The sequence below is a fragment of the Bacillus sp. FSL K6-1033 genome (assembly GCF_038630765.1).
GTDB lineage: Bacteria > Bacillota > Bacilli > Bacillales > Bacillaceae > Bacillus > Bacillus altitudinis.
Map to the genome: position 1 here is coordinate 3,184,913 of NZ_CP152041.1, position 57,671 is coordinate 3,242,583.

Here is a 57,671-nt window from a genome sequence, read left to right on the forward strand (position 1 = left end):
TTATAAAAAAGAAAACCGATGGTACTGCCAATGACGACAAGAGATAACGAAAGAATCAGGATCTTGTCCGCAGAAAATGCCATGACGGCAATCGTGGTTAAACCGATAACCGAAATTCCGGCAGCCAGTCCATCTAATCCGTCAATTAAATTGATCGCATTTGTAATCCCAACAATCCATAGTACAGTCAGGGGATACGCCATCCATCCTAACTCCAGTCGATCTGTTAAGAAAGGAACAGAGAAAAAGTCCATTTTTAAGCCCGTGCTCACGATTAAGCAAGCAACGAGAACTTGTACAAGAAATTTAAATTTTGCACTTAAATTATATTTATCATCAAATATACCTAAAATGACGATGAGTACAGCGCCAACTGATATAGCTGTAATTTTATTATGTAGAAACAGCCCGCCTGCTAGTGCTCCAGCCGCTACCCCAATAAAAATCGCCAAACCGCCCATTCGAGGCATTACTCTATCATGAACTTTTCGTTTATTCGGCTGGTCCACTGCACCAATCTTAATTGCAAACTTTTTGACGATTGGTGTCACAATTAAAACTGTAGCCAGAGAGACAAAAAACGCTAATAAGGCGCGTTCGTAATCCATAGGTCAGTCTCCTTCTAAATTGAAATCTGTATTTTGTATATTGGCCGCTCTTTCCATTATACAATTGAATATAGGATGATCACAAGCTCCCCCTAAGAAGAAGAAACAAATAAAAACGCACAATCCTGAATGAATTATGCGTTTTCTTTAATATTCGTTAATTCCACCATGTTTGTGAACAGTGCGTGCCAATCTTTTTTCTTTGCCCGGCTTTGTCTTAGATGTCTGCATGTCATGTCATCTTTTTTACTGATCACTTTCTGGCAGGCTTCTACGAAGAGTGCTGGATCTTCGCCCTCTACATATTCATACACATCATTCTCTTTTAGTCTTTCCGTTGATGGAAGATTTAAACCAACAACAGGGATTCCGGCAGCTAAAAATTCATACAGCTTGAGCGGAAAAACCGCTTGATTGTAAGGAGACTGTTTGTATGGCATCATCCCTACATCAATTAATTTCATATAAGCAGGCACTTCTTCTGGTGCGACTGCTCCAGTCCATAGGACATTGGGCAGTTTGAGTGCATGCTGAAAAGATGGATCTCCATTCGTTCCATCCGGACCGACAAATAAAAATGTCCAATCTGGCTGCATGCGAGCAGCTTGAGCGATCATGTCAAAATCGAGTTTCGGCTTGATCCCACCTATAAAGCCAAGAACCGTTCCCTCTCTTCCCTCTAGCACGTCTTCCCTGCTAGGAAGGTTGCTTTTTGCAAACACATCATACTCGACGCCATTTTCCACTGTAAAGACATCTTTCGGTTCACCCATGAGCCTTTTTTTGATTTGATCATGTAAGTATTGTGAAGAGCATGTAATGCTGTGTGCATATTTAATAATGCGGTTTTCAGCTTTTACAATGACTCGCTGTCTCATATAAGAGAGAATGTTGTTTTTTCCGCTGATGGGCTCTCCCCACAGGTCACTGCAATCATACACAATATGTTTCCATTCAAATAAAGAAGATAAGAGCGGAAATCCCGGAAACGTATACCATAAACAGACGGCTATGCCCTGCTTTTCTTCTTGACGCAAATGCTCAAGAAGAGGAGATAATTTATGAAAATAAAACATATCTTGATAACGGCCAAAGCGAAAAAACTTGCTCTTGAGCACATCAGGAATGGTCATTTGCTTCATTCGATCCGTTATAGGCTGAAAGGGAGCTGAATGACGAGTGGCAGATGGGCATACCCAGATGACCTCTTTCGTTTCTGGATCAGATGCAAGAAATTCCGCCAGTCGATGCCGTCTGTACCTTAGGCCATCGTGTCCCCATTCTCCCGTTGCGACAATCACATGTATGATCGACTCTGCTTTCACCTTCATCACCTTTTTTCCCTTCTGTTTATAAGCGCTTTTTGACAGCATTTGTGGCATAGTGCATAAAACACCAAGATGCTTTCACAAAATGAAGCTGCTCAATTTCTCTGTAGACAAACCATGTTTTTTTCGCTGCTTTCCACTTGTTACTAGAAATCGAGTTTCCCACGATGCGATATTCACTGAGCGGCTCACTCATTCCATAGGCAGTAAATCCTTTTTTTAAAATAGAGAGCCATGTGGCTAAGTCCTGCCTTGTTCGAATGTTTGGCATTTCCACGTGTCCTACTTGTTGAAGATCGAGCATCACCGTCAAACAGCCGATAATCGTATTTTTTAAAGCTTCATTGTAGTTCAACTGAGCCGGCGCTGTGACGGTTTTTTGTAACGGCTCTCCATTTTCTGAAATGATGTCATATGCCGTGAAAGTAAAGGCATGATCATTTTCTAACATAAACTTGACCTGCTTTTCGAGCTTTGTCTGTTTCCACATATCATCGCTATCTAAAAAAGCGATAAAGCGGCCTTTCGCCTGTTTGATGGCGGTGTTTCTAGCAATAGCGGCTCCCCCGTTTTCCTCTAAATAAATGACGTTGATTCTGTCGTCCGTCTGACTTAATTCCCCTAACAACTTCCTTGTGCCATCTATTGAGCAATCATCTGCAATGATCATCTCCCAGTTGGAATAGGTTTGGGCAAGGACGGAATGAACTGTATCCGTTAAATAACGTTCCGCATTATACGCCGGTGTAATAATTGATACTAACGGTTGATTGTTCACCTAAGACTCATCTCCAGTTCATCATTAAGATTCTTTGAACACTTCAGGTAACACCACAAACATAAGCGAGATGCTAAGGCCAATGACAAGTCCAAGCAGTGCTCGTTTTTTCGCTGACATGCCTTTGCCTGCTTCATCAAGCACTTGGGCAGGATCGACAATCTTTGCCTGCTTCATCCCGAGCTTTGTCGATTCCAATTCATATAAAAATCGTTCTTTATCGACCTTGGAGTCATTGCTGACAGATTCATCTTCAAGAGCGGATAGTCTCCTTTCAATGACTTGCTGTCTTTTCGTAAATAAGGCTTTGTCCTGCTTTAAAAATGTATCTGACACTTGTTTCACTACCGCCAAAGCTCGAGCTTGATCAGCATCTGTAAACGACAACTGCAATTGTGTATCGGACTGGTTCGTGAGAATCAAACGATTTTTCACATCCTGCCTTTCTTCTTCCTTTACATCACGGAGTGCTTGATTCAGAAATGCATCACTTTTTAATAGAGATGTCACTTCTTCCATATTGTTATACACACCGTCGTCATATTTCCCAAGCGTCAAGGTCACAGCAGCTGTGTAACTAGACTGTTCTACTGTCCCCTTGGCAAAAAAGAAACCAAAAGCAGCCAATACAACGGGCAGCAGCACAAGCCAGACGATATATTTTTTCATTCGCTTCCCTATTCTTAACATAAAACCAGACATGCTCATTCTCCCAACATTGACGTATTTAATTTTTCACTAGTGTAGCCACACAAACTCAGCATCACACGTTTGCCCACGGCTTGAAGCGCTGTTTATTTCTCATGATATTGACCGCTGCGATCACTAGACCTAGAAACACCCAGTGGAAATATAAATTCGAGACCGAACTCGGACTGATACTTGAGACGAGAAAGCTCAGCATGGCAGCAAATAGACCTTCAATGATCATCTTGGCTGATCTCGTGTCAGCCAATTGGTATTGTTTGTACAGTGAGAACATGAGATAGGCATACACTGAGATATAACCTAGCATGACGGCAAACCCAAAATTCGTCATCACCTCTAGCAGCCAATTGTGAACTTCCACGACCTGATCTGTATCAAAGATAGAAAAGTGAGCTAAGTAATAAGACACATTGCCCGCTCCGACTCCGAAACCGTATGAATTCGTAAAGAAATACCAAGCGTTTTTGATTAAATTTGCCCGGGCAATGTTGGACGGAAGTGGTTCGCTAAAAGAATGAGCGACCTGAGAAGCGAGAAACAAGTCATAAAAGACAGAATAGATTTTGGCTGAAAAAATGGCGATACAGATGATAACAAGCCCGCCTGCTGCCATGATGGACCACTTTTTTAAAAAGCGAGGCATCAACAGCCATACATAGATTGCCGCTCCGGCTAATATGCCAAGCAAGCTGGCGCGCGATTCTGTTAACAAAATGAGATACAGCGCTAAGATGGCTCCTAGTAATCCGAACGCTTTGATATAACCATTTTTCATTTGGCGCATGCACGCCACATATAAGAAAAAGCTAATAGATAAAAAAGTCGCAAAATCATTTTGGTTAAAGAAGACAGCTGTAGGATAGTGCTGTTTGTATGCTGGTCCAAGATACAATGAGGTATTCGGTAAATGGTTCAAGGTCAAGTGATTATAGAACCCGATTCCCATCACAAATACGGTCATGACTAGCCAAATACTATAAAAAGTCACGATCTGATCCATTCGCTGAATGTACATGACCACAAGAAAGACAAAACCCATTCCCATCGCAAGAAGAGACATATATTTCAGGCCATCTGTGACCGAATGAGCCCAAAGCAGTGAGATGAGTCCGTAAAGAAACCATGCAGCGAAAAAACCAAGAATGCCTTTAACGCGAATTTGCTGCCACTGAGATATGTACGTTCCTTTGTCCCTCATCCGCCATATGAATAAAGCAAAGACAGCCAAGAGCATGATGCGGTAGAGAAAGAGACTAAAGAATCCGGCACTGATAGAGAAAAAAGCGTTATTGAGAAATGTTAATGCAATCAAAAGGTAAATGGCTGACATGAATATGTGCTCACCATTCATGTAGAGCTTCATACATATAGCAGCCGCTATGAGCACCACAATCAAAACCGGAATGACCACCATCTTCTTTAACCCGATAGGCTGCGTGGATGCCATTTGTACAAGCCAAATACCTGCTGCTAATAAAATACATCCGATTATGATTTGCCATGCTGTTTGTTTCACACTCATACCCTTGTTCCTCCTAAGCAACCCATCCGATTTGAGGGATTAAGCCTTTACTTCCTGTTCATAGTAGGAAATGGTACGAGCCAAACCTTCTTGTAAACTCACAACAGGCTCCCATGCTAAGACTTGTTTCGTTTCCTCATTTTCCAATGTACTATGCACAATATCTCCTGCACGCTGAGGCTTATAAATCGGTTCAAGATCTGATCTCGTGACTCGCTTCATCGTTTGAAACAGCTCATTCACCGTGATGGAATAACCACTTGAGATATTTAAACAAACGTTTGATTGAGCTGTTAAAGCTGCAACATTCGCTGCGGCTAGATCGCCTACATAGATGAAATCTCTTGTTTGTTCCCCGTTTCCGAAGATGAAAGGCGCCTCATTTTTCGCAAACTTATCAGAGAAAATAGAGACAACACCGCCTTCACCAAGTGCATCTTGGCGCGGACCATATACATTGCTGTACCGCATAATACAATAGTCCACATCATAGAGTGATTTTGCCATCTGTAAGTATCGTTCAACTGTCAGTTTCGACAAGCCATAAGGTGAACCAGGCTGCAGTGGATGAGCTGTGTCGACCGGCAGATAGACTGGGTCTCCATAGACTGCTGCCGATGAGGCAAACACCACTTTCTCAACCCCGGCTTCAGCCGCTGCTTTGATCACATGCAGCGAACCTTTAATATTGACCTCTTCGTCATAGACGAAATGTTGAACCGAAACGGCTACACTCACTTGCGCTGCAAGATGAATGATATAATCTGGTGCAATGTGTTTGATCAAATCGACCGTTTCTGATTTTGTGACATCTGCTTCAATGCATTGTACGGAAAGATGAGCGATATTTTCCTTCGATCCAGTTGAAAAGTTGTCAAGAACGATGGGCTCATAACCTTTCTCTAATAAAGCCTCTACCGTATGAGATCCTATAAATCCACTTCCCCCAGTTACCAATACTTTCTTCATCCAAGTTCCCCCTATTATTGTGCCTTCGATACCAATTCTGTTTCCCATACGCCTGGGCGGCCGATGGACTGGTAAATAAATCCTCTCTCTTTCATTTCTGCTGGATCAAACAAATTCCTTCCATCAATTAAAATGGGAGAACGAAGCAGCTGCTTGATCTGATCCTTATCCATCTTCTGTACGTCATCCCATTCCGTTAAGATGAGACAAGCATCTGTATCTTTCACTGTTTCATAGAGATCATTGCTGAAGACTGCCTGCGGGCCAAGCTCTCTTTCTGCTTCTACATAAGCAATTGGATCATAGGCTTTGACAAAAGCTCCGAGCTCTCTCAGCATTGGGATAATATCTAGTGCTGGGGCTGAACGCATATCGTTTGTATTTGGTTTAAATGCGAGCCCTAAAACGGAAATCGTTTTTCCTTTAATATCACCGAACACACTCATCAGTTTGCTGACAAGATGGGCTCTTTGGTGGTTGTTTGTTTCAATGACAGATTCGATCAGCTTGAACCGGTAGCCAGCTGTTTCGGCAATTTTGAGAAGAGCCATCGTATCTTTTGGGAAACAGGAACCACCAAATCCAATGCCTGCTTTTAAAAATTTATGCCCGATCCGGCTGTCTAACCCAACGCCTTCGCTGACTTTTTCCACATCAGCACCAACTCTCTCGCAAATGTTCGCAATGTCATTGATGAATGAGATTTTTGTGGCGAGCATGGCATTTGCCGCATACTTAATCATTTCTGCACTTTCTAGATTGGTCTCAACCACTTCTGTTTGAAACGGATCATGCAATTTTTTAATGATCGTGGATGCATGTGCGCTTGTAGAGCCAATGACCGCTCTCTCCATATTCATCGTATCTTGAATAGCTGAACCTTCCCGTAGAAACTCTGGATTGGACACGACGTCAAATGGATATTTACTGCGTGAAGCCTTTTGAACAATGGCTTGAACAAGACGTCCTGTTCCAACTGGCACTGTGCTCTTATTCACGATGATTTTGTAGCCATTCAGGTGTTCCCCAACCGTTTGAGCCACAGCTTTCACGAATGTTAAATCCGCTTCCCCCTGAGATGTCATTGGTGTTCCTACAGCAATATAAATAATCTCTGATTCTCGAATTGCAGCGGGAATATTGGTTGTAAAACACAATCTTCCCTCTTCTGTATTCTTCTCAATCAATTCCTTTAAGCCCGGTTCATAAATTGGAACGAGACCGCTTTTTAAGCTGTTGATTTTTGATTCGTCGATGTCACAACAAATGACGCGATTTCCGATATCAGCAAAACAAGTACCCGATACTAACCCGACATATCCTGTTCCAATCACAGCAATTTTCTTCAACATGTTTCATCCTCTCAGTAAAAGCATATTGGTCGTTCCAAACTGTTTATCTATCAGTCTTTGCACATTTCATCCTGTTTAAACGGTGGATGTTGATTGATTCAGCACCTTTTCATATTGCTGAATCAGGAGCTTAGCATTATGTGATGATGAATAATCTGTATGGACGATGTGGTGAAGATCGTTCTTCACTTGCTCGTTCCATCTGTTTTCATAAAGATAAGCGTGAATCGCTTCTTTTAACTGACTCGTTGAACGCGGTTCAATGAGCAGATGTTGATAGGTAGAAAATAGTGATGGGAGACCACCAACCCGTGTTGCGATGACAGGCATTTTTAAAGCGAGCGCCTCAAGAACGACAGTCGGCATTCCTTCACTGTAGGAAGGAAGGGCAAACAGGTCAGCTGCCATTAAATAATGTTTGACTTGTTCATTCGGCACCTGCCCCGGGAGTATAATGGATTCTCCCGCCCGTTCGGTCAGCTCCTTTGCGAGGGGGCCTTTTCCGACAAAGACGACTTTTACACCCTCCATCCCGCTGACAGCTTCCGCTAATTCAAGCAAACCTTTCTCTTTGACTAAACGGCCGACATAAACGACGAGCTTGTCGTGAAGCGGTAAACCAATCTGCTTTCTGATGGCTGTTTGATCCCCCAGTGTTCTAGCAAATGACTTGAGCGGAATTCCAAGCGGGAGGCATTGTGCATCCACCTCTGTCATGTCATGTGTTTTCTTTGCCAGCTCTTCACTCACTGTGAGAACAGCAGACGCCTGTTTTACTGCTGCTTTAAAGGCTGCAAGCGCCCCTTGACTATAGGTTGGATAGACGTTCACATCACTGCCGTGTAAGGTCAGAAGATAAGGGATGTTTGCTTCCTTTTTGATCACAGCTGCTGCGCCGCCAGACGGCATGGCAAAGTGCGCATGGATGAAATCCGGTGACAGTTCATAACGCTCCATTGTGCGCAGGACAGAAGCTGCGATTCGTTTACTCGGCTGAGCCCATTTTAGCTGTCCAGGCAGCGCTGTATAAGGCGGTCTGTAAACCGGCACGCCGCACCTCACTTCCTGCTGGGGAAGATCTTTTCTCTGACGATAGGAAGTTTTAAGCATCCGTAAGATGGGCGGATTGACAGGAGTAGGACAAATCACGCTCACTTCTACGCCCTGTTTGACCAGCTCCTGCACTTGCGTTTCATGGAAGACGCCTTCACTTGGATGTTTTTCACTAGGATATACACTTGTCAGCCATAGCACCTTCATGACGAACGACCTCTTCTCCATAATTTTCCTGCCATTTGCGGATACATTTTGACAAGTAGCAAGCTATATAAAGCCGCACTTAAAACAATCGTCAGTAGTAATTGAAGCAGTATATCCGCTGATGTCAGCTTCATCCCTTGATGAATAGTCACTGCGCAGGCGGCCATTAACAACGTCATGACAGCAGGCTTTACGAGTGATTTTACATACACCTTCATATCTAGCTGAATGACATAAGCCATCAGCCACCTGCCGACAATGAAATTCAGCAGACTGACCCCTGAGTAGACCCAAGCTACAGTCAATAGACTGCCAGTATGGACTCCTGCATATAAGGCGCATCCATATACGATGAGCATGCCTGTATCCCAATAAAATGCTAAGTCAGCTCTCCCTTTTGCAAGAAGGATGGAACCATTTGGATTCATCAGCACACGGAGTAGACCGACAATGCACAAAATATTCAAAACCGGGACCGCCACTAGCCATTTCTCTCCAAACACCACTTCTATAAAGCTATCTGATACGGCAGCAAGACCGATGAGTAGTGGAAAACTAATGAGTGCAAGCATATTCGTCATGCTGAGGAAGCCCTCACGCAGCCTAGAGTGATCACGCTGACTTTTTGCGAAAACTGGGAAAGCCACTCTCGTCACAATCGGGTTAATTTTCAGCACCGGGATTGTGACGATTTGATAAGCCAGGCTGTAAATCCCTAATGCCTCTGCTCCAAGAAACCGTCCTATTAAAATCATGTCGATGTTTGAGCCTGCCCGATTGACGAGTCTTGACGCAAGCTGGAAAGCCCCGAAGGAGAAAAACTCTTTCACTTCCCCTAATGCGAAAACGGGTGCTGGGCGCCACTTCTTCCAATAAGCCGCTGCATACATGAGACCTTTTCCTGATTGAAGCAGCACTTGAGAGATCACATAGGCCACAATTGGATTGATAAAAAAGGCTAGGATAAGTAGAACAATCAGCGAAATGATCGTCGCTATCGTCTCAATCGTACTTAAGGTTTTAAAGGCTAAATCTTTCTGCATCATGTATTGGTATTGCTGACCAATTGGTGCAATGAGAAACATGATTGATAATAACTTGAGCAAGCCTTCCAGCTCAGGTCTGGCATAAAAGGCGGCAATCAAGGGACTTGCGAGGATCAATACACAAAACAAGAGAATTCCCGTCAGCAAGTTGATCCAATATAATGTAGATAATTGACGTTCCGTCGTTTGTTCCTTTTGAATGATCGCAGCACCGATGCCTAGATCAAGTAAAATCTGTGTAAATATTGTGACAGTTGTGATCATGCCAACGAGTCCAAATTCTTTCAGTGACATTACGTTTCCTAAAAAGGCGAACTGTGCAATTTGGATGATGGTAATGATCAATGCGGACAAGCTTGTCCATTTTGCTCCGCCCAGCAGGCGATTTTTCATACTTGCCATTTCTCTTCCCTACTTTACTTATCTGGCTCCGTCACCAGTCACGATGACTTTTAACGTTTTTACCATAATCTTCGTGTCGAGAGAAAATGTCAAGTTTTGAATATACTGTAAGTCATGTGATAATTTTTCACTTGGACTCATTTCATATCCCCCATTTACTTGAGCAAGACCTGTCAGCCCCGGCTTCACTGTCAGTCTTTTTGTAAAGCCTGGAATCGTCCGATTAAATTCGGCAGTAAACATTGGTCTTTCAGGACGTGGACCTACAATACTCATTTCTCCTTTTAACACGTTGATAAATTGCGGCAGTTCATCAATTCTTGTTTTTCTGATGAATGCCCCCACTTTGGTGATACGAGGGTCATTTTTTTGCGCCCATTTCGCTCCTCCGCTTTCTGCGTTGGTTCTCATCGATCTGAGCTTCCATAATTTAAAGTAGACACCGTCTTTTCCGACCCTTTCCTGCATATAAAAGGCTGGCCCTGGTGTTTCTAGCTTAATTAAAAGGGCAAACAGTAAAATGATTGGCGTACTCAACATCAATCCGATGAACGAGAACACGACATCTATGAAACGTTTTGCAAATAAATATCGAACCATATGTTCTGTTAAAGCAAAAGAGTGGTTTCGTCTCACTTCATATTCTCTGTAAAGGTTCATCGCTTTCTCTGCGCTCACTGACCTGCACCTCACCATTCAAAGTAGTTGTTGTGTAAAGAGATGTTCTATGAAAGTCAGTTTAGCAGAGCAACATTAAGCAAATGTAAATGGGCTGTTAAGTCTTGTAAAAGTGTGTTAAGAATGTGCCCTTATATCAAGTTATGCCCTTTTAAACGTAAAAAAGACCCGCATTTCTGCGGGTCTACGTGTCTTTTTTTTATTTTGCCTTTACGGATTCGATCGTCTTCAGTCTAAGCGTTCCGTTTGCATCTTTTGTATAAGTTACTTTCACTTTTGACTCTTCTTTTAGGCTGTTCACTTGTTTAGAAAATGTATTTCCGAATTGAATGGCTACTTCTTTTCCATCAATGTTGACAGCAATTGTATGTCCATCAGCCAAACCGACATATGTGCCTTCTTTGGTGACTTCATTTTTCTTCGTTGTAGATTCTTTTTTTGTTTTAGATTCAGCTTTTGACTGATCGTTTGTCGTTTCTTCTTTTGTGATTTCCTTACTTGAGCTTTCTTTTGCATCTTCATCAGATTGACCTGCTTGGTCTTCTGTTTGAGCAGCTGTTTCTTTGCTTTCATCATCTGCTTTTTCACTTGCAGACTTGTCTTCCGTCTTTTCATCTGTTGCATTTTCTTTCTTTTGATCTGCTGCTTCAGTTGTTTCTTTTTTGCTGTTATCCGTATTGTTATCGTTTGACTGATTTGATGTGCCGCATGCTGTGAGCATTACACCTAGAAGTAAAACTAAAAACGGCATTGTGATTAATTTTTTCAAGATCGTCACCTCTTCATGATTTGTCGATTTGCTGTCATTGGAAGGCAAATACGTGAAAAATCCACCCTCTATGTTTCGATTATAACAAAAATAACCTGAAATGAAATGTATTTTTAACTTGACATATCATTCATTCGATCTATTTTATTCAAAATATTGAGATACACCTGCTGCGATTCCTGAAGCCAGCCGCTCCTTGGCAGTCGTTGATTTTAATATACTGGCATCAATCGGGCTGGTTACAAACCCCGTTTCAAGCAAGATGCTGGGCATTTTTGAATACTTGATCACGTAGAATCCTGCTGTCTTCACACCGCGATCTCTTGTGCCAAGGGCTTTCACCATCTGGGGCTGTACCTTTTGTGCCAGCTTTAAACTATTGGCCGAAGCATACGTCGCATCATAATACGTTTCTGTTCCATTTGCACCGCTATTATCATTTGCATTGGCATGGATGCTGATGAACACATCCGCACCAGCCTGTGATCCTTTGCTTACACGTGTTTGCAAGGAATCAAATGTATCAGATGTTCTAGACATGACCGTCAGCGCACCCGCTTGTTTGAGCCTTGCTTGCAGTTTTAACGCGACATCCAGATTAACATTTTTTTCAAAAAGCCCATTTCCTACCGCTCCAGCATCCTGTGCACCATGACCTGGATCAATAAAGATGGTTTCACCTAACACATGATTTTTCAGCTGTGTGATCACACTGGTTCGTATGGTTGATGTTCCGCCCAACACTGTAAATGTTGAAATCTTTTTAGTCCCAATGACACGACGAATCGCATCTGGCACTGATTGAGCGTCTGTAAGAAGAAGGGTTTGCCCTTGCTTGGCTGCCGTACTTGCCGCAGCTGCCGCATCGGCATATGCATAGCCGTTACTCATATACGTTTGGGTTGTCTTCATCGGGTATGTTTTCGCAATTCGGGCTGCCACTTCATACCGATTGGCTCCGCTGATTCTCGCGGGTGATGGCAGCTTTTGATAGGCTGCTTGATTGACACTTGTTTCCCCGCCAATCACAATCGTCCGTTTCACCGCTTTGCTTTTTAATAGATTGGCTGTTTCCTGCCGCAGCCCTTTTGCATCGGTTAATAAAATAGGAAGGCCCTGTTTTGCAGCATATGGAGCAATCGCCACAGCATCTGCATAAGCAGAACCATTCACAATCACAGCTGTATCAACACTCTTCATTTGCTTAGCAACGTTTGCCGCCAATTCATATCGATTCTTTCCTTGTATTCGCGATACGGATAGATTCATTGCTTTTAGCTGCGCTACGACTTTTTGAGAAATGCTTGCGGTTCCACCAAGAATGATAACACGCTTCGTTTTCAACTGCTGAAGACCTGACTTAGTTGCACCTGAAAGACTGCTAGTATTCGTTAACAGCACTGGGGCTCCTTGCTGAAAGGCATACGGCACAGCACTTAGCGCATCAGCATAAGCTTCACCGCCTACTAAAACAACTGTAGGTGCTGTCGACCAGCCACGTTTTGCAGCGTTAACTGCCACCTCATATCGATTACTTCCCACAATCTTTGATACATTGTGCTGCGCAAATGCTGATGGTGCATATAAACATAGTGAAACCACAATTAAAACAAAACATTTGATATAAGAACGCATGAAGTCAACCTCCTTGGTTTTGAACCCTTCATCATGGAACCCTGGAAACACTTCATGTACTTTTGAAAAAAGGCTGCCGAGAGTCGTTTCTCGAGCAGCCTAAGAGGTGTATCTTCGGCACCCCTCATTTGTATGTTTTCTTATCTAAAATAGCCTGAAACACCGCTTGAAATACCTGACGCCAATCGATCTTTATAAGTAGCGGATTTCAAAATATTTGAATCAACTGGACTGGAAACAAAACCAGTTTCTAAGAGAACGCTTGGCATCTTAGAATATTTAATGACGTAGAAGGCAGCTGTCTTCACACCACGGTCTCTTGTGCCTAATGCACTGACCATTTTAGGCTGAATATTTTGCGCGAGCTTCAAGCTGTTTGTTGCCGCATATGTTTTGTCATAATACGTTTCAGTTCCATTTGCACTGCTGTTATCATTTGAGTTCGCATGGACACTGATGAAGATATCTGCATTTGCTGACGCACCTTTGCTCACCCGTGTTTGAAGACTATCGAATGTGTCTGATGTTCTTGACATGGTAGTGAGTGCACCAGCACTTTTCAGTTTAGTGTTCACTCTCTTCGCTACGTCTAAGTTTAAATTTTTCTCATAAAGACCATATCCTACAGCACCAGAATCTTGAGCACCGTGGCCAGGGTCAAGGAATACTTTTTTACCTACAACCGGGTTCTTTAATTGAGATGCTACAGTATTCGTCACTGTCGTTGAATTTCCGACTACTGTGAATTTCGTTATGTTTTTACTGCCGATAATTGACCGAGTATGGACAGGCAAAGTTTTCTCATTTGTTAATAAAAGAGCTTTCTTTTCTTTCGCTGCAATGCCAGCAGCTGCTGGTGCAGAGGCATAACCAAATCCTCTCGCAACATACGTATTGCTCGTACTTAGTTTATACTTAGTCACAATCTTTGCTGCAATATCATAGCGGTTAGCACCCTTTATTCTCGTTGGCGACTTTAGCTTGTTGTATGCTGCTTTGGTAACATACGATTCGCCGCCAATCACAATTGTTTGCTTAATATTACTAGTTTTTGCGAAAGTTGAAATTTCAGAACGAAGTCCCTTTTTATCTGTATATAAAATTGGGAAACCTTTTTGTGCAGCATATGGCGCAATCGCAATCCCATGCGCATACGAATGACCTTCTACAACCACTACACCAGCTGGTTTTTTCATTTGCTTTGCAATATTCGTAGAGATTTCATATCTGTTCTTTCCCGTAATTCGTTTTGTTGAAATCCCTAGTTTTTTTACTTGATTGATGACATTATTTGAAACACTTGCCGTTGTTCCAATCGCAATCACATTTTTCGCTTTTAATGACGTTAATCCTTTCTTCGTTTCTGATGAAAGGTTTTTACTATTTGTAAAAAGAACTGGCGCATTATGTTGATACGCTAAAGGGACAGCTGCTGTTGCATCAGCGTAAGCTTTTTTCCCTACTAGCACAACGGTATTCGCTGTTCCCCAACCTTTTTTCGCCACATTGACAGATAAAGAGTAACGATTTCCCCCATCTATTCGTGATACAGAATTGTCCGCTGAAGCTGTTGGAACAATAATGAAAATGGCGATGAGGCTGAGGATGGCTGTTTTGATCATTGAGCGCATCTTCTGTGTCCTCCCTTAACTTTAATAATTTGTTAGTTTTGTACCTGGATAGTAGAACGAAAGTATAGAAGAATACGAGTTTCCAGATTCAGCTCTAGCTTTGGCGCCGTATTGACTCATCCCAATACCGTGACCATAACCTTTTCCTGAAATCGTGAAATCATTTGTATTATTCTTTACTGACGCAAACGTACTTTTCACCTTTGTTGCGCCCATGACTGTTCTAAACTCTGTCATTTTCATACTTGCCGTTGTACTTTTGTTCACTGTATACGTACCTGTTTTGTTTTTCAGATGGTAATTCAGCTTGATTGAAACGGTCTTCGCACGCTGACCTTTTGTTTTTCCTGAGAATGTCAGGCTTGAAATAGATGCAATTCTCATGTCAGATGCAGCTGTTTCTTTATTTTTCAACAGCCATGATTTTAGACCAGCAAGGTCGGCAGCATTGGCTTCTTTTGCCTTAGACCACTCAGAAGCTGCTGTACTTGCAGTCAACGTAGTGCCTAATTGCTTTTTAGACAACTTCAGTGTCCACGCATTGACAGGATCTTTTGTGTCCTGCTTGGCGACTAAGTATGGCAGTGCATTTCCCCATACTTCTTCACTCGCCTCAGTGTATCCACCATTACTAGAATAATAGGTGGCTGAAATAAGTTGATTGTTGTATTTTAGAACCTTGCCTTTTGTGGCATCAACAGCTTTTGTTGAATTTGTGTACCAGTTATATCCTCCATATACTTGGAAGGCTGTTGTATCAGGTACAACTTTTCCAATACTTTTCACTGAATACGTTCTAGCGGCAACTGCTTGTGCTTTTAATGCCTCAACATGCCAGCTTGCAGGCATTTCGTTTGGCACAACACCTTTTAGATAGTCTTCAAATGGAATGTTTTCATTAGTCGGCCTAATATATCCTGATTCAATAGCAAAGTTGACGTTACCTAAGTATGGCTTCCCTGCGATTTGAAGGGCATTTTTGGTTGAATATTTCTCAGGAACAACTCTTAATGTGTTATACGTCTTAATGCCTTTCAATGAAATTTTTCCGTTAGAAATATTCAATTGGTAGTTTTGATTTTTTTTCAGATAGACTTGTTTGGCTAAAGCGTTTTTGAGCGTATCTGAAAGCACACTTGAACTGCCTGCTATATGATATGTATGTGTGCCGTTTTCTTTTAAAAGTTTCTTTAAAGAAGAAGAGAAAGAATCTTTTTTGACATAAATCATAGTACGATTGTTTTTCGCTGCTAAAAGTGACATAGGAATTGCATATTTTGAGCTAGAACCTTTAGCAAGATATACTTTATCTACATTTAACTTTAATTTCTTGATGATGTTAACAGAAAGTTCATAGCGATTTTCACCACTGATTCGTGTAACTTGTGATGTCTTTTTTAATTGTTTTTCTACTTTTTCGCTAATGCTTTTTGTACTTCCAACTACAATTACCTTACTAGGAATCTTATAAGTCGGAATTGAATTTTTCTTTGTTAATAAGATTGGATACCCATTTCTAGCTGCATAAGAGATCATGGATGTCCCATTCATAAAGGAAGCCCCGCCAGCAACAATTGCCTGCTTATAACTCCCCATCTCTTTGGCTACTTTTTGAGATATTTCAAATTTATCTTTTCCGCTTATTCTTCTAATCTTCCCGTACTTTTTTAAGGTTTTCTCAGTGGTAGACGAAATACTTTTTGTATCCCCAATGATTAAGATGTTATCGGGTTTCATTTTTTTAATTTGGTTCTCAGTTGCTTTTGTTAGCTTCGCAGCACCAGAATAAAGAATTGGTGCATCTAATTTGTAAGCCAATGGAGAAACGGTCATTGCATGATCGAAAGCATCCTTATTTACGACAACGATAGTTGATGGATTCTTCCAGCCAGAATCAGCAATACTATTGGCTACTTCGTATCTATTATTCCCCTCATATCTTTTCGTCACAGCAACATTGGATCCTGACAGCTTGTATTCCCCAGTTGTTGAAATATCCATGCTTGTTTTGTTTCCTATATAATTAGACAATTTCACTGAAATTGTCGAGCTGGCCATGGCAGACTGAAAAGGTGCAATTAATAGTGTCATTGTCATGAGAACGATAAGTGTAATGCCTGTTTTCTTCAATTTTGTTCATCCCGCCCATCTTTTTTTACTTCTGTTTTTCAATCTTTTGAATTTCTTTTTGACCATTGTCATTGATAAAGTAAGAGATTTCTACTTTGTCACCTGGTTTAAATTCATTTAATACATCTTTAAAATTATCCGTAAATTCATAGCTTAAGGTCGTATTCACTTTTTTTACTTCGACTGTATGTGCATCAGCCATTCCAATAAATTCAGCTTTTTCTTCCAGCACCTGAGGAGTTGAACTGCTTGTCTTGTTTTCTCCTGAGGATTGCTCAGCCGTTCCACATGCTGTGAGCACGATACCTAGTAGTAGTATTAAGAACGGTAAAACGACGATTTTCTTCATTTTTTTCACCTCATGTCTTTGTATCGTCTTATAACTTAATATTTTAAGGTAAATTTAAGGTTTTTTGAAACCTTTTTTTTGTTACAACGTCTATATCTAGGTTCAGAGTAAAAAAATAACTTGTTTATCAAGATTCGTAAACCTATAATCATGGGAGAATGAGAGAAAAGGTGAGGGACAGAATGAGAGCAGAGAGAAAAAGAAATAAGAAAAAAGCACTTTGGATTATTTTATCTATTATTGGCTTGTTTGTATTAGTAACGGGCGGCTATGCCTATCATCTTTGGAATACAGCCGCATCAACTGTCGCAGGCATTCAGGAGAACTTAAAGAAGTCAGATAAGCGTGACAAAGATGTCGATTTAAGTAAAAAAGACCCGATCTCCATTTTAGTCATGGGTGTTGATGAAAGAAAGAATGACCGCGGCCGTGCAGATACATTAATATACATGACAGTGAATCCGAAAACGAAAACAACTGAGATGGTGAGTATCCCCCGCGATACATATACAAAGATTGTCGGAAAAGGCACAATGGATAAAATCAACCACTCCTACGCTTTCGGCGGTACACAAATGGCGGCAGATACAGTAGAGGAACTGCTTGATGTACCTGTGGATTACTTTGTGAAAGTGAATATGGAAAGTTTTAAAGACATTGTCGATACACTTGGCGGGATTACGGTGAACAGCACGTTTGCTTTCAGCTATGATGGCCATTCATTTGGTACAGGAGAGATTAACCTGAACGGTGATCAAGCCCTTGCCTATACAAGAATGAGAAAGCAAGATCCTAAAGGTGACTTCGGTCGTCAGGAAAGACAGCGCCAAGTCATCGAAGGTATTATTGCAAAAGGGGCTAACATTTCCTCTATTACGAAATTCGGCGATATGTTTAAAGTCGTTGAAAACAACATGAAAACGAATATGTCCTTTGACGACATGTGGACGATGATGAATGATTATCGTGATGCAAGGAAAAAAGTGAAACAGCACGAGCTAAAGGGAACAGGCACACGAATCAATAATATTTATTACTATCAGCTTGATGACAGTAGTTTAGCGAAAGTGAAGAAGGAATTGAAGGATAGTTTGGAGCAGTAAAAAAAGACTACAGGAATGTAGTCTTCTCCGATTGTTGACAAAGGGCTAAAATGAACTTGATTTTAGCCCTTTGTCTTCTTTTCAGCGTGATAGAAAGCCCTTGAAGTCTAGGAAGGACGAGAACTGGAGCGGAGCGAATTTGACATTCGTGAGCACCAGCACGCAGGACTGACAAAGAATGCGAGGGTTTGTCTACACGCTGAGAAGACTACAGGAATGTAGTCTTCTTTTTTTATGATTGAAATGGGGCTGGTTTTTCATCACTTAAACCAAAACGATGAAGGAGTTCTTGGACAATTCGTTTCGACGCTTGTCCATCACCATAAGGGTTAGAAGCCTTTGACATGTTATCGTACTCTTGCTTGTCTTCTAACAGCTCTTTTGCCATCTGATAAATGGTTTCTTCATCGGTTCCTGCAAGCTTAAGCGTACCAGCTTTCACGCCTTCAGGACGTTCTGTTGTATCACGCAGCACTAATACTGGCTTTCCTAAAGAGGGAGCTTCCTCCTGCACACCGCCTGAATCCGTTAAAATAAAGTTCGACGCAGCAGCGAAGTTATGGAAATCAACCACTTCAAGCGGCTCAATTAAGTGCACACGATCAAGATCACTGAATTCTGTCTGAGCCGCATCACGAACAGCAGGATTTAAATGGACAGGGTATACGACTTGAACATCTTCAAATTCTTCGACAACACGGCGAATCGCTCTAAACATGTTCTTCATCGGCTGACCAAGATTTTCTCTGCGATGAGCCGTTAATAAGATCATTTTATCTGAACCGATCTTCTCTAGAATTGGATGTTGATAGTGTTCTGTGACTGTTGTTTGCAGGGCGTCAATGGCCGTATTCCCTGTCACACAGATGGTCTCTTCTTTTTTATTTTCTACTAAAAGATTCTGCTTCGCCTCAGCCGTAGGGGCAAAATGAATGTCAGCAATAGTGCCTGTCATTTGGCGGTTCAATTCCTCAGGGAACGGTGAGTATTTATTGTGAGTTCTTAAGCCAGCTTCGACGTGGCCGACAGAAATTTGGTGATAGAACGCAGCCAAACTTCCTGCAAAGGTTGTCGTTGTGTCGCCATGAACAAGCACAATATCAGGTTTTTCTTCTTGGAATAATTGATCTAGTTTCAACAATGCATTTGATGTAATTTCAGATAATGTTTGGCGCTGCTTCATGATGTTTAGATCATGGTCTGGCGTAATAGAAAATGCCTCAAGAACTTGATCTAGCATTTCTCTATGCTGAGCTGTTACAGTGACAATTGAATTTATTTGTGGATGTTTATTAAGTTCAAGGACAAGTGGAGCCATTTTGATTGCTTCAGGTCTAGTACCGAAAATAGTCATTACATTTAGTTTTTTCACTGGTCTATGCCTCTTTCCTAATATAATACTTTCAATTATACACAATTTGGAGGATAAATTTAATGATATAAAAAAGAAATTTACATTGAATTAACGTTATCATTCACCCTCCTTTACATTTAACATATAAAATGTAAACTATCTAAAAATCATTTTTAGTGAAATCATTTGTCTTTCCTATGATTTGTAAGTTACACTTTATAAAGACGACCAAGAACTAACATTGATTATTAAATCGGTTATCTATGTAAGGAAGGTGCAAAGTTCATTGAAAAAAGTACGTAAAGCCATTATACCAGCTGCAGGTCTCGGGACACGTTTCCTCCCTGCCACAAAGGCTATGCCTAAAGAAATGCTACCAATCGTTGATAAACCAACCATTCAATATATTATTGAAGAAGCTGTTGAGTCAGGAATTGAAGACATTATTATTGTCACTGGAAAAGGGAAAAGAGCCATTGAGGATCATTTTGATTTTGCGCCAGAGCTTGAGCGCAACCTTGAAGAAAAAGGAAAAAGTGAACTTTTAGAAAAAGTGAGAAAATCCTCTAATATTGCTGATATTCATTACATCCGCCAAAAGGAACCTAAAGGACTCGGACATGCCGTTTGGTGCGCACGCAACTTTATCGGTGATGAACCTTTTGCTGTTTTATTAGGTGATGATATTGTCCAAGCGGAAACACCTGGACTTCGCCAGCTAATGGATGAATATGAAAAAACCCTTTCATCCGTGATCGGCGTTCAGCAAGTCGCAGACAGCGATACGCATCGCTACGGGATCATTGATCCTCTTACCCAAGAAGGCCGCCGCTATCAAGTGAAAAACTTTGTTGAAAAGCCGCCGCAAGGAACCGCACCATCCAATTTAGCTATTTTAGGGCGCTACATTTTCACGCCAGAGATCTTTATGTACCTTGATCAACAAGAAATTGGTGCAGGCGGAGAAATTCAGCTGACAGATGCCATCCAAAAGCTCAATGACATCCAGCGTGTATTTGCCTATGATTTTGAAGGAAAACGATATGATGTCGGAGAGAAGCAAGGTTTCATTGAAACGACGCTAGAGTTTGCCCTTCAAGATGAAGAGCTAAAGAAAAAACTCATTCCATTTATGAAACAGCTACTTGAGAAAGAAGAAGTGAATTAAAAAAAGCTGCCGGCATCGGCAGCTTTTTATTTGCTCGCTGAAACAGTCAGCGTATGCTGTTCATTATCGATAACAAATAGATGATTTTCGCCTTTTACTGCGAATTTCGTTTGTTTTTCATTCATCCAGACATTTTGTTCTGTCAGCCCAAGCGTTGAAGGAGAGATGGGCATGATCTCGTGGAACACCATCGTATTTGCCTGGCCATTTTCAATCACATAATCGGTTTTCTCAGTGGTCAGCCGCTCAATGGTATCGCCTTGTTCACTTTTGACCGAGCTAAGTGTCTGCATTCTTTGCTTCAGCACAGACTCTTCTTTTCCAAGAAAAGAAAGTAAGTACTCATACGAACCTGCAGATGCAGGCGATACATAAGAATTAAACTGACCTGGTCCGATGGATAATGGCTTCAATTTATCCGTCGTCTTAAAGGCTTTCGGCTCCACAAAATACGTTCCTGCTGCTGTTTTAATTTGAACGATTTTTTTATTTTCACCTACAGCCTTTACTTCTTGTCCAAACGACAACGAGACGTCTGCCTTTTCCTTCATGGCTTGGTCTTTATAGACTGTTAATGGATCTTCCACAACAATACCTTGTTGATCAACCTTTTTTAAAGACGTATCCTTCGGCTGAGAACTTGTGGACTGGGGCACTTCTGTTTTATTTAACGTAATGGCCCCAAAGGTGGCCAGCGTTCGAAGTGGGCGATCTGAAAACATCGAAAGAGCAAGTAAAATCGTCAAGATTGTAACAAAGGTCACTTGAAATGCAGGACCAAAAAATGAACGTTTCTCTCCTCTATCTTTATAACGAGTGACTTTTTCTGCCTTGTGTACTCCTTTTCGAGCTTCCTTCTGTTCCATGTGATATTCTTGTTTCTCTTTCTTAGAAAGCTTGTTAAACCAATTCACAAACCCTTTGTATTCTTCTACGACCTTATCCGTAGCATCAAACATACGAAGCTCGCCATAATGCATCCATGCAACTCGGTCGCAAATTTTTTGGATTTGGCCAATGGAGTGACTGACAAAAAAGATCGTCTTTCCTTGCTCTTTAAATTCTGTAATGCGATCCACACATTTTTGATAGAAGGTTTGATCTCCTACAGACAGTGCTTCATCAATAATGAGGATATCTGGATCAATATGTGCAGAAATAGCAAAACCAAGTCGAGATTTCATTCCACTTGAATAGCTTTTTACAGGCTGTTCAATAAAATCACCAATATCCGCAAACTCTACAATTTGTTCATAAAGATCGTCTATTTCTTTGTTCGTCAACCCCATCATTAAGCATTTCAAACGAATATTGTCTTTCCCGCTTAATTGGTTGTTCAACCCTGCTGCAATGGCAATTAACGAGGGCTGACCATCCATTTCAATTTCACCGCTTGTTGGGGGAATGATTTTTGCTAAAAGATTAGACATGGTCGATTTTCCAGACCCATTGATCCCAACAAAACCAATTGTCTCACCCTCATATACATCAAAGGAAACGTTACGAACAGCAAAGAAACCTTTATTGTTTTTATTCGGAAAAAACAGCCCTTTGATTTTATCTGACTGCTTTTTATATAGAAAATACTGCTTGGATACGTTTCGAAACGAAACCTTTAGTTTCATCGTATAATCTCCTTACTTTTTAAAGAAAATCGACAAATTTATCCCTAAATTTCAAATGAAGCAATGAACCAACTATTAAAAGAAGAAGTGTAATCAGCCAAAAATAAAGCGTATATTTGACATCTTGAAAAAACCAATCTCCTTTAATAAAACTTTTCCTAAATCCATCAATAATATAATATAAGGGATTTAATTTTAGGGTAGTCGCAATCCATTCATACTTACCCGTGAATTTATCTCCAATATCCCATAAGATAGGCAGCAAAAACATGAGTAATCTTGTCAAGGATTGCAACAGTTGTTGATAATCTCGAACAAGAACACTAATCGTTGAATTAAACAGACTGAAAGCGAACATAAACGCAATCATACAGATAAAATAATAAATATATTGAATCCAGTGGATATCAGGATAGATGCCATTTGCTATGAGCATAATCACATAAATAACCATCATTAAAAAGTAGCTGAATAAATTAGAAGTGATGACTACTGAAGGCAAAGCACTAATAGGAAAATTCATCTTAGATACTAAATTTATGCGTTTAAAAACACTATTCGCACCCTCTGTAATCGTCGAACTAATAAAAAACCATGGAATTAAACCTGCTAACATCCAAATAAGAAAGGGTATACTTACGTGAGAACCGTCTGCCATTTCTGCGGTTCTTCCGGCCCCTCTAAGACCTAAACCGAACACAAACCAATAAGCCATAATTTGAATTAGTGGGTTCAATAATTGCCACAGAACGCCCAAATAATTCAATTGGTATTTTGATTTGGTTTCATATACAGCTAACCTTAAAATTAATGGCATTGAACCAAACTGCTCTTTTAGAATTTTATACAATGCATTCACTCTAATCTTCCTTAATTTTAATTGAATAGAATAGACTTTAAATTGATAAAAGCACCGCTCATAATTGTAACAGAAAAATTCCTTCTTTTCATCTTTGATGTATAAACAAAGTGTTCATGTCTGTATAAACAAACTTTTTCATCTCGTCTTCATTATACAGACAGCTATTAATCAGGCAGTAGAATTTATGTTTTTAGAAGATGTTCTTAACATACACTTCAAATACTAAACGCCTTATGTTAAACATAAGGCGTTTAGTATCAATCATTATCTTTCAGAAACTCTAATATCTTACGGCTTTTCCATTTCATACCTTCATACAAATTCAATATATCTCTTAATATTCTTTTTGCCGCTTCTTTATCATCAAGTTCAATATTACTCAACTTTTTCAAATACCAATTTTCTATATAATTTTCTAATTTATCTCGCTTGTAAGATGTTAATAAATTTTCCCTTTTTAACCAATCAATTCTTTCCTTTTCGAGTATGAAATACTTTTCAAAGAATTTCTTATTGATTCGATTAATCGAAGAATTTTCTACCATGGCATAATAAATATGGACGGGTGTATTGATCACCTTGAAAGATTTGGTCTTCAACAACATTTCATGAAAGAACAAAGTATCTTCACCTATTGCTCCTTCAACCATTTTGAGCTCGTGATTTAGCAATAAGTCCCTTTTAACGATTAAGGCCTGAATACTCATGGCTTTAAATGAGGCTTTAATTAAAAAGTCTGAATGCGGTCCCCGTCTGTAATCAATTCCTTTATTAAGAGACATCATATTAGGATAATAAGAAGACAACCCTTTGACATCAGAAAGCCTAACCATGTCTCCAATAAACATGTCATGATCTTCTTCTAAGGAGCCATCTAACAGCTCTTTATATCCGTCTGTTATCGCTTCATTATCAGGATCTAAGTAAGTTATCCATTTTGCTGTAGCAAACTCCAAACCCTTATTTCTAGGTCTAGATGCGCTACCACTTCCACCTTGTGGATACATATACGTTTTCACATTGTCATAATGTTTATCAAGTGTATGCACTATGTGAGGTGTCATATTATCGGTTGATCCATCATCAATAATGATTATTTCCATTTTTTCAAAAACAGAGCTTCTTTGTAAGCTTCTGAAACATTTGTAAAGCAGATGTCGTCCATTATTATATACAGGGATAATGACCGACAAATCATATTCACGTACTTGCTTATTTTCCTCTATCCCATATGAAGTTGTTGATAGCTCTAATGGATCGATACTGTATCCATTAGGAATAGACGTATTTGAAATCTCCTTAATATCTTCCCATTGAAACGAGTCTCTCCAAAACACTGTTCTAAAACGATCTTCTATTTTCTCGATATAATTATGTTCTACACCATTTGTAAACTCACCGTTATGCTCATAAGCATCTTTTGTGACATAGTCACAATTCGTGTACTTGAATGCGTTGATCATATCTTCTAAATAAAATTGACCATATTCATATTTACTGCTAAAAAAAGCTACGATATCAAAACTTCTGTACAGATCATCTGTCATTTCATCTTGAGAGACAAGTTTTTTATCAGGGTAGGATTGTTTATTAAACATGTTGATTGTATGGTCGTCTAATTTTTCCGCAATTACAAGAACATCTCGTTTCTGAAGATTATTCTGACGATCACTAACTACTTGTATCAATTCTTGTACCCTATGAAAGGCAGTTTCTGACCTTAAAACTGTTCGCACACCTTCCATTTGCGTTTGATACCTTTCTTTATCTGACAATTTCTGCAGATAAACTTTTAGCTCTTTACTCGTATTAGCTAAAAACACATTAGGGAATTTACTATTGATACCAACACTGTAGTTCGAAATGACAATTGTCCCTGTTGCTTGAAGTTCATATACTCGATTGGCAAACATTGTATTGCTATCTTTTACAGAGTTAAGGTTTAAAGTAAAGTCATATAATTTGTGTATCTTTTGTAGAGTTTCGTGATCCGTTGACTCTACAATATAAGGCACATATTCCTTAGGATAAAAATGACGGTCTGATCCTAATTCGAAGTTTCTGTCTACAATAGTCAAATCTTTACCTGCATTTATGACGCCTTCAAATAATTCTCGTGTATCTTCTTGCCTCGTAGGATACTTTTGATACCAAGAACCTGCAAATAAAATATCTTCTCTTCTATTTATTCTAGTCCCGATTGGATTATGATAAAGCGGGTTTACTGCAAATTCTAGTACATTATATGTTTTAGCATTCGGACAATCTTTTTTGTAATCATTTAACACTTCACTACAAGTTGTAAAGATATGATCCGCTTGCTTCGCTAAGTCAACATAATATTCATAGTTAACGGGGTCTTCTTTAGAATAGAATGCAACAGGAATATTTTTACTTTTGAAAAATTGAATAATTGCTTTAATTTCGTTCCTTACCTTTTTAATTTTTGGATTGCCGAGTCCTTTCCATTTACCATCCAATCCTTTCCAAGCAGTGGACAATAAAAACAAATCAATTTTATCAGCTTCTTTTTTATAATTATCCTGATTAATATAAATGAAATTCGCTGCATCTTTTAAACTTTTATATAAAAATTCATCTGCGATAATCCCAATTGAAGCATTATTTTTTTGAAAGTATTTTGTTCCATTACTTGAAGGTAAGTTGGCAATTTGGGCTTTGACGGAATCATAAAAGCCCTTTTTGTAATTTTTTTTCAGATATTGTACATATTCTTTTCTCTTGTCTTCTAAAATCTTCACATCATTTGAGAGTTGTGAAGATTTGAAATCAGGCGTTTTTTCCAATAAACTTTCTAACTCTTTAAAGTCTTTATTTTGATTAAAAACTTTTAACATTTCTTTATAATATGCGAGCTCCTGATTTGCACTTGATTTTTTCTTTTGATTTAGCATTAAATGGTTCTGGTAATTCCCCACACAAATTCACCTATTCTTTCTTTTTTGAGATTTATATCTCCAGTAAGCTAGTGTCAATCTACCTAATTTGGATGAGGATAGAGCTTTGTAACGTTTTTTTATTAGGTTTAGTTCTTTTTCCATCTTATTAGCTTGTTCTAATATTTTTCTCTCATTATTCACCAAATTTAACTTCTCTTCCTTTGACTCTACTAATCTTTTTAGAAGTTTTGATGTTAATTCAGTGTTTTGATTTTGACTTTCATTTTGACTATTATCTTCTACCTGCTTTATTCGAGATAGTATACTCAATAGATTTTCCGCAAAGTCTATCTCACTAGAACTTATAGGAATCGCAATAAATCCTGTCCATGAAGACCTGATGACTTGTTCAATACGAAAATTCTTTTTATGCATGTAAAGTATTAAAGAAACTATTGACTTTACTTGCAATGAATTTTGATTATGGTTAATCCAAAATAACAGCACACCATCATCTTTTAAAAATGGTAATGCATCATCAACTAATCGATCAACATCTGACATAAATTCAGTTGCATTTCCTAACACAAACGTATCTATTTTCTCTGACTGATTGGACAAAGAGCCTTGTTCAATCACTTCTTTGCCAATATAGGATAGATAATTTCTTTCTGCTTCTTCTAAATCAAATTGAAAAAAAACTCTTTTTCCCCTAGTGTTTGTTAATAACCATTTTTCTGGTTGGTCAGCATTTTCTTTAAATGTCTTAATAATTTCTGTTGAAGGTATATCCATTGCTACTCCTTTCTACTAAAACCGAGCTTTACATTCACCAAGGAAAAGCAGATTTAAACCAAGGCTTCTTCTTTTTTTATTTCAGAAGAGAGATTTCCAAAATTAATATAAGTGAAATGTTCATGTCGGTTTTGCAGAACATTTTTTGTGTCAAAAATCATTTTATTTTTCATGCCATCAAGTCTATCAAAATCAAATTCTTTAAACTCTTGATGATCGGTTAGAATCAAAATTAAATCAGATTGTTGAACAGCTTCTTCTAAGTTTTTAATGACAAACTCCTCATCCACATGCGGATCATATGCATCGATTTCATATTTATTCTGATTTTTTAATAAATGATAGATTTCCATTGCTGGGCTTTCTCGAATATCATCGACGTTTCCTTTGTACGTAAGTCCAAAAATAGTCACCTTATTTCCTTCTACTTTTTGCATAAGTTTCTCAACATTTTCGACGACATAGTATGGCATAGATGTATTAATAGAGCGTGATAAGTTAATCATTTTCGCTGTTTCAGGAGCCTTCGCTACAATAAAATACGGGTCTACTGCTAAACAATGTCCGCCGACACCAGGTCCAGGTGTATGCAGGTTAACACGTGGATGCTTATTCGCCATTTCAATGACATCTAGCGCATTAATGTCTAGATCATTACATACTTTGGTAAGTTCATTTGCCAGTGCTATGTTAACATCTCTAAATGTATTTTCCATTAGTTTAGACATTTCAGCGGTTTTGGCATTTGTTCTAATAATTTCACCTTGAACAAACGTTTCGTATACTTTTGCTCCCGCCTCTGTACAAGCTTCTGTAATCCCGCCAACGATCCGGTTATTAAAGATTAGTTCATGAAGAATCTGACCCGGCAGAACTCTTTCCGGACAATGTACTAGATATAGATCTTCACCAATAACGTAACCCTTTTCTTCGAATAATGGTTTAATCACGTCATCCATGCTTCTTGGACCAATAGTAGATTCGATAATTACAACATTCCCTTTTTTCAGGAATGGAATTACTTTCTCAACAGCGCTCTCTACGTACGTTAAATCACATGATTTATACATGTCATCACGGTTCGGTGTAGGAACAGCGATGATAAAGACATCTGCTTCCTCTGGTGTTAAAGAAGCTTTAAATTTTTCAAGTTTAATAACTTCAGTCAAAGCGTCTTGGAGACCTGGCTCCTCTATGTGAATCGTTCCACTATTTAAAGAGTCTATCACACTCGGTTTCACATCTACTCCTACGACCTTAACACCATGTTTCGCAAACATAATTGAAGTTGGCAGACCAATATACCCCAAACCTACTGTACAAAGTTTCATTATTTTTACTCTCCTTATGATTGAATTTGTCCATAAACATTTAAAAGTGATTTTTTTTCTTGTTCCCAATTGTATTTAAGCCTTGCCTGCTGACAATTCTGACTGTACTGACGACGCAATTCAGGATTTAAAACTAACTTGTTTACACCCGCTGCGATTGAAATCGGATCGTGAGAGTCAACGACTACTCCAATATTTTCACTGGAAACAACTTTCTTAATTTCTGGAAAGTCACATGAAATGACAGGCACACCCGCCATAATATATTCAAATAGTTTATTTGAAGAGGCTGAATAATGGTTGAAGCACACATTATTCAATACCTGAAAACCTAAATAAGCATTTTTTGTATACCTAGGGAGATCTTCCAAAGGCACCTTTGGTAAAAATTTCACTCGATCAGTGAGCTTCATGTCTTCCGTTAATTGCATGAGGCTTTCTTTAATTCGGCCATCTCCAATAAAGACGAGGATGCCTTCTTCAAAATTAGGTGCTGCCTTAACTAAATTTTCTAAACCTCTACCAGTTTGAATTCCACCTTGATACAACAGGATCTTTTCATCCTTGGAAATGTTTAAAATCTCATGCAAATCTATTTTCTCTATCTCTTTTTTTTGATCGAACGGATAGTTATGGACAACTTTTGGGTAAAAACCATAGAGGTCTTCGTTGTATTTGGCTCTCGTGTGATTTTCGACTATCATTTGATCAACAAACTTTAAAAGGAAAGATTCCATCTTCCCATATAGTTTGCTATCATACCCAGTCCTGCTTGTTTGAACTTCATGTGAATCATAGATGAGTTTTTTTCTGTTAAAAAGTTTAAACTTTGCACAAATAACACCCTGTGGTAAAGTATTTAAATCATTAGAATGATAGATATCATAATTTTTATTCCATCCTTTTACAATCATTCTTAAAAAGATACTAGATCTAATGATTAATGTTCTTACCTTTTTAAGAAGTAAGGATGAAAATAGGATTGTGAAGGCGATCGTTATAATTGGTAAATAAAAAACACCCGCAGCCCACACTAATAATAGAAGAAGTAGAAGATACTTTTTCTTCTTTAGCAAAGTCAGCATAGACTGAAATAAAACTAACCATCGAGGGTACCTTTTAACTCGGTGGACACGAAATCTTTCATTGATTTCCTCATATGTCTTTAATCCAGGCATTGATGGATCGTGGATACAAATTAGATCGACATCAGATCCGTCTTCTGACAATGCTGTACATTCTCTCAAAACTCTGGCATCGTTGGTAAAGTGGTTCCATACAAACATACATATATTTTTTTTCATGCTTCATTAACCTTTTTTATAGTATTTTTTATTACATTATCTAAAATCATAATATTATTATCCCATAAAAAATTCTTTTCAATAAAGTTCTCGCAATTTGTTTTCATTTCTTGAACCAACTCCGGATGATGATACAAGCGTAAAATAAGAGAAACCATTTCGTCACTCGTTTTTGTTTTAGCTACTAAACCTACATTTTCTTGCTCAATTAAATTTTTTGAATATCCAGAAAGTGAAGCCACTACAGGTAACTGGCAACTCAAGTAATCTATAATACGTCCTGGCAAAACCGTTTCAAAGATGACTGAACGATTAAGCGTTGCTATACCAATATCACAATTTGCCATCATTTTGAGACACTCTTTTCTTGATAATGGATCAATAAATTCAACGTGTTTCAATTCTTTTTCAATGATATATCTCTCTAATTCTTTCTTATTGACTCCATAACCTAGGATCATAAATCTGATATGATAATCCTTTAAACTCGTAACAATATCACGAAAGACATGCACATCTTGAGCAAGACCTAAATTTCCTGCGAACACTACTTTAAACTCTTTCCTCGTGTTTTTTACTGAAATTTCTGGCAGTTCTTCACGCCTTGCAGAGTTTGGTATGAACGTTAATTTAGCTTCTTGCTCCTGTAAATGCTTTTGAAAACCTTGGCTGTTAATGATAATATGATCTGATTTTGAATAGACAAATTTTTCTGCAAGTTTAAAAAAACCGATGATCATGGGATTTTTGAATATCCCCACTCCTTTTAAAGAGTCTGGCCACAAGTCTCTTATGTCTAAAATCATTTTTGTCTTATATCTAAATTTAGCAATAATTCCAGCAAAGGCAACAAAAATCGGGGGAGTTGTAACATAAATTAGATCATATTTATTTTTATCCTTAAAAATAAATATGATCATCCTAAGCATTATTTCTAGATAATAGAAAAGTCTATTCAAAAAGTTAAAAGCATATTTTTTGTTTTTTACTTTCACTCTTATAAATCTTTCATTCTGACTATTTAATTCTTCTTCGTCCCAAAGGTCATGAGAATCATAGAATTTTTTTTCTGGATAAGTTGGATCCGTTGTTAAAACTTTCACATCGTATCCTTTTCTGTGCAGCATCAAAAATATATTCTTGAGTCTATTACCAGCGCTACCTATTTCAGGGTAGAAATTTTGAGAAATTAATAAAATCCTTTTTGACAATCAAATCCCCTGCACTTTCAATTGACAATCGATATTGGTAAACACAACATATTTAAACAATTTTTTAACTATAACAACAATTATAGGTTTATGCTTCCTTAAAAACAACATCTTTTTGATTCTAAAGACTTTAAATCTTTTAATTTTCAACAAATTTCGCTAAAAAAGTTTTATTTTTTTAGAGAGATTTTGTCATTTACAGGCTTAAAGATCTAAAACTAAAGTTATAAAAAGGGCATAAATCCGGTAAACATACTTTGAAAGTATGTTACCTGATTTATGCCCTTCATCTTTTTTCCTTATTCAGAATGGTCTCTACGACTCGCTTAGATGACTCCCCGTTCTCTAAGTAACAGAATTTCTCATAAAACGGTTCAAATGACGGTGGTAATGTAAAGGTCGATTTCTCTGTCTCTCTTATCCAGTCAATTACACTTGCTGTTTCTTTCACAAGCGGACCAGGTGCTTCTTGTTCAAAGTCAAAATAGAACCCTCTTAGTTTGTCGCGATACGTTTCGATGTCTGGAACATAGAACAGCATTGGACGCCTAAGGTTTGCATAATCAAAGAACACGGAAGAGTAATCTGTCAAGAGTAGGTCAGAAATCATATAAAGGTCTCGAATGTCTTCGTAATGGGAGAAGTCATAAGCAAAGCCTTCATATGGTCCGAGATCAAAGTTTTCCGCTACTAAATAGTGCATACGAAGGATGATGATATATTCTTCTCCGATAGATGACCTCAACTCATGCAGATCAAGGTCCAATTCAAATTTATACTTTCCAATTGTATAATATTGATCGTCTCTCCAAGTCGGTGCATAGAGGATGATTTTTTTATCAAGAGGCAGGTTCATCTTTTGCTTCAGCGCTCTTATCGTTTCTTCATTATTCTGATTGTGCAGAAAATCATTTCTTGGATACCCTGATTCAATCATGGTCTGTTGAAATTGGAACGCACGTGTAAAGATCTCAGTCGAGTATGCATTAGGAGATATAAGACAATCCCATTTCGATGCTTCTTTCGTGAAATTCTTTTTATATTTCTTCGTGTTTGCTCCAGGAATATGAACTTCGTCCATATCCACAGCCAGTCGTTTTAAAGGCGTCCCGTGCCATGTTTGCAAGTAAGTTGTGTGGCCTGGTTTTGGAATCCATAGCGGCAAACGGCTGTTTACAACCCAATACTCGGCTCTTGCCATTGCAAGAATCCATTTAAACGACAGACGATGAATATAATAGATGCCCTTTTCTTTAAACGGTGCTTCGTACCCTTTTTTTACGCTCCAAATCAACGTATAGTCAGGGTGATTTTCTTTCATATACTCAAAAATAGCACGCGGGTTGCAGCTGAATTGTTTTCCATTAAAGCTTTCAAAAATAACCGTTTTCTTTTTTGGCTGCAGTTTACTGACACCCAAAAACAAGAGTTTAAAAACGATGATATATAAAATTGTAACGATTTTTTTCATTTTCATTCACATGCTTTCACAAAGAATACAGTCCGTTCTTTAATTGATCTTCCAAGAGTAGTAACCATTTTTCGTTTGGTAAGACCACCCATCTATTGACGAAGGTTTGTTGGTGAGCAGTTCTTCTTCCACTTCTAAACGCTGTAATACCTCTTGATGATGTGTTTTTGACTTACTTCGGATGTAAAAATCGACATGTTTCGTTTGATTGAGTTCGATCTGTTTCTTTGTTTGAAAATGACCAATCGGGAAAATCACTTGTTGATTTTCGTTGATGGTTTGAGAAATAATTTCAGCACCATTGACTCGATCAAATCCTGCAAAATCTATTTCTACCTGATCCGCAATGTTCATTTCGCCTTCCATCTCAAGCTGCAGATGAAGGACATGATGCTCAGAGCTTACATCACGCAACATCCATCTTGTATGTTCCACGACACTTCTTAGTTCTTCATTAAGTACTCGATTATCAAGCATATTCTGAAGAGCTGCTCCCCAAGAAGAACCATCATCCTGTGGCAATAGATAAAAGGAAGATTGTTCCCCTAAAACGTTTTCGACATCTTCCTTATGTTTCGGATGACAAAAGAAAATAGCATCTACTTGCTGCTTCCTGATTTGTTTAAATAGCTCTTCATAATGAGTGTGCAATTGACGGGGATTTTCCTCGTAGTGTGCGTCATGTACAAAAGCAGCATAAAATACTGAATCGGATTTTTCCATTTTAAACAGATCGTGATCTATCTCTCGATCTTCTGCAATCATCAATTTCATGCGTTCATTTTTTGTTTGAATATCAGATAGCCATTGCTGTACGATATCGGATTTTTTCACAAATGTGGTGATGCCTGTCTTCTTGTACCAATTAATATGCCTTACTGTATTCTTCTTGGCACTCCCAGAATATATGGTTTCCATGTAGATACTTCTATCATCTCTAATGAATTCTTCCAGAAAAGGGACACCCTTATGCGGAACATAGTGAAGTACTCTTCGTAAAGCGCCATGTATATCGTATTCTTCCCGTTTCATCAATTGCTGTTCTTCATTAAATTGATCTATATACAGAATGGGGGAAGAAGGTAGTTCGTATCTTGTCACTTGAACGGTTGAATTGTCCTCAGATATAACGACTTCATTAATCGATTCCGATACGGTACCTGTAATAAACTCCGAATAAACCCTTTTACTCCCGCTCTCCGGTAAAATATAGTGTTCAAATACATTCAAGATGGAAATTTGAGGGTGGACATTCTCCTCCAGGCTTCGAATATGCCCCTTTACATTTACATCAAAATTCAAAGTTAAGATGGTAGCTCGTTTATTCTTCTCAGCCAATGATTTTAATCTTAAGTTTAATGAATCCGTTAAGGTGTTGTCCTGTTTTGGCACATCCCCCATAATAAAGTAGTAGTCCATGTCAGGAATTTCAACCGATTTCATTGTTTCATTTCGTTCAGGTTGATCCAATGTGTGTTCACCTTTTTTCTTCATCCAATTTTGAAACACAGGAAGCTCTCCTTATAAAAATGATCACTTGCTATTGTATTTTACATGAAAAAGCACTTCTCACCAAAAGATAAGAAGTACTTTTTTTCAATCTATTATAGTCCAGCAATTTCTTCCTTAATTTGTGTTGTCGAAATACCTTCTGTTCTCTTCAAGTAAACGACTTCGCAATGCTCTTTCAAGAAATCAAATTTACCTTCCCAGTCATCCCCCATAACAAACACATCAATGTCATGTTCTTGTACGTCTCGGACTTTTTGATCCCAGCTGTTCTCTGGAATGACTTCATCTACATAACGAATGGTTTCTAAAATCAGCTTGCGATGCTCGTAGCTATGATAAGCCTTTTTTGATTTTTGTAAATTAAACTCATCTGTAGAGATGGCCACTACTAAGTAATCTCCAAGCTGTTTTGCACGCTCTAGCAGCTTGATATGCCCCCAGTGTAATAAATCAAATGTACCGTAAGTAATAACTTTCTTCATTGCAAACATAAACTCCTTTCTTCATCCTTATTCGACTGCTTCAAGCAGTAATGTTTATCCGTAATCCTATTCTCATCGGTCATGTTTTTTCGCTCTTCGGAACCTCATTATATCATAATGCCTAAAAAACGTTAAGAAAATGTAAAGACAAACTATTTCCAATTTAATGGATGAAATAGTGGAACTGCGCCAATACAGTATTTCAACGTTTTTAGAGACTAGTTGTTTATTAAAATGTCATGAAATTAAAAGGATTGTAAAGTTATTGTTAATATTTCATGGAGCAACTGTGATAAAATGATCTGTAGGTTAAGAATGAATTTACAATGATCGTACAATAGATAACAAAAAGAAAAAGGGGGTTTATACAGTGGAAACAGAAGTGGTCTCTAACCTTTCTTATGTAAATGGCGACTTAGACGAATTTATTAGTTATATGAACCAACACCACATTTCTCAGCGAAGAGGCGCAATGATTGCAACGGTGAATCCAGAAATAGGTTATGCAACTATGAAGGATCATGCATATCATAAAGTCATCTCTTCTGCAGACTATGTCTTACCTGATGGTGTAGGTGTTGTCTTGATGTCACGTCTTATAAACCATCCGTTGAAATCAAGAATTGCAGGCTTTGAGGTCTTCATGTCTATGCTTGATCTCGCAAACAAGCAATCTAAAAGTATCTTTTTATATGGTGCGAAAAAAGAAGTGCTTGAGGCTGTCAAACAGCGAATTGATACGGAATATCCGAATGTGGTGATTGCAGGCAGCTGTGATGGTTATCAAGCGGATAAACGGTTTGTGGCAAAACAAATTGCTCGTTCAAAAGCAGATATGGTGTTTGTTGCTTTAGGTTATCCAAACCAAGAGAACTTTATTTATGAATACCGTCATTTGTTCCCACAAGCTGTTTGCATCGGTTTAGGCGGAAGCTTTGATGTATTTAGCGGAACGGTGAAGCGTGCACCACGCTGGATGATTAAAACAAATACGGAATGGCTGTACAGACTCATTGTCAATCCGTGGAGATGGAAACGAATGCTGAATATCCCAAAGTACGCTTTTGCCGTATTAAAAGAAAACAAAGGGAAAAAGCGCTACTATCCTGAGCAAGTAAAAGATCAGACGAAGCAGCTGTGAGAGACTGATACATGTTGAATATACGCTCAATGATCATCTCATGCTATGCAGCTTTTGTTTCTTTTGCTGGATGGCTCATGAGCGGCGTGAAACCTCGTGACAATCAGGTGACGCTGCTTGTTTCATTCCAAGAGAATGCAGCTGCTCTCATTGATACTTATCAACAACAGGCGAATATGACAATGAGGCTCACTGTCCTCTATACGAAGCATGCTTCTGTGATAGAAAAGGACGTGCCTCATGTGTCATTTCGCTATTTTCATGAAAAAAATCCCATCCATCTCATTCAATGTATCTATACGATGCTGAAAAGCAAAGTCGTCGTCACAGATAATTATTTTCTGATGACAAGTGTGCTAAGAAATAGACCTTCTACCACTTGTATTCAAGTGTGGCACGCCAATGGTGCTTTGAAAAAGTTCGGTCTTGAAGATGCTTCAAATCATCACCGTAGTTCTCGTGATCTGCAGCGTTTCAAGCGGGTCTATGCGTCTTTCGATTATATCGTTACTGGCTCAGATCACATGCGCGAGATTTTCAAAACTTCATTTGGCGTCAACGACGATCGTTTTTTGCCAACAGGTGTCCCCTTCACAGATGCGTACTATGATGAGCGCCCTATTTCCTTTCAGACGGATATTTTTCCAAAAGGCAAAAAAGTGCTGCTGTATGCGCCGACCTACCGGGACTTTGCAATGGACGGTCTTGTCTTACCTTTTTCTAAAGAACAATTGCAGAGTGAGCTGAATGGCGACTATATTCTGCTCGTCAAACTTCATCCTGCGGTGAAACATTTAGCCAAAGCAGAAACAGATGGCGAGTGGATCTTTGATGTGTCCGATCAGCCGCTCTTTCCATTGCTCTCTGTATGCGATGTCCTGATTACAGATTATTCATCCATTGTGTTTGAATATGCGCTGCTCCGAAAGCCTGTTTTGTTCTTCACTTACGATCTAGAGACTTATCGCACAAAACGCGGCTTAGTCGAACGTTATGAAGACATCATTCCAGGAAAGGCTTGCGTCACTCAAGATATGCTCTTAACGGAGCTTAAGCAGCTAAACGAATCAGCCAATCCAGACTTATTGAAAACCTTTGCTGAGGAATGGAACCAATATTCAAAAGGGAAATCAAGTCAGCAGCTTCTTTCCTTTATTGAACATCAGCTCTTACACAAAAAACGTCCGGCTTCTCATTAAGAAGCACGGACGTTTTTTTATTTGTTATACACGGGGATATCATAATACAGCGTATAGTTATCAAGTAAGTTATACAAACTATACATACGAGTGACCTGTTTAGAAGCCCAGCCAATATCTGTTGCATATTGGTGAGTGGCTGTCGCAGACCAGCGCATTTTGTAAATGGTATCTTGTTTGTATGTGGCATTATTGATGTAGCTGTTGCCAATGAATTTTGCCCCGCCAATAATGGCTGCCTCTGGTGTGAACCATTGCTGTTCATACGCATATTTTGCTCCGAGGTAATTCGGGTTACTGTCATATGCACCAATACCATACATGTTGTACACGATTTTATCATTAAACTTCGTACCGTTCGCTAAAATGGAACTGCCGTTGCCTGTTTCAAGCAATGCATGTGAAATCAGATAGATTTCGTTAATATGATACGTTTTCGCTGCTGTGATAAAGGCTTGTCCTTTTCCGGCAAGAATGCCTTTCCCTGCTAAAATCTTCGTATTCACTTCAGTCGGATTGAGATTTGCAGCTTCAGAGAGTTTGAGAAATTGAAAATAAGATTGAGTGCCCTCCGCGATATTCGCTGGGTCTACATATTTTAATACTTCTGCTGAACTCGCATTTCTCCAGCCGAGGCTAATCTTGATCCAGTTGCCTTCTTTTCCAAGCTGCTTCACTTTTGTCCCTTTGTTCAGCTGTGCGACGATATTGCTAGCCGAACTTGAATCAGGTGTAGAACGTACATTTAGCCCGTCTGTATTCACTGTGGACGTCGCTGGGTCTACATATGTCGCATAGACGTAGGCTGCACCATCTGTCTGCGGCGACACCTTCATTTGTTTGTTTACCATCTCATTGACTGTGAGGTTATAATTCGTCTGCAGCACCATTGGACCATTTTTGATTTTTGTCGCAGTGGCTGTCCAGCCGTATTGGCTTTTCACAAAAGCAATGGCCGCATTCGCATTTGGTAACCCTGTAAACTGCTGTGTGATGTTGATTTTATATGCCGGTTTTGTCGTTGTTGTATAAGCAGCTGGTTCATTTCGTTTTTTGAAGAATGTCATGCCTTGGTCTCTTAAGGCAGCAGTCGAAATAACCCCTGTTTTGATCTGATATTGACCATAATCAGTTGCTCCCGTTTTTTGAGCGGCTGCTTTCATTTTTTGTTTGGTTAAATAACTTAAGGCTTGATTCAGCTTTGTCTGATTCACAGTTGCCTCTGTCGTAATACGGTATTGCTTAACAGCTTCTGTTAATGTTTTTGTACTACTGGCAACTCCATTTTTTTTCATGATCTCTTGTGCCTGCTTTACTTTGCTTTGATCATATACAGGAGCGGTCATTAGGCTGTATGCTTTACTGACGGCTTGTCCCTTGCCTGTTGTGATGCTGCTTGTCACCTTTTGTGCTTTTAAGTATGCAGCACCTTTATTTACTTTTGTCTGATCTGTTGCTTGATTCACAACAAGTCGATACGTGCTGTCAGATGCTTTGCCTGTTTTTTTCGTTGTGGCGGATACTTTTTTCTTTTGGAAAAATGCCGTTGCTTTTTTCGCTTGATCATCGCCCAAAAGATTCCCAGTCACTACTTGATATGGCTGTGTAGAGGAGATCTTTTTAGACGTATAGCGCCATTTCTTTTTCTTGAAAAAGGCAACTGTTTTTGCGTAAGTTGTGTCATTTAATTGATTGAGCTTTACGATATAATTTTTCGTTTTTCCTACTCGCTGCACAGTCCCTGACGCACCAGCTTGTTTTTTGATCTGAGCCGCCGCTGAGGCTGCTTGCTTACTGTCTTTGAAATAGCCTGATTCCATGCTATATACATTTTTAACAGCTCCAGCCTTCTGAATCTTTCCGCTGATTTTCGCTTCTTTTTGCAGCTGGGTCAGAAGGGTTTGCGCTTTAGACTGATTCGTTTGTGTAGCAGATGTGACGATGTAATACGGTTTGCCTGCTGCTACCGTTTGGAGTACTGCTTTTAAACCAGATTCCTTTTGAAAACCTTGCAGGATGGTATTTGCCTTACTCTGTCCGACAATATTGCCTGAGATCAGCTGATACACGGTGCCAGCTTTGTTTTCGGTTTGATATGTACTAGTGACTCCGGCCTGTTTTTGTAGTTCGGTTTGAATATTTTTGACTTTCGTTTCAGAATCAATGGCTCCTGAAATGACCTGATAAGATGGTCTACTTTGATTGATAGCTTCATACGTGCTATTGAGTCCTGATGTTTTCGTCAGCTCGAGCGTCAGTTTTTTCGCCTGACTTTCATCGTTGATTGGATCAGATACGATTTTCTGTAAAGGAAAGCGGCCACCTACTGGAGACACCGTACCGCTCATACCTAACTCTTTTTTTAATGCAGCGGCACTTGCACTCGCTGCTGCTTGTGAGTCATATCCTGAGGCAGTTAGCTGATAAGTCGATGTATTTCCTGAGGTTTGATACGTGGCTGTCCACTTCTTATCCTTTTTCAACGTGTCAACCGCTTTTTTGACTTCTGCTTCTGTTGTAAATACTTTTGAGGTGCTAATCGTATAAATGGATTGATCGACATAGGAGGCTGCTTGCACTTCTTTGCCCGTGTGTAATGTCATACCAAAGGCAGCTGCGAGTAAAATAATCTTGATGGTTTTTTTCACGGTCCCTGTCCCTCTCTTAACTTTGCATAATAGTCTACTAATCTCTTTATCGACAAAAACAAGTCTCTTTCAAGTCTTTTATGCAATAGAAAAATAGAGGACTCCCTCGAAGTCCTCTTTACCTTTATATATGTGACACAATCAGTTCACAAGATCCTTCAATGGTGAAGTTCCCTGTTTCAGCAGGCAGGATAAAATGGGCTCCTTTTGGCAGCGGATATGTATGTCCATTATGCTCTAAGGACCCTTCCCCATTAATAACGCTGCACAGCAAAAACGGATAATCTTGCGATAGCTCTACTTTTTGATCAATTTCCCATTTATACACAGAAAAATATTCTGCTTCTACAAATGTTCTAATGGTCACCCCTGGACGAGTTTCTACTGATTCATCTGCATAACCGTCTACATGAGGAACCGTGGTAACATCAATGGCCTGCGTGAAGTGAAGTTCACGTTCATGGCCATTTTGGTCTTTTCGTTCATAATCATACACCCGATAGGTCGTATCTGAACTTTGCTGCGTTTCAAGAACCAGTGTGCCTTCACATAGCGCATGAATGGTACCGCTTGGCACATAATAAAAATCGCCCGGCTTAATTTTCACTCGCCGCAAAAGGCCTTCCCAATCTCCGCTGTTCATCATGGTCACAAGCTCAGTTCTCGTCCTTGCATTATGACCATAGATCATTTCTGCGCCTTCTTTGCAGTCAATGATATACCAGCACTCTGTTTTCCCAAGCTCGCCATTTTCATGTCTTTCCGCATAATCATCATCTGGATGAACTTGAACGGATAAGTCTTGGTTTGCATCTAAAATTTTGGTTAAGAGCGGGAAGCGATCGCCTTCTATTCCCCCAAACAATTCTCTGTGATTGTTCCATAGTTCGATCAGCGTTTTCCCTTTATATGGACCGTCTTGCACGACACTTGGTCCGTTTGGATGAGCAGAAATTGCCCAGCATTCTCCCGTTTGATCAGAAGGAATATCATAGCCAAATTGATCCCTTAAGGCTGTACCTCCCCATATTCTCTCCTTCAATTCAGGCAGTAAAAAAATTGGTGACTGCTTCATTCAGGATGACTCCTCCCTTTGCTACCCTTTGATAATCCTTGCCTAGCATGATGAAAACTAGCAAGTCTCAACTTTTATTATGACGCTATCTAAAGAGAAGTCAATCCTTTCAGTACACCGAATGAAAACGATAACAAGAAAATCAATTCACCCTTTGACAGAGCCTGAAAGAAGCCCTTTCACAAAGTATTTTCCAAGTAGAATATAGACCAAAAGTGTCGGCAGCGCAGCCAAGATGGCACCTGCCATTTGAACATTCCATTGTACAATTTGACTGCCTGATAAATTTTGCAGTGCAACCATGACCGGCTGATTCTCTGCCGTGGTCATAGTAACCGCAAATAGAAACTCATTCCACACATTTGTGAACTGCCAAATGGCAACCACGACAAACCCTGTGATGGAAAGCGGCAAAATCATATGTCTGAAGATCCCGATAAATCCGGCCCCATCCATCTTCGCTGATTCAATCATTTCATCAGGAATGCTCACATAAAAATTGCGGAACATGAGTGTTGTGATTGGCAGGCCATATACGACATGGACAAGTACAAGTCCCGGAATGGAGTTATACAAGCCGATTTCACGTAAAAATTGAATAAGTGGAATGAGGATACTTTGGTATGGAATAAACATACCGAACAACATGAAGGTAAACACCACTTCTGATCCTTTAAAGCGCCATTTAGACAGCACATAGCCATTCATCGCACCTAATACAGCTGACAATAAGGTAGCAGGAATGACTAGATAAAGAGAATTCATTAAATTGGGTGATAACTTTTCAAAAGCGATTTTGTAGCTTGAGAAATCTAGTGTAGATGGGAGCGACCACATTCGCTCAAGGGTAACTTCACCTAATGGCTTTAAGCTTGTGACAAGCATGACATAAACAGGCATGAGAAAAAACAAACTGCACAGTATTAATAAAGCATAAAGAACTGGACGGACAAATCCTCTTGCGGTCATGATGAAGCCCCCTTCCGGCTAGACAGGAGATACGGCACGATAAAGACCGCAACAGAAATCAACATGACGATCGCAATGGCGGCACCACCTGCATAATGGTTTCCTCTAAAGGTCATTTCAAACATATAAACACCTGGCACATCGGTGACAAAGTTTGCACCTGGTCCTGTCATCGAGTAAATCAAATCGAAGATCTTTAAAGAAATATGTGCCATGATAATGACGACGCTCGCTGTGATTGGTTTTAACAGCGGGAAAATGATTTTCCAGTAGATTTGCCACTCGGTTGCGCCATCCATTCTAGCAGCCTCTCTCACTTCCTCTGGAATGCCTCTAAGACCAGCCAAATACATCGCAAGTGAGAACCCTGTCATCTGCCACACAGCAGCGATGACAACTGCAATCATTGCTGCCGGTACACCAAACTCAATTTTTCCCCAGACAAATCCAGCTAAAATGTTCGTATCCGTGTACCACTTGGGCTGGATGCCGAGTGTTTTTAAAAACAGATTCACCCCAGTAGATGGATTTAGGATCCATTGCCACACAACACCTGTGACAACAAAGGAAAGGGCCATCGGAAAGAAAAAGAGATTCCGAAAAAGTGATTCCCCCTTGATCTTCTGGTCTAGTAAAATGGCCAGTACAAGCCCAGAAGCAATGACTGCTCCAATAAAGAATAATGTAAAAAAGACCGTGTTTCGAAGATCTGACTGAAAGCGAAAATCTTGAAACAGCATGACATAATTTTTCATACCTGCGAAAGAAAAATCAGGAACAAGCGAGGTCCAGTTCGATAATGAAACATATCCTGTCCAGCCAATAAATCCGTAAACAAAAATGAATAATAAAACAGCTGACGGTGCTAAAAATAGCAGGGCAAGCAGCTGGTCTCCATTCCATTTTTTCCGAACACGTTTCACTTTTGCTGCTGGTGTTTTTGTGATCGGCGATGTGTCCATGCGCATGAAGCTACACTCCTTTTTTAAAAAAGAGGCGGTGCCTAACGGCCGCCTCTTTCATCTTTATTTCATTGAATCTTTTAAAGAAGAAACGAACTGACTGCTGTCTTTTTGTGTCACGAAAATATTGACGGCTTGGTTCGCCTTCGTGACAAAACCTTCTTCAGCAGCTGAGCCATGCGCAAGAGACGGTGCGAGCTTTGACTCTTTAAACGCCTTCATTGCCGATTTTCCATATTCATCATATTTTGATACGTCTGCATCCACACGTGCCGGTATTGACCCTTTCAACGGATTAAACGCATCCTGTCCTTCCACAGATCCTAAGACAGATAAGAATTTTTTCACGTTTTCTGGCTGTTTGACACCCTTCGGCAGTCCGAATGTATCCGTGATGACCATAAAGCTGCCCTCCGTACCAGGAGTAGCCACGTATCCAAAGTCTTTATTCACCTTCAAATCTAGATCATTCACAAAGTATCCTTTTGCCCAGTCGCCCATGACATTCATTGCAGCTTCCCCTTTTGCCACGAGCTGTGAGGCATCCTGCCAGTTACGCGAGCTATGATCGTCGTTGACGTATTCGAGCATACGTCCAAAGATGTCTGCCGCTTCCTTCACTTTTGCATCATCCATTTTTAAGTCGCCCGCCCAAAGTTTTTGATAGTCATCTGCACCTAGTACACCTAGAAGAACGCTTTCAAACAAATGAGTCGCTGCCCAAGGTTCTTTATCCCCAAGCGCAAGTGGAGTAATCCCTTTTTTCTTTAAGGCATCGGCTGTTTTGAAAAATTCATCAAACGTCGTTGGCGGTTCTAAGCCCTGATCTTCAAATACTTTTTTGTTATACCAAAGCACATTGCCTCTATGAATATTCACTGGAACGGAATAGATTTTCCCGTCTTTGCTCACAAGGTCAATCAGTGATTCTGGAAATTTATCCTTCCAGCCTTCTTTCTCATAAAGGTCATCCAGCGGCTCCATTTTACCTGCGGCTACCCAGCTCTCATTCAGCTCTGCTCCCCCGTGTACTTGGAAAGTAGCTGGCGGATCATCTCCTTGCATCCGGCTTGTTAGAACAGCCTTTGCATTCGTACCAGCGCCACCAGCGACAGCTGCATTTTCAATTGGAATGTCTTTATTTTTCTCTTCAAACAATTGAATGAGTGCCTTCAGTCCGTCTTCCTCACCTGCACCAGTCCACCAAGAGAAAATTTCTAGTTTCTCCGCTCCGCCCTCTTTTTTTGCATCTGAGTTCGTCGATGAACTGCAAGCAGAGACGACCAGCATACAGAGTGCCAATAAAGTAAAGCCTAATTTAAACTTCATCATGGATCCCCCATCCCTATTTTGTAAGCGTTATCAAAATAAGTATACTGGCAGATCCTTGCCTTTTTTCAGGCAAACTTCTTCACTTTTTTATGAAATTCTTCATTTTTTTACGACCTGTTTTCGATATTCCTTCGGTGAACAGCCAACCATTTTTTTAAACACACGACTGACGTAATTCGGATCAGTATATCCTGCTTGATAGGTGATTTCTTTTAAACTAAGCGAACTCTCTTTCAGTAGCTTCTTCATTTTATCCATCCTACAGGTCGTCACATATTCTTTAAACGTCAGACCTGTCTCATCCTTAAAGCGTTTGGTGAAATACGTCGGGCTTAAATCAACATAGGCGGCCGTTTGCTCCAGCGTGATATGTTCGCAAAAATGTGTTTGAATGTATCGTTTCGCCCGTTCTATATCATTCACCGTCTGGGTTCTTGCTTCATACAGATCAAATAAATGTTCACAGCATTGGCGGCATTCTGTTTCTGTAGTGATAGCTAGAATCGGCACATCTGCACGAAGTCGTGATTTGAGTAAAATGAGCAGCTCTTTCACATGAGAAATGGTTGCCCCTTCTAATTGGAAGGCATCATAGTAAGCAAGAGCATCATCTCTTCTCCCTTCTTCTAGTGCCAGCATCATGTCATCGGCAAGCTCAGGCAAGTTGATCAATACGTAAGGTTGTCTATCTGTATAGTAAAAGCCATAACGAACCGCACCGTCATCTTTTTTTCGCTGATAATAGGAAAGCTTCGCTTCTGCCGCACTTTTCTGAAGTTGAAGTGGATTTGAGACAGGATGACCCATGCCAACAATGACAGGTGAATGCTGCTCGCTTGTCATGGCAGCGCGAATGGCTTGCAGTACATTCGCCTTTAGATGACCAGGTGATTGACGGCTGTAAATCAAGCATGTAAACAGCTCACCGCTCACTTTGATAGGCACTGCTTGAAAAAGAGCAGACTCCTGCAAATGATTCAGGAGTTGATCCCCGCCTGTCCGCTGAACAGCGATCACTAGACCTGCTTGAAAATCCTGAAACAGCCGCTCAAACACTGTGGAGGAATAAGATTGACCGTTCAACACATGAGCTTCCAGCCATTTTGACTGCTGATTGACTTTCTCCGCCTGCCGCAGGGAGACCTCCTGCTGAATTTCTGCCGCAACAGAACGAATCGCTGTAATGGTTTCGTCTTTATCAGCTGGTTTGACAAGGTATTGTTTGACCCCTTCCTGCATGGCTTGCTTGGCATAATCAAATGTATCGTAGGCTGTCAGCATAATAAATTTAGTATGAGGACAGCTTGCTTTGATCTGTTTGATCGCTGTGAGTCCATCCATGCCTGGCATCTGAATATCCATGAGCACAAGGTCAATTGGCTTAGACCGCGCCAATTCCACCGCCTTTTTTCCATTCGCAGCTTCCCCTGCAATATGACAGTCTGGCAGCCATTCGGTCATGAATTTACGCATCGCCATTCGTTCAATTTTTTCATCATCAACAATCAGCACGTTCAGCATGCTCGCTCCTCCTTGATTGGTATTGTCAATTGAATGGTGGTCCCTTCGTTTGGCTTTGAATCAATTTGAAGGGCATCCTGCACTCCGTAAAACAAACGCAGCCTCGACATCACATTTCGAAGACCAATTCCTGTCGAGTGACCTTTACTACGTGTGTCTGGATGATCTTCTTCCTCTTGCGATAGCAACCTCTTTTTCTCTTGATCACTGATGCCAAGTCCATTATCCCGAATCCGAATCATGACAAAGCCATCATCTCGATCAATAGAGAGCTCTACAAGCCCCCCCTCCTCTTTTGGTTCTACCCCATGAATAAAGGCATTTTCGACAAGCGGCTGCAATGTAAGGCTCGGAATGTGAACAGATAGACACGACTCATCTATGGTCGTTTTGCATGTAATACGATCGGAAAATCTTGTTTCTTGTATATGAAAATATTCTTTTACCACTTTCACTTCTTGTTCTAACGTAACAGATGCGCTGAGAGGAGATAGCGAATACCGCATCAGCGTAGAAACGGATTGTATCAATCTCGATGTCGCATCAGCTGATTCTAAGTACGCCATACGTGAAACGATGTTTAATGTATTAAATAAAAAATGTGGATTCATTTGGTTTTGTAGTGTTTTCAGCTTCATGTCTTTAATTTTCTGATCTAAAGCGGCCTTTTGTTTCATCTCTTCAATCATGACCTTCATCTCTCGCCGCATTCGCTCAAAGGCATGATTTAACACAGAGATTTCGTCCTTCGATGACACATGCAAATTCGGACCATCAAAATTTCCTTCTGATACTTCTTTGGCACTTCGAGACAGATGAACGATCGGTCTTGAAATTCCACCCGCAATGATATAGGCCATCCATAAAGCGATGCCTATCGATAATGTAAACAGACATAGAGTAAAAAGCGCATACGTTTGATGTCTTTTTTGAAGGGATTGGTAGAGTACTTGATACTCAGATAATTCATCATCCAAAAGAGTCATTGTCTGCTCTTGGATATAAGAGGATACGGTTCTTACTTCTTTCACACTTGCAGCATATTCTTTGATTTTCCCTTTTTTGACATGATTCATTGTCGCATCACTTTCGTTTATGAGCGTCCGCATCATATATTGATATTTTTCAATGGAGGGGATGGCGGCATGAAGCCCTGCATCTTTGAGCAATGCTTGATCATATGATGTCATTTTCTGTTTTGATTCAGCATACCCCTTGGCAAACGCCTGATCCTTTTCGATGGCAAAGGCGTTGACCTTTTCATACATCGTTTTTGCCTCTGTCGAAATATCATTCAGCAGGAGAAAGGAACGAAAGCTCTTGCTATATTCTGATGTGATTTTTGAACTGCTCCAATACACAAAAAAAGCGGCCACATTACCAAGGAGCACAAGAATTAAAAATGCCAATAATAATTTACTTCGTATTTTTCTCATGGCTGAACCCCCTGTGGTCTTTCCGTTTGATGAAGGGGCAGGTCTCCTCGCCGAATCACACTCGTCCCTGTGTACTGCAGCGGTTCTTGTTTATCCCCTTGCTGCAAACGAACAAGAGATTCAACCGCTTGATAGCCCATTTCATAAGGGTGCTGTACAACCACTGCATCAATTTTCCCATCATCCAGCGCTTGAATCGTATCAGGCAGAGTATCAAATGCGAGCACATAAACATCTTTAGACGAATGATATTGCTCTGTTGCTTGAATAATGCCGACACCGTCTAATGCACTTGTTCCATAAAATGCGGTGAGCTGCGTATGATCATTTAACAATTTATACGCAGCACCGGAAGCACCTGATTTCGTAATCGCCGACTCTTCTATTCCAGCAATATGAATGCGTTTCTCACCAGAAACGGCATCTCGAAACCCCTTCACGCGAAGCTTCTGGTGAATCGCATCAAGCCGTCCCGTCACAATGCCCACATACTGTTCGCCTTTTGTATCGGCGATGAGTGCCTGTCCGGCGATAAAGCCAGAATAATAGTTATCTGTTCCGACATACACTTGACGCTTGCTCCCCTCTGCATCGGTATCGACTGTGACAACATCTATACCTTTCTCTCTTGCTTTTTGAAAGAGCGGTTTGTATCTCTTTGTATCAAGCCCTTGCGTCATAATGCCATCCACATGACCAGCAATCGCCATATCAATGGTTTTTAGGTGATCATCCAAATCAGCCTGCTTTGGACCTAGGTATTCAAGATACACCCGATGAACTTCCGCCGCATCAGCAGCTCCCTTTTGCACCAATTGCCAATATTCATTATCAAGTTCCTCCGGTACAAGAACAAAGTGATATTGATAAGTTGATACCGTCTCATCGGAAGCGCTTTCTATTTTAACTAAATCTTGACCTAATACAGATAAAAAAAGAACAGATACGACACAAAATGTGAGAAATGCGCCCATTCCGAACACCTTCGACCATTTCATTCACATTCTCCTCCTTCCATTGTTGCCGCATAAAAAAAGAGCTGCTTATAAAAGCATACTCTCTCGACCTCTATAATTCCTTTGTCATAAATAAACTGTTCGGATCTTCTTGGTATGAACCAAAAGGCGGACAATATTGAAATCCAAAGCTTTCATATAATTTTCTTGCCGGTTCAAAGAAAGCAATCGCACCTGTTTCAAGGCTGACTCTTTTATACCCCCGCCGCTTCGCCTCTTGGAGAAGGTGGGTCAACAGATGCTTCGCCACGCCTTTTCGCATATGGGCTGCTGCCGTTCTCATCGATTTGAGTTCACCATGTTCACTTGATAGCTCCTTGATGGCTCCGCAGCCAAGAAGCACCTCTCCATCCCTTGCACTCCATACTGTGACATCATGTTTTTTCAGATGGTCTAACGGAAGGGCATGAATGCTTTCTGGCGGTGAATGTTTTTTCATCTCTTCTAAATGAGCTTTAATCAATTGTTCAATTTGACCATCTTTTAGTTCATCTTGTTGAATGTACATATCGACCTCTCCTTTATGCTCATTTTATGTGAAAAGAAGCGCCTTCCCATCTTTTATGTCAGATAAACGAACAAACAACCGGCAGTCATCAGCCGGTTGTTTATGTGAACTACATGATGGTGGAAGAAAGAACAGCCTGTAATTCTTCTGCTGTACTGCTTTCAAGCTGGCTGCCGACACCTACTGCAACGGCTCCTGCTTCAAGCCACTTTGGCACATCGACTGGATGAATGCCTCCTGTTGGGATGAACTCAACCTCTGGAAACGGACCTTGCAAATTTTTCATATAGGACAAACCGAAGGAGCCGCTCGGAAAAAGCTTTAACACGCTGTATCCATTTGCTTTTGCCTGCATAATTTCACTCGGGGTCAAAACACCTGGCACGTAGAGTATATCGTGAAAAGATAGGTGCTCTCCGATAGTAGGAAGATATCCAGGGCTAACGATGAATTGAGAGCCGGCTTCAATGGCTGATTGTGCCTGCTCAAGCGTTGTAATCGTTCCAGCTCCGACAATCAAGTCGTGGTCATGCTGGTAAGATGCAATGATCCGCTCTGCATTGGGCGTGGTATATGTCACTTCGATGGCCCGCACCCCTTTTTTCTTTAAACGACCAATCATCTCTATCCCGTCTGCTTCACTACCTGCTCTGACCACCGCAATGAGTTTACAAGCTGCGAGCTTCTCTTTAACGCTCATACTTGCTGACTTTCCCATACCTCTCATCTCCCTTCATATCGTGTCGCCTTTGATATCGTTTGGCTTCTTTTATAAATGCCTGAAGCTCTTTTCGAGTCGGCAGGCCCTCGTGATCTCCTGGGGACATGACTGCAAGTGCTCCAATGGCATTGCCTCTTGTCACCGATTTTTCATATGATAATCCGTCCAGCAGACCGCTCATCACTCCCACTGCAAATCCATCACCAGCTCCGACTGTATCCACGACATGAGACACATGGAAACCATCCACTACACCTTGGCCGGATGCACTTTTGAAATAGGCTCCTTCCGCTCCCAGTTTAATGACCACAAGCTTGACGCCTTTTTGTAAATAAACATCCGCAATCGCTTCCGGCTCATGACATCCAGTGAGTCTTTGACCTTCTGCAAGCCCTGGGAAAAACCAATCTACTTGAGCAGCCATCTGGTTCACCGTATGAATCATGTCTTCTTCCTCTTCCCATAGTTGAAGTCTAAGGTTCGGGTCAAAGGAAATGGTTTTTCCTGCTTCTTTCATTTCTTTAAGGGCATGAAAAGAAAACGCTCTCATTTCACTAGACACAGCAGGCGGGATTCCGGTCATATGAAGATGTCCTGCCTGCTGAAAATAAGTGGACGGGAAATCGCTTGGGTTCAATGTGCTCGCAGCAGAGCCTTTTCGGTAGTACGTCACATCAGGGTCTCCATCGATGACTTTTGATTTAAGCAATATTCCTGTTTTGGCTCCATCATTTGAACGGAGTACTGCCTTCGTATCGACCCCTTCTTTTTGAAGCTCTTCTAAAATAAATGTACCAAGTGAGTCCGCCCCGACCTTACTCATCCAGCCTACGCTAAAGCCTAATCTTGCCAAGCCGACCGCAACATTACTCTCTGCACCAGCAAGTGCTTTTTGAAACGTATGCACTTGGTGAAGCTCGCCAATTTCTTTTGCATAAAACATCGCCATTGATTCCCCAAATGTGATCACATCCAATGCTTTCACTCATTTCTCCCCTTTCTTGGTACCGGTTTCAAAACAGTTGAAAAAGAGAGAGCATGCACGTATGTATACTCTTCTCTGCCTAACGTTTATAAAGATTTTCTCACAATGATTTCTCCATCAAGTTGAATGGTCTGGGGTGCACTCTTATCCCCTTCAAGACGCGTCTTGATTTTTTGCATCGCCGCTTTCCCCATCTCATGAGATGGCTGCGCCACCGTAGTGATGCCTGGCCCGATCAGCTTATACCATTCTGTATCATCAAATCCGGCAATGCCTATCTCCTCAGGAATCTTTACCCCAAGATCGACAAGTTCACTGATGAGCTTCAGCATGAGTAATCCATTGCCTGCTAAAATCGCTTTTTTCTGATGGCTTGATTGTAAAAAACGACAAATCTCATCTCGCATTTGTTCCTTTTGCTTCAAATTGATTTCTGCAATCATAGGTGTCTTATGTTGACTCATCGTCGTCTGTTCATAGGCTTCTTTTCGTTCTTCACGTGGACTAATCCCATCGACCGGCTCAGTAAAGAAAGCGATATGTTCGTAGCCTTTTTCATACATTTGGTGAAGTAGACGAGCCGTGATGTCACGGTTATTCGTTGTGACGGTATCGACCTTGAGTTCAGGTAACTTACGGTCAACAAGAACAATCGGTACACCGTTTTGCTTAAAGTCTTGCAAAATGTCATTGTTTTGACCGGTCGTATTAATGATCAGCCCTTCAATATAATGCGCATTCAGCTTCAGAAGCATTTCTCGTTCTTTTTCTGGACGATTATCTGTGTTGCACACCATGATGCTGTATCCATATTCATCACAAATCTCTTCCACACCACGAAGTGTCGCAACAGAGAATGGATTCGTAATATCAGCCACAATAAAACCAATGACCTTGCTCTTTCTTACTTTCAATCCTTGGGCAAGCTGACTCGGACGGTAATGGAGCTCCTCAATGGCTTTTTTAATCTTTTTTACCTTTTCAGGAGAAATTTCATTTGTTCTGCCATTGATGTATCTGGATACCGTTGATTTTGAGACACCTGCATATGCTGCAACTTCGTTAATGGTGACTTTCGTTTGCTTTTTCTCTTTCATACAAAAAACTCCCAAGATTGATCTTCTCATTTGTTTCGAAACCGATTTCAAATAAACTTAAAAAAAGCATACCACAAGTTGAACTGTATCAGAAGATTTTTTTCATGAACATGAAGAAAAAAAGCTTTTATACAATTAAAGAAAGCGATTTCAAATTAACGGTTGACGCCGCTCTCTTTTTCCTCTAGAATTTTCCTTGAAACCGATACCAAATAAAACAATCATATGTTTCAGATGGAAAGGGAGGCTTATCTCAAATGGAAAATCGTTATGCTGTACATCCTGAGCAGGTCAAGCGTTTTACAACAGAGGAACTTCGTCGTCATTTTCATATTCCGACACTCTTTGTCAGTGGTGAATTGAAGCTATATTATTCGCATGAGGACCGTGTGGTGATTGGCGGTGTTATGCCGACATCAGAACCGATCAAGCTAGATGCCGGCGACTTTTTACGTACAGAATATTTCCTTGAAAGACGGGAAATTGGCATTGTGAATGTCGGCGGCCAAGGTACGGTTACAGTCGATGGTGAGTCATTTGTGCTGGAGCATAAAGATTTCTTATATATTGGACTTGGACACGAACATGTACAGTTTGCTAGTTCATCAGGTGAGCAGGCCAAATTTTATCTTGTGTCAGCCACAGCTCATAGAGCGTATCCGACACAAAAGGCTGCGATTGCTGAATTAACACCGAATCATTTAGGGGAAGCATCCGCCTCGAACGTACGGAATCTGTATCAGGTCATTCATGCAGACGGCATCCAAAGCTGCCAGCTTATGATGGGCATCACTCAGCTTGAAACCAATAACACATGGAACACGATGCCTGCTCATATACATGACCGGCGGATGGAAGTGTACTTATATCTTGATATAGAGGAAGACGCACGTGTCTTTCATTTTATGGGGGAGCCATCTGAAACGAGACATCTCGTTGTAGCAAATGAAGAAGCCGTCATCTCACCTGCCTGGTCCATTCATTCAGGCTCAGGTACCGCAAATTATTCATTTATTTGGGCAATGGCGGGAGAAAACTATACGTTTAAAGATATGGACTTTGTCCCGATGGACCAGCTGAGGTAATGAGATGACGACGACATCATATGTAGCGTCCCTCTTTTCCCTCGAAGGCAAAACAGCTCTTGTCACAGGTCCTGGAACTGGTATTGGGCAAGGTATTGCCGTAGCGCTTGCCCGTTCAGGTGCAGATATCATCGGCACCTACCACCATACGCCGCTTGATGAAACAAAAGAACTTGTCGAACAGACCGGCAGATCATTTCATGCGATTCAAGTAGACTTTGCAGATCCTAAGTCCGCAAAGCGGGATGTTGATGCCCTTTTAAAACAGCATTCAATTGATATTTTGATCAATAATGCTGGGACCATTAAAAGAGAAGAGGCTGCTCAATATTCAGAGGAAAACTGGCATACTGTCATGGATGTGAATATCAACAGTCTCTTTTTCCTCACGCAAAAGGTCGGACAGCAGATGCTGAAAAAAGGGCAAGGGAAAATTGTCAATATCGCTTCCCTTCTATCATTTCAAGGCGGTGTCTTTGTTCCCGCTTATACAGCAAGTAAGCATGCTGTCGCAGGTTTGACGAAAGCTTTTGCAAATGAATGGGCAAGTCAGCATATTCAGGTCAATGCGATCGCGCCTGGTTATATTGCAACCAATAACACGCAAGCCATTCGTGACGATGCGAACCGGAATGAAGAGATTCTGAAACGAATCCCCGCTGGACGCTGGGGACGGCCTGAAGATCTAGCAGGTGCCGCCGTCTTTCTCAGCTCCCCTGCCTCTGATTATATGAACGGTCATATTTTAGCCGTAGATGGCGGCTGGCTGGCGAGATAAACATGTGAAGAGAATTCCTATTTTAGGGGATTCTCTTTTTTCTATTTGCATAATTCTTCTCCTTCCGAGTCACTCTATAAAAAAAGACATGAGGGTGAGGTATTATGAAAAGTCGTATTGAACAAGATATAGAGTCCGTCATTCAGCGTGTCAAAAGCTTTGCCGGCAAAAGTGATGATATCGTGTTCCACTCTTTTTCATTTGGTCCTTCCGCTGTCTCTGCATGTCTCGTGTACGTTGAAGGACTCACAGAATTTGAGATGCTTTCCAAACAAATTATTTCACCTATGCAAAAGGAACTGACCATCACTGAGGTCGACCACACCACACTTTCTCTCCTTTCTAAAACGTTCTTTGGTATTCAAAATGATGTGCTGGAAGATATGAACCTTGCCATCGAGCAGTTATACAGCGGCAGGGCTATTTTATTTGTGGATAGGGCCACTCAAGCTCTTGCGCTCCATACGAATCTTTTTCAATTTAGAGAAGTAGAGGAGCCGCAATCAGAAGTCCTTGTTAGAGGACCAAGGATTGGATTTATTGAAAATCTTGAAAAAAACACGGCATTGCTTCGTGAAAGAGCAAACGATCCGAACCTTGTCATTCAAAAGGTAAACATAGGAACTCGCAACAAGAAATCTGCTGCTCTTGTGTATGTTCGTGATATCGCAGACCCCAAACTAGTAGATGATGTCTTCTCTCGTATGAAGCAAATCAAAATGGATGATATTCCTGAGAGCGGCTACATAGAACAGCTGATTGAAGACAGTCATATCTCTATTTTCCCGCAGATTCAAAATACAGAACGTCCTGATCGGGTGATTGCCTCTGTGTTAGAAGGAAAGGTGTCTATTTTGCTCGATGGGACGCCGTTTGCCCTCATTATGCCGATGACTCTCACTGCCTTGATGCAATCACCGGAGGATTATTATCAAAGATGGACAAGTGCGACTCTTTTGCGTTTGCTCCGTTATATTGCCGTGCTTTTGACGATCTTTTTACCGGGACTCTATATCGCCCTTGTTTCCTATCATCCTGGTTTATTACCAACACGAATGGCACTTACCATCGCAGGCAGCCGGCAAAATGTGCCCTTTCCTCCTGTAGTGGAAGCCATTTTGATGTCGTTTACGATTGAACTGCTGCGGGAAGCTGGACTTCGTCTTCCTAGGGCGATCGGGCAGACGATTGGACTGATTGGCGGCGTCATTATTGGACAGGCGGCTGTCCAAGCCAATATCGTCAGTGCCTTAATGGTCATTATTGTGTCTCTGACGGCACTAGCCGATTTCACTGCTCCATCATATGATTTCAGCTTCCCCTTACGCATTCTGCGGTTTATGGCCATCTTCAGTTCAGCCATGTTTGGATTATACGGCCTCATCATGTGTTATTTATTTGTACTTTGTCACTTGATGCAGCTAAAGACCTTTGGTTTTGACTATTTCACACCTGTTTTGTCTTCACCGTTTTCAGATTTAAAAGATACGTACGTTCGTTTACCAATAGGGCTATTTAAATCGAGACCGAAAACAGCCAAGACAAAAAATCTCAAAAGACAAGGAGAGTAAACGATGTACAGAGCTGAGAAGCTATCATTGTTACAAGTCACCATTCTGTGCAGTTCTACAATGATAGGCGCTGGAATTTTAACCATTCCTCGCAGTTCTGCCAATTCAGGATTCCCTGATGGCTGGATCATTGTATTAATACAGGGAGTCATCTTTGCTTTCGTTGCTTTTTTGCTAGGTTGGATTGCGGAGAAGAATGCACCGGATACCATTTTTGAATCGAATACAAAAGGAGCCGGTGCATTCTTTGGCACGATCTTTAACCTAATGCTGATCGGTTATTTACTAGCCATTGTGGGCTTTGAGGCGCGTGTACTGGGGGAAGTGGTTCAGTTTTTCCTGCTGCAATCGACCCCTATGACGGTGATTGTGATGATTTTTTTACTTGTGGCCACCTATCATTTAAAAAGCGGAATTTTTCCGGTAGTGAAAATGGTGACATATATTTATCCGATGACCATGATCATTTACATTGGGCTCATGCTGTTTAGTTTGAAAATATTTGATTTTGATTACTTACGCCCGGTAATGGCTCACGGGTTTAAAGATTTTAGTAATTTGTTCTCTCAAACATTTATTCAATTTACAGGCTTTGAAGTCATTTTGTTTGTCGTACCGCTTATCTATAAAGACAAATGGTCAAAAGCGAAATGGGCCGCAGCGATCGGTGTAGGGATCACCACACTTATTTACTCCCTCACGCTCTTTATTGTGATTGGTTCCATGACGGTTGGAGAAACGAAATCACTCACCTGGCCCACTGTCTCCCTCATTCAAGCGCTAGAACTAGAAGGGGTCTTCATTGAACGCTTTGATATTTTCTTACTGACGATCTGGACGTGCCAGCAGTTTATTTGTATGCTTGGCTTTTTCCAATTTGCTATTAAAGGCTGTCAAACGGTTTTTAAGACAACCAATTTAACGAGACTGCTATGGTTGCTGTTTTTGCTGACCTCAGCTCTCTCTCTTTTTCCGAGAAATATCAATGAAGTCTTTTACTACTCGACTTTACTCGGCTATGCATTATTCGCTGTGTTAGCGATTCCTTTTTTAACAGCTGTTCTGCTCATGATACGTAAAAAATGGGGAGGTCGATCTGCATGAAAGGACGGCGTTTATGGCTCACCTTTCTGTCTTGCTGTCTTTTGATTTTATCGACAGGCTGCTGGGACTTAAAGGATATTGAGAAATTATCGTTTGTACGCGGTGTTGGCATTGACGAGGAAGATGATAACGGAGTCAAACTCACCTATCAAAACCTTGTCCCTAAAATGGGCGGAACACAAGAAGCAGATTCCCCTGGCTATGTGAATGTCGTCTCAAAGGGGAAAAATGTACTGGAAGCAGTCAGCAATGTCGCTTTGAAGGACCCGCCGATTTACAGTGATCACCTCAAAATCTTTTTGTTTGGCAAAAATCAAGCCGAGCATCATGATATTCAAGGAACACTCAACCACTTTATACGAGATGATGAGGTTCGAAGAAGCAGCTACCTCTTAGTGTCACGGCATGAGGCTTCAAAAGTCATCAATCAAAAATTAAAATCACAACAAAAGGTGCCAGTTGAGCATATTTTTGAAACATCAAAAAACCGGAGCTTTAACGGGAAGATTTTACTGCCAACACGTATTGGCCGAGCGTCGGATTACTTTCAGATGGGTACAAGCTTTCTTGTCCAAAGTGTGGATGTCGTAAATGGAGAACTCACCTATGATGGTGCAGGCATTATCCATGGAAAAACACGAAAGCTGATAGGATTCATACCAGCAAAAGATGTCCAATCTTTAAACTGGGTCATGAATCGCATCTCAGGCGGAGTCGTACCCGCCACCTACAAAGGCTTTCCGATTACGTATGAAATCAAGAAAGCAAAGTCCAAGATTGAACCCTATCTGAAGAACGGAAAGATTTCCTTTAACATTAGTGTACAAACAAACGGGAAACTATCAGAAGATCAATATCCCCCTGAAAACTCATACGATGAGCAATACATCAAACGATTTGAGCGCATTTTTGAACGCAAAATCAAAGAACGCATTCAAAAAGCTGTCCACCACATGCAAAAAGAAGTTGGTGTTGACCCGATCCTTTTAAATCGGCAGGTGCGCATCAAGTATCCAGACTTTTGGGATCAGCACCGCAATGAATGGGATACACTATTTCAAGAAGTAGACATTGCATATGACGTCAAAGTGAGCATTTTGAACTTTGGTGCAGAAGGCGCAACGAAAAGCTTTAAATGGTAGCACAAAAGGCGGTCATCCGCCTTAGATGGTTGACAAAGGGCTAAAATGAACTTTGTTTTAGCCCTTTGTCTTCTTTTCAGCGTGATAGAAAACCTTTGCAGTCTAGGAAGGACGAGTACCGGAGCGGAGTGAATGAAGGATTCGCGAGCACCGGCGCGCAGGACTGACAAAGAATGCGAGGGTTTGCCTACACGCTGAGGCGGATTACCCGGAGGGGGAACCGCCTTTTTTACGTGCAACGATCAAAAGCTGATAGAGCGTCACTTGATCAGATAATGCTTTTGTTTGAAAGCCAAGTGACTCTCCTACTCTCGCCACTTCGTCAAAAAACAATTGAACGTTTTGATCAATTGGCACATTGATCGGCTGTTCAATCACGCGATGAAACAAATGGTCTGGAAAGAGCGCCCGCATTGTGTTTGGTGTGAAAAATCTCATATGTGTTCGATCTAAAATCCCCACATCTTGATACGTAAAATCACCTGCCATTAAAGGCAGCAGTACTTCCGCATGCATCATATTAGGTAAGCAGCAAATGATCACGCCACCTGGTTTTAAAGACGCATGCGCTTGAGCTATCAACTGCCATGGGTCTGACACATGCTCTAACACATCAGAAAAGATCACAGCATCAAAAAAAGCTTCTTTCTCTGACCAAGGATACGCCTCCGCTTTTGTCTCAATCACTTCTTTGTAATACGCCTTTGCCATCTCTGCTTTTAATGCATCCGCCTCTACTCCGTACATGTCAACGGACTGCCGGTTGATCAGTTCAAGTCCTGTCGCCCCAGCACCACAGCCAACATCCAGCACACATCCGGCATCCTCAGGGAGCAGTGTTGCAAAATATGGATGGGGCGTTATCAGATTTAAATCAATGCCCCATTTATCTAAAAAACGAAGCCTGTTTTCCGCAAACAACGTAGAGATGTTCGTTTCTTCATTGGCATTGAAGGTAGCATGACCGTGATGATGCACAAAAGAATCATGGACGATTTGCAGCTGGTATCCCTTCAGCAACGAACGCAGACAAAGGTCATCATCCTCAAATGATCCATATACAAATCGCTCATCAAATAACCCTACATCCTCGATCAG

Annotated in this window: 47 protein-coding genes and 1 pseudogene (2 of these 48 running past the window's edge); 9 read left to right on the top strand and 39 right to left on the bottom strand. The window is 40.5% G+C overall.

Features of this window, described 5'->3' with window-relative positions:
• The 15 genes from MHH31_RS16400 to MHH31_RS16470 form a co-directional block, all read right to left on the bottom strand.
• Window positions 1-608, bottom strand: partial view of an MraY family glycosyltransferase gene (locus MHH31_RS16400; protein ID WP_024719245.1) — the 5' portion only. It extends 460 nt beyond the left edge of the window; 608 of the gene's 1,068 nt are visible here — the first part of the coding sequence; the start codon lies at window positions 606-608; its stop codon lies beyond the left edge, outside the window.
• 134 nt (window positions 609-742) lie between these two features.
• Window positions 743-1,939, bottom strand: coding sequence for a glycosyltransferase (locus MHH31_RS16405; protein ID WP_041508115.1), 1,197 nt, complete (start codon window positions 1,937-1,939; stop codon window positions 743-745).
• Window positions 1,940-1,958: 19 nt separating this feature from the next.
• The gene (locus MHH31_RS16410) at window positions 1,959-2,714 is read right to left on the bottom strand and encodes a glycosyltransferase family 2 protein (protein ID WP_342473623.1); all 756 of its coding nucleotides are present in this window, start codon (window positions 2,712-2,714) and stop codon (window positions 1,959-1,961) included.
• A gap of 24 nt (window positions 2,715-2,738) precedes the next feature.
• Window positions 2,739-3,416 carry a hypothetical protein gene (locus MHH31_RS16415; protein ID WP_024719248.1) on the bottom strand — a complete coding sequence of 226 codons (678 nt, stop codon included), beginning with the start codon at window positions 3,414-3,416 and terminating at the stop codon, window positions 2,739-2,741.
• A gap of 61 nt (window positions 3,417-3,477) precedes the next feature.
• On the bottom strand, window positions 3,478-4,944 hold the full coding sequence (locus tag MHH31_RS16420; protein ID WP_268356768.1) for an O-antigen ligase family protein: 1,467 nt from the start codon (window positions 4,942-4,944) through the stop codon (window positions 3,478-3,480).
• 39 nt (window positions 4,945-4,983) lie between these two features.
• Window positions 4,984-5,913, bottom strand: coding sequence for an NAD-dependent epimerase/dehydratase family protein (locus tag MHH31_RS16425; RefSeq protein ID WP_268356767.1), 930 nt, complete (start codon window positions 5,911-5,913; stop codon window positions 4,984-4,986).
• A 14-nt stretch (window positions 5,914-5,927) separates the two neighbouring features.
• A complete protein-coding gene (locus MHH31_RS16430) occupies window positions 5,928-7,265 on the bottom strand; it encodes a UDP-glucose/GDP-mannose dehydrogenase family protein (RefSeq protein ID WP_048001926.1) in 1,338 nt (445 codons plus the stop codon).
• A 75-nt stretch (window positions 7,266-7,340) separates the two neighbouring features.
• Complete coding sequence (locus MHH31_RS16435; RefSeq protein ID WP_041507844.1) at window positions 7,341-8,525, bottom strand: glycosyltransferase; 1,185 nt, start codon at window positions 8,523-8,525, stop codon at window positions 7,341-7,343.
• A complete protein-coding gene (locus MHH31_RS16440; protein ID WP_341017662.1) occupies window positions 8,522-9,973 on the bottom strand; it encodes an MOP flippase family protein in 1,452 nt (483 codons plus the stop codon). Before MHH31_RS16440 ends, MHH31_RS16435 begins: the two co-directional genes overlap by 4 nt.
• A gap of 18 nt (window positions 9,974-9,991) precedes the next feature.
• On the bottom strand, window positions 9,992-10,651 hold the full coding sequence (locus MHH31_RS16445; protein WP_008348294.1) for an exopolysaccharide biosynthesis polyprenyl glycosylphosphotransferase: 660 nt from the start codon (window positions 10,649-10,651) through the stop codon (window positions 9,992-9,994).
• Window positions 10,652-10,850: 199 nt separating this feature from the next.
• Complete coding sequence (locus MHH31_RS16450) at window positions 10,851-11,429, bottom strand: hypothetical protein (protein ID WP_223255607.1); 579 nt, start codon at window positions 11,427-11,429, stop codon at window positions 10,851-10,853.
• A gap of 135 nt (window positions 11,430-11,564) precedes the next feature.
• Entirely contained in the window at window positions 11,565-13,055 is a 1,491-nt protein-coding gene (locus tag MHH31_RS16455; protein WP_342495008.1) for an N-acetylmuramoyl-L-alanine amidase, read from the bottom strand.
• Between the two features lie 140 nt (window positions 13,056-13,195).
• A complete protein-coding gene (locus MHH31_RS16460) occupies window positions 13,196-14,686 on the bottom strand; it encodes an N-acetylmuramoyl-L-alanine amidase (RefSeq protein WP_058336990.1) in 1,491 nt (496 codons plus the stop codon).
• Between the two features lie 21 nt (window positions 14,687-14,707).
• Window positions 14,708-16,816 (bottom strand): SpoIID/LytB domain-containing protein, encoded by a 2,109-nt coding sequence (locus MHH31_RS16465; RefSeq protein WP_058336991.1) that lies wholly within the window; start codon window positions 16,814-16,816, stop codon window positions 14,708-14,710.
• Between the two features lie 25 nt (window positions 16,817-16,841).
• The gene (locus MHH31_RS16470; RefSeq protein WP_024719258.1) at window positions 16,842-17,165 is read right to left on the bottom strand and encodes a hypothetical protein; all 324 of its coding nucleotides are present in this window, start codon (window positions 17,163-17,165) and stop codon (window positions 16,842-16,844) included.
• Window positions 17,166-17,347: 182 nt separating this feature from the next.
• On the opposite strand from MHH31_RS16470, the gene MHH31_RS16475 reads away from it, so the two are divergent.
• Window positions 17,348-18,268 carry a LytR family transcriptional regulator gene (locus MHH31_RS16475; protein WP_073412884.1) on the top strand — a complete coding sequence of 307 codons (921 nt, stop codon included), beginning with the start codon at window positions 17,348-17,350 and terminating at the stop codon, window positions 18,266-18,268.
• Between the two features lie 232 nt (window positions 18,269-18,500).
• Here MHH31_RS16475 and wecB read toward each other — a convergent pair whose 3' ends face one another.
• On the bottom strand, window positions 18,501-19,640 hold the full coding sequence (gene wecB / locus MHH31_RS16480; RefSeq protein ID WP_047946954.1) for a UDP-N-acetylglucosamine 2-epimerase (non-hydrolyzing): 1,140 nt from the start codon (window positions 19,638-19,640) through the stop codon (window positions 18,501-18,503).
• A gap of 268 nt (window positions 19,641-19,908) precedes the next feature.
• Between wecB and galU the strand changes: the two genes are divergently transcribed.
• Window positions 19,909-20,790 (top strand): UTP--glucose-1-phosphate uridylyltransferase GalU, encoded by an 882-nt coding sequence (galU, locus tag MHH31_RS16485; RefSeq protein ID WP_008343198.1) that lies wholly within the window; start codon window positions 19,909-19,911, stop codon window positions 20,788-20,790.
• A 26-nt stretch (window positions 20,791-20,816) separates the two neighbouring features.
• Here galU and tagH read toward each other — a convergent pair whose 3' ends face one another.
• The 10 genes and pseudogenes from tagH to tagD form a co-directional block, all read right to left on the bottom strand.
• Window positions 20,817-22,415, bottom strand: a complete 1,599-nt coding sequence (gene tagH / locus MHH31_RS16490; RefSeq protein WP_342495009.1) for a teichoic acids export ABC transporter ATP-binding subunit TagH — start codon at window positions 22,413-22,415, stop codon at window positions 20,817-20,819.
• Window positions 22,416-22,434: 19 nt separating this feature from the next.
• A complete protein-coding gene (locus MHH31_RS16495; RefSeq protein ID WP_025208081.1) occupies window positions 22,435-23,274 on the bottom strand; it encodes an ABC transporter permease in 840 nt (279 codons plus the stop codon).
• Between the two features lie 260 nt (window positions 23,275-23,534).
• Window positions 23,535-26,216 carry a glycosyltransferase gene (locus MHH31_RS16500; RefSeq protein WP_342495010.1) on the bottom strand — a complete coding sequence of 894 codons (2,682 nt, stop codon included), beginning with the start codon at window positions 26,214-26,216 and terminating at the stop codon, window positions 23,535-23,537.
• 6 nt (window positions 26,217-26,222) lie between these two features.
• Entirely contained in the window at window positions 26,223-26,972 is a 750-nt protein-coding gene (locus MHH31_RS16505) for a hypothetical protein (protein ID WP_144679126.1), read from the bottom strand.
• A 53-nt stretch (window positions 26,973-27,025) separates the two neighbouring features.
• A complete protein-coding gene (locus MHH31_RS16510) occupies window positions 27,026-28,303 on the bottom strand; it encodes a nucleotide sugar dehydrogenase (protein WP_144679125.1) in 1,278 nt (425 codons plus the stop codon).
• 14 nt (window positions 28,304-28,317) lie between these two features.
• Entirely contained in the window at window positions 28,318-29,607 is a 1,290-nt protein-coding gene (locus MHH31_RS16515) for a glycosyltransferase (protein WP_144679124.1), read from the bottom strand.
• Window positions 29,604-30,818, bottom strand: coding sequence for a glycosyltransferase family 4 protein (locus MHH31_RS16520; protein ID WP_326241902.1), 1,215 nt, complete (start codon window positions 30,816-30,818; stop codon window positions 29,604-29,606). Before MHH31_RS16520 ends, MHH31_RS16515 begins: the two co-directional genes overlap by 4 nt.
• A 286-nt stretch (window positions 30,819-31,104) precedes the next feature.
• A pseudogene (locus MHH31_RS16525) lies at window positions 31,105-32,253 on the bottom strand (CDP-glycerol glycerophosphotransferase family protein); the annotation flags it as partial.
• A 75-nt stretch (window positions 32,254-32,328) separates the two neighbouring features.
• Entirely contained in the window at window positions 32,329-33,798 is a 1,470-nt protein-coding gene (locus MHH31_RS16530; protein WP_058337000.1) for an alpha-glucosyltransferase N-terminal domain-containing protein, read from the bottom strand.
• 95 nt (window positions 33,799-33,893) lie between these two features.
• Window positions 33,894-34,283: a glycerol-3-phosphate cytidylyltransferase gene (gene tagD / locus MHH31_RS16535; protein WP_008343212.1), complete on the bottom strand. Its 390-nt coding sequence runs from the start codon at window positions 34,281-34,283 to the stop codon at window positions 33,894-33,896.
• Between the two features lie 370 nt (window positions 34,284-34,653).
• On the opposite strand from tagD, the gene MHH31_RS16540 reads away from it, so the two are divergent.
• Together MHH31_RS16540 and MHH31_RS16545 are read left to right on the top strand one after the other, a co-directional pair.
• Entirely contained in the window at window positions 34,654-35,424 is a 771-nt protein-coding gene (locus MHH31_RS16540) for a WecB/TagA/CpsF family glycosyltransferase (protein WP_058337001.1), read from the top strand.
• An 11-nt stretch (window positions 35,425-35,435) separates the two neighbouring features.
• The gene (locus MHH31_RS16545; RefSeq protein ID WP_058337002.1) at window positions 35,436-36,623 is read left to right on the top strand and encodes a CDP-glycerol glycerophosphotransferase family protein; all 1,188 of its coding nucleotides are present in this window, start codon (window positions 35,436-35,438) and stop codon (window positions 36,621-36,623) included.
• A gap of 17 nt (window positions 36,624-36,640) precedes the next feature.
• Here MHH31_RS16545 and MHH31_RS16550 read toward each other — a convergent pair whose 3' ends face one another.
• The 12 genes from MHH31_RS16550 to MHH31_RS16605 all read right to left on the bottom strand — a co-directional run bounded on the left by MHH31_RS16550 (window position 36,641) and on the right by MHH31_RS16605 (window position 50,893).
• The gene (locus MHH31_RS16550) at window positions 36,641-39,271 is read right to left on the bottom strand and encodes an N-acetylglucosaminidase (RefSeq protein WP_058337003.1); all 2,631 of its coding nucleotides are present in this window, start codon (window positions 39,269-39,271) and stop codon (window positions 36,641-36,643) included.
• Between the two features lie 124 nt (window positions 39,272-39,395).
• Window positions 39,396-40,346, bottom strand: a complete 951-nt coding sequence (gene manA / locus MHH31_RS16555; RefSeq protein WP_041507862.1) for a mannose-6-phosphate isomerase, class I — start codon at window positions 40,344-40,346, stop codon at window positions 39,396-39,398.
• 147 nt (window positions 40,347-40,493) lie between these two features.
• Window positions 40,494-41,315, bottom strand: a complete 822-nt coding sequence (locus tag MHH31_RS16560; RefSeq protein WP_058337004.1) for a carbohydrate ABC transporter permease — start codon at window positions 41,313-41,315, stop codon at window positions 40,494-40,496.
• The gene (locus MHH31_RS16565; RefSeq protein WP_024719268.1) at window positions 41,312-42,283 is read right to left on the bottom strand and encodes a sugar ABC transporter permease; all 972 of its coding nucleotides are present in this window, start codon (window positions 42,281-42,283) and stop codon (window positions 41,312-41,314) included. The genes MHH31_RS16560 and MHH31_RS16565 overlap by 4 nt, the downstream gene beginning before the upstream one ends.
• Window positions 42,284-42,340: 57 nt before the next feature.
• Window positions 42,341-43,609: an ABC transporter substrate-binding protein gene (locus MHH31_RS16570; protein WP_035389707.1), complete on the bottom strand. Its 1,269-nt coding sequence runs from the start codon at window positions 43,607-43,609 to the stop codon at window positions 42,341-42,343.
• A 99-nt stretch (window positions 43,610-43,708) separates the two neighbouring features.
• Window positions 43,709-45,130, bottom strand: a complete 1,422-nt coding sequence (locus tag MHH31_RS16575) for a response regulator (RefSeq protein WP_058337005.1) — start codon at window positions 45,128-45,130, stop codon at window positions 43,709-43,711.
• The gene (locus MHH31_RS16580) at window positions 45,124-46,566 is read right to left on the bottom strand and encodes a sensor histidine kinase (protein WP_217967767.1); all 1,443 of its coding nucleotides are present in this window, start codon (window positions 46,564-46,566) and stop codon (window positions 45,124-45,126) included. The genes MHH31_RS16575 and MHH31_RS16580 overlap by 7 nt, the downstream gene beginning before the upstream one ends.
• Window positions 46,563-47,564, bottom strand: coding sequence for a sugar-binding protein (locus MHH31_RS16585; protein WP_047946929.1), 1,002 nt, complete (start codon window positions 47,562-47,564; stop codon window positions 46,563-46,565). The genes MHH31_RS16580 and MHH31_RS16585 overlap by 4 nt, the downstream gene beginning before the upstream one ends.
• 70 nt (window positions 47,565-47,634) lie before the next feature.
• Window positions 47,635-48,090 (bottom strand): GNAT family N-acetyltransferase, encoded by a 456-nt coding sequence (locus MHH31_RS16590; RefSeq protein ID WP_024719272.1) that lies wholly within the window; start codon window positions 48,088-48,090, stop codon window positions 47,635-47,637.
• A 109-nt stretch (window positions 48,091-48,199) separates the two neighbouring features.
• Complete coding sequence (locus MHH31_RS16595; protein WP_024719273.1) at window positions 48,200-48,808, bottom strand: bifunctional 4-hydroxy-2-oxoglutarate aldolase/2-dehydro-3-deoxy-phosphogluconate aldolase; 609 nt, start codon at window positions 48,806-48,808, stop codon at window positions 48,200-48,202.
• Window positions 48,780-49,796: a sugar kinase gene (locus tag MHH31_RS16600; RefSeq protein WP_082627033.1), complete on the bottom strand. Its 1,017-nt coding sequence runs from the start codon at window positions 49,794-49,796 to the stop codon at window positions 48,780-48,782. The genes MHH31_RS16595 and MHH31_RS16600 overlap by 29 nt, the downstream gene beginning before the upstream one ends.
• Before the next feature lie 86 nt (window positions 49,797-49,882).
• On the bottom strand, window positions 49,883-50,893 hold the full coding sequence (locus MHH31_RS16605; RefSeq protein ID WP_138279080.1) for a LacI family DNA-binding transcriptional regulator: 1,011 nt from the start codon (window positions 50,891-50,893) through the stop codon (window positions 49,883-49,885).
• 257 nt (window positions 50,894-51,150) lie between these two features.
• Here MHH31_RS16605 and kduI point away from each other — a divergent pair, with 257 nt between their 5' ends.
• The 5 genes from kduI (at window position 51,151) to MHH31_RS16630 (ending at window position 56,573) form a co-directional block, all read left to right on the top strand.
• The gene (gene kduI / locus MHH31_RS16610; protein WP_017368169.1) at window positions 51,151-51,978 is read left to right on the top strand and encodes a 5-dehydro-4-deoxy-D-glucuronate isomerase; all 828 of its coding nucleotides are present in this window, start codon (window positions 51,151-51,153) and stop codon (window positions 51,976-51,978) included.
• Window positions 51,979-51,982: 4 nt separating this feature from the next.
• Window positions 51,983-52,756: a 2-dehydro-3-deoxy-D-gluconate 5-dehydrogenase KduD gene (kduD, locus tag MHH31_RS16615; RefSeq protein WP_058213531.1), complete on the top strand. Its 774-nt coding sequence runs from the start codon at window positions 51,983-51,985 to the stop codon at window positions 52,754-52,756.
• Window positions 52,757-52,860: 104 nt separating this feature from the next.
• Window positions 52,861-54,327 (top strand): spore germination protein, encoded by a 1,467-nt coding sequence (locus MHH31_RS16620; RefSeq protein WP_024719277.1) that lies wholly within the window; start codon window positions 52,861-52,863, stop codon window positions 54,325-54,327.
• Between the two features lie 3 nt (window positions 54,328-54,330).
• Window positions 54,331-55,431, top strand: a complete 1,101-nt coding sequence (locus MHH31_RS16625) for a GerAB/ArcD/ProY family transporter (RefSeq protein WP_024719278.1) — start codon at window positions 54,331-54,333, stop codon at window positions 55,429-55,431.
• Window positions 55,428-56,573 (top strand): Ger(x)C family spore germination protein, encoded by a 1,146-nt coding sequence (locus tag MHH31_RS16630; protein WP_076821232.1) that lies wholly within the window; start codon window positions 55,428-55,430, stop codon window positions 56,571-56,573. The genes MHH31_RS16625 and MHH31_RS16630 overlap by 4 nt, the downstream gene beginning before the upstream one ends.
• A 204-nt stretch (window positions 56,574-56,777) precedes the next feature.
• On the opposite strand, the gene MHH31_RS16635 is transcribed toward MHH31_RS16630, so the two are convergent.
• Window positions 56,778-57,671 carry the 3' portion of a bifunctional glycosyltransferase family 2 protein/class I SAM-dependent methyltransferase gene (locus tag MHH31_RS16635; RefSeq protein ID WP_212359744.1) on the bottom strand. Its footprint extends 504 nt past the window's final position, so 894 of the gene's 1,398 nt are visible here — the last part of the coding sequence; the start codon falls outside the window, past its right edge; the stop codon is at window positions 56,778-56,780.

Excerpts from the sequence above, each read along its gene's own strand:
- MHH31_RS16405 (WP_041508115.1), bottom strand. The coding sequence starts at position 1,939 with ATGAAGGTGAAAGCAGAGTCGATCATACATGTGATTGTCGCAACGGGA.
- MHH31_RS16415 (WP_024719248.1), bottom strand. The coding sequence starts at position 3,416 with ATGTCTGGTTTTATGTTAAGAATAGGGAAGCGAATGAAAAAATATATC.
- MHH31_RS16420 (WP_268356768.1), bottom strand. The coding sequence starts at position 4,944 with ATGAGTGTGAAACAAACAGCATGGCAAATCATAATCGGATGTATTTTA.
- MHH31_RS16425 (WP_268356767.1), bottom strand. The coding sequence starts at position 5,913 with ATGAAGAAAGTATTGGTAACTGGGGGAAGTGGATTTATAGGATCTCAT.
- MHH31_RS16430 (WP_048001926.1), bottom strand. The coding sequence starts at position 7,265 with ATGTTGAAGAAAATTGCTGTGATTGGAACAGGATATGTCGGGTTAGTA.
- MHH31_RS16435 (WP_041507844.1), bottom strand. The coding sequence starts at position 8,525 with ATGAAGGTGCTATGGCTGACAAGTGTATATCCTAGTGAAAAACATCCA.
- MHH31_RS16440 (WP_341017662.1), bottom strand. The coding sequence starts at position 9,973 with ATGGCAAGTATGAAAAATCGCCTGCTGGGCGGAGCAAAATGGACAAGC.
- MHH31_RS16455 (WP_342495008.1), bottom strand. The coding sequence starts at position 13,055 with ATGCGTTCTTATATCAAATGTTTTGTTTTAATTGTGGTTTCACTATGT.
- MHH31_RS16460 (WP_058336990.1), bottom strand. The coding sequence starts at position 14,686 with ATGCGCTCAATGATCAAAACAGCCATCCTCAGCCTCATCGCCATTTTC.
- MHH31_RS16470 (WP_024719258.1), bottom strand. The coding sequence starts at position 17,165 with ATGAAGAAAATCGTCGTTTTACCGTTCTTAATACTACTACTAGGTATC.
- MHH31_RS16475 (WP_073412884.1), top strand. The coding sequence starts at position 17,348 with ATGAGAGCAGAGAGAAAAAGAAATAAGAAAAAAGCACTTTGGATTATT.
- tagH (WP_342495009.1), bottom strand. The coding sequence starts at position 22,415 with ATGAAACTAAAGGTTTCGTTTCGAAACGTATCCAAGCAGTATTTTCTA.
- MHH31_RS16505 (WP_144679126.1), bottom strand. The coding sequence starts at position 26,972 with ATGGATATACCTTCAACAGAAATTATTAAGACATTTAAAGAAAATGCT.
- MHH31_RS16510 (WP_144679125.1), bottom strand. The coding sequence starts at position 28,303 with ATGAAACTTTGTACAGTAGGTTTGGGGTATATTGGTCTGCCAACTTCA.
- MHH31_RS16515 (WP_144679124.1), bottom strand. The coding sequence starts at position 29,607 with ATGAAAAAAAATATATGTATGTTTGTATGGAACCACTTTACCAACGAT.
- tagD (WP_008343212.1), bottom strand. The coding sequence starts at position 34,283 with ATGAAGAAAGTTATTACTTACGGTACATTTGATTTATTACACTGGGGG.
- MHH31_RS16545 (WP_058337002.1), top strand. The coding sequence starts at position 35,436 with ATGTTGAATATACGCTCAATGATCATCTCATGCTATGCAGCTTTTGTT.
- manA (WP_041507862.1), bottom strand. The coding sequence starts at position 40,346 with ATGAAGCAGTCACCAATTTTTTTACTGCCTGAATTGAAGGAGAGAATA.
- MHH31_RS16560 (WP_058337004.1), bottom strand. The coding sequence starts at position 41,315 with ATGACCGCAAGAGGATTTGTCCGTCCAGTTCTTTATGCTTTATTAATA.
- MHH31_RS16565 (WP_024719268.1), bottom strand. The coding sequence starts at position 42,283 with ATGCGCATGGACACATCGCCGATCACAAAAACACCAGCAGCAAAAGTG.
- MHH31_RS16570 (WP_035389707.1), bottom strand. The coding sequence starts at position 43,609 with ATGATGAAGTTTAAATTAGGCTTTACTTTATTGGCACTCTGTATGCTG.
- MHH31_RS16575 (WP_058337005.1), bottom strand. The coding sequence starts at position 45,130 with ATGCTGAACGTGCTGATTGTTGATGATGAAAAAATTGAACGAATGGCG.
- MHH31_RS16580 (WP_217967767.1), bottom strand. The coding sequence starts at position 46,566 with ATGAGAAAAATACGAAGTAAATTATTATTGGCATTTTTAATTCTTGTG.
- MHH31_RS16585 (WP_047946929.1), bottom strand. The coding sequence starts at position 47,564 with ATGAAATGGTCGAAGGTGTTCGGAATGGGCGCATTTCTCACATTTTGT.
- MHH31_RS16590 (WP_024719272.1), bottom strand. The coding sequence starts at position 48,090 with ATGTACATTCAACAAGATGAACTAAAAGATGGTCAAATTGAACAATTG.
- MHH31_RS16595 (WP_024719273.1), bottom strand. The coding sequence starts at position 48,808 with ATGGGAAAGTCAGCAAGTATGAGCGTTAAAGAGAAGCTCGCAGCTTGT.
- MHH31_RS16605 (WP_138279080.1), bottom strand. The coding sequence starts at position 50,893 with ATGAAAGAGAAAAAGCAAACGAAAGTCACCATTAACGAAGTTGCAGCA.
- kduI (WP_017368169.1), top strand. The coding sequence starts at position 51,151 with ATGGAAAATCGTTATGCTGTACATCCTGAGCAGGTCAAGCGTTTTACA.
- kduD (WP_058213531.1), top strand. The coding sequence starts at position 51,983 with ATGACGACGACATCATATGTAGCGTCCCTCTTTTCCCTCGAAGGCAAA.
- MHH31_RS16620 (WP_024719277.1), top strand. The coding sequence starts at position 52,861 with ATGAAAAGTCGTATTGAACAAGATATAGAGTCCGTCATTCAGCGTGTC.
- MHH31_RS16625 (WP_024719278.1), top strand. The coding sequence starts at position 54,331 with ATGTACAGAGCTGAGAAGCTATCATTGTTACAAGTCACCATTCTGTGC.
- MHH31_RS16630 (WP_076821232.1), top strand. The coding sequence starts at position 55,428 with ATGAAAGGACGGCGTTTATGGCTCACCTTTCTGTCTTGCTGTCTTTTG.